Annotated in this window: 48 protein-coding genes (2 of these 48 cut by a window edge); 39 read left to right on the top strand and 9 right to left on the bottom strand. The window is 56.4% G+C overall.

The features are described from left to right. The 3 genes from topA to FDY93_RS05050 form a co-directional block, all read left to right on the top strand. Nucleotides 1–124, top strand: the end of a protein-coding gene (topA, locus tag FDY93_RS05060; protein ID WP_138234665.1) for a type I DNA topoisomerase. It extends 2,618 nt beyond the left edge of the window; the window shows 124 of its 2,742 coding nt (coding positions 2,619–2,742); its start codon lies beyond the left edge, outside the window; it ends in the stop codon at nt 122–124. 8 nt (nt 125–132) lie between these two features. Beyond that, the gene (locus FDY93_RS05055; RefSeq protein WP_138234664.1) at nt 133–663 is read left to right on the top strand and encodes a DUF6586 family protein; all 531 of its coding nucleotides are present in this window, start codon (nt 133–135) and stop codon (nt 661–663) included. 101 nt (nt 664–764) lie between these two features. Continuing rightward, a complete protein-coding gene (locus tag FDY93_RS05050; protein WP_138234663.1) occupies nt 765–1,019 on the top strand; it encodes a hypothetical protein in 255 nt (84 codons plus the stop codon). A gap of 86 nt (nt 1,020–1,105) precedes the next feature. Here the strand turns inward: FDY93_RS05050 and lexA are convergent, their stop codons facing one another. Next, nucleotides 1,106–1,714: a transcriptional repressor LexA gene (gene lexA, locus FDY93_RS05045; RefSeq protein WP_138234662.1), complete on the bottom strand. Its 609-nt coding sequence runs from the start codon at nt 1,712–1,714 to the stop codon at nt 1,106–1,108. Between the two features lie 191 nt (nt 1,715–1,905). Between lexA and FDY93_RS05040 the strand changes: the two genes are divergently transcribed. Next, the gene (locus tag FDY93_RS05040) at nt 1,906–2,547 is read left to right on the top strand and encodes an LOG family protein (protein WP_138234661.1); all 642 of its coding nucleotides are present in this window, start codon (nt 1,906–1,908) and stop codon (nt 2,545–2,547) included. Nucleotides 2,548–2,619: 72 nt separating this feature from the next. On the opposite strand, the gene FDY93_RS05035 is transcribed toward FDY93_RS05040, so the two are convergent. After that, nucleotides 2,620–2,952, bottom strand: a complete 333-nt coding sequence (locus FDY93_RS05035) for a DUF6763 family protein (RefSeq protein ID WP_138234660.1) — start codon at nt 2,950–2,952, stop codon at nt 2,620–2,622. Between the two features lie 245 nt (nt 2,953–3,197). Here FDY93_RS05035 and FDY93_RS05030 point away from each other — a divergent pair, with 245 nt between their 5' ends. From FDY93_RS05030 to FDY93_RS05015, 4 genes are all read left to right on the top strand, one after another. Further along, a complete protein-coding gene (locus tag FDY93_RS05030) occupies nt 3,198–3,836 on the top strand; it encodes a TetR/AcrR family transcriptional regulator (RefSeq protein WP_138234659.1) in 639 nt (212 codons plus the stop codon). Between the two features lie 102 nt (nt 3,837–3,938). Beyond that, on the top strand, nt 3,939–4,952 hold the full coding sequence (gene nagZ, locus FDY93_RS05025) for a beta-N-acetylhexosaminidase (RefSeq protein WP_138234658.1): 1,014 nt from the start codon (nt 3,939–3,941) through the stop codon (nt 4,950–4,952). Between the two features lie 61 nt (nt 4,953–5,013). Next, a complete protein-coding gene (locus FDY93_RS05020) occupies nt 5,014–6,159 on the top strand; it encodes a mechanosensitive ion channel family protein (RefSeq protein ID WP_138234657.1) in 1,146 nt (381 codons plus the stop codon). A 280-nt stretch (nt 6,160–6,439) separates the two neighbouring features. Further along, entirely contained in the window at nt 6,440–6,655 is a 216-nt protein-coding gene (locus FDY93_RS05015; RefSeq protein WP_138234656.1) for a cold-shock protein, read from the top strand. A 251-nt stretch (nt 6,656–6,906) separates the two neighbouring features. On the opposite strand, the gene FDY93_RS05010 is transcribed toward FDY93_RS05015, so the two are convergent. The 3 genes from FDY93_RS05010 to mfd form a co-directional block, all read right to left on the bottom strand. Beyond that, the gene (locus tag FDY93_RS05010) at nt 6,907–8,142 is read right to left on the bottom strand and encodes a DUF819 family protein (RefSeq protein ID WP_138234655.1); all 1,236 of its coding nucleotides are present in this window, start codon (nt 8,140–8,142) and stop codon (nt 6,907–6,909) included. Nucleotides 8,143–8,266: 124 nt separating this feature from the next. Next, on the bottom strand, nt 8,267–9,169 hold the full coding sequence (locus tag FDY93_RS05005) for a CsiV family protein (RefSeq protein ID WP_138234654.1): 903 nt from the start codon (nt 9,167–9,169) through the stop codon (nt 8,267–8,269). 113 nt (nt 9,170–9,282) lie between these two features. Continuing rightward, entirely contained in the window at nt 9,283–12,768 is a 3,486-nt protein-coding gene (mfd, locus tag FDY93_RS05000) for a transcription-repair coupling factor (protein ID WP_138234653.1), read from the bottom strand. A gap of 338 nt (nt 12,769–13,106) precedes the next feature. On the opposite strand from mfd, the gene FDY93_RS04995 reads away from it, so the two are divergent. The 11 genes from FDY93_RS04995 (at nt 13,107) to FDY93_RS04945 (ending at nt 24,308) form a co-directional block, all read left to right on the top strand. After that, entirely contained in the window at nt 13,107–14,570 is a 1,464-nt protein-coding gene (locus FDY93_RS04995) for a glyceraldehyde-3-phosphate dehydrogenase (RefSeq protein WP_220446108.1), read from the top strand. Between the two features lie 512 nt (nt 14,571–15,082). Continuing rightward, entirely contained in the window at nt 15,083–16,423 is a 1,341-nt protein-coding gene (locus tag FDY93_RS04990; protein ID WP_138234652.1) for a Na(+)-translocating NADH-quinone reductase subunit A, read from the top strand. A 2-nt stretch (nt 16,424–16,425) separates the two neighbouring features. Then, nucleotides 16,426–17,637: an NADH:ubiquinone reductase (Na(+)-transporting) subunit B gene (locus tag FDY93_RS04985; RefSeq protein ID WP_138234651.1), complete on the top strand. Its 1,212-nt coding sequence runs from the start codon at nt 16,426–16,428 to the stop codon at nt 17,635–17,637. Then, nucleotides 17,630–18,412, top strand: coding sequence for a Na(+)-translocating NADH-quinone reductase subunit C (locus FDY93_RS04980; RefSeq protein WP_138234650.1), 783 nt, complete (start codon nt 17,630–17,632; stop codon nt 18,410–18,412). The genes FDY93_RS04985 and FDY93_RS04980 overlap by 8 nt, the downstream gene beginning before the upstream one ends. 7 nt (nt 18,413–18,419) lie before the next feature. Further along, the gene (locus FDY93_RS04975) at nt 18,420–19,088 is read left to right on the top strand and encodes an NADH:ubiquinone reductase (Na(+)-transporting) subunit D (protein WP_138234804.1); all 669 of its coding nucleotides are present in this window, start codon (nt 18,420–18,422) and stop codon (nt 19,086–19,088) included. Between the two features lie 3 nt (nt 19,089–19,091). Further along, a complete protein-coding gene (nqrE, locus tag FDY93_RS04970; protein ID WP_138234649.1) occupies nt 19,092–19,700 on the top strand; it encodes an NADH:ubiquinone reductase (Na(+)-transporting) subunit E in 609 nt (202 codons plus the stop codon). A gap of 27 nt (nt 19,701–19,727) precedes the next feature. Beyond that, complete coding sequence (gene nqrF, locus FDY93_RS04965; protein WP_371808098.1) at nt 19,728–20,945, top strand: NADH:ubiquinone reductase (Na(+)-transporting) subunit F; 1,218 nt, start codon at nt 19,728–19,730, stop codon at nt 20,943–20,945. Between the two features lie 6 nt (nt 20,946–20,951). Further along, nucleotides 20,952–22,040 carry an FAD:protein FMN transferase gene (locus FDY93_RS04960; RefSeq protein ID WP_138234647.1) on the top strand — a complete coding sequence of 363 codons (1,089 nt, stop codon included), beginning with the start codon at nt 20,952–20,954 and terminating at the stop codon, nt 22,038–22,040. A gap of 2 nt (nt 22,041–22,042) precedes the next feature. Further along, nucleotides 22,043–22,309, top strand: coding sequence for a (Na+)-NQR maturation NqrM (gene nqrM, locus FDY93_RS04955; protein ID WP_138234646.1), 267 nt, complete (start codon nt 22,043–22,045; stop codon nt 22,307–22,309). A 137-nt stretch (nt 22,310–22,446) separates the two neighbouring features. After that, nucleotides 22,447–23,844 (top strand): Si-specific NAD(P)(+) transhydrogenase, encoded by a 1,398-nt coding sequence (gene sthA, locus FDY93_RS04950; protein WP_138234645.1) that lies wholly within the window; start codon nt 22,447–22,449, stop codon nt 23,842–23,844. Next, nucleotides 23,841–24,308, top strand: coding sequence for a thioesterase family protein (locus FDY93_RS04945; protein ID WP_138234644.1), 468 nt, complete (start codon nt 23,841–23,843; stop codon nt 24,306–24,308). The genes sthA and FDY93_RS04945 overlap by 4 nt, the downstream gene beginning before the upstream one ends. Nucleotides 24,309–24,400: 92 nt before the next feature. On the opposite strand, the gene FDY93_RS04940 is transcribed toward FDY93_RS04945, so the two are convergent. Further along, complete coding sequence (locus FDY93_RS04940) at nt 24,401–24,757, bottom strand: hypothetical protein (protein ID WP_138234643.1); 357 nt, start codon at nt 24,755–24,757, stop codon at nt 24,401–24,403. A gap of 46 nt (nt 24,758–24,803) precedes the next feature. Further along, entirely contained in the window at nt 24,804–25,103 is a 300-nt protein-coding gene (locus tag FDY93_RS04935; protein ID WP_138234642.1) for a hypothetical protein, read from the bottom strand. A 190-nt stretch (nt 25,104–25,293) separates the two neighbouring features. Between FDY93_RS04935 and FDY93_RS04930 the strand changes: the two genes are divergently transcribed. The 4 genes from FDY93_RS04930 (at nt 25,294) to FDY93_RS04915 (ending at nt 30,452) form a co-directional block, all read left to right on the top strand. Beyond that, a complete protein-coding gene (locus FDY93_RS04930; protein WP_138234641.1) occupies nt 25,294–26,925 on the top strand; it encodes an alpha/beta hydrolase in 1,632 nt (543 codons plus the stop codon). 85 nt (nt 26,926–27,010) lie between these two features. Next, on the top strand, nt 27,011–28,252 hold the full coding sequence (locus FDY93_RS04925) for a lipoprotein-releasing ABC transporter permease subunit (RefSeq protein ID WP_138234640.1): 1,242 nt from the start codon (nt 27,011–27,013) through the stop codon (nt 28,250–28,252). Nucleotides 28,253–28,441: 189 nt separating this feature from the next. After that, nucleotides 28,442–29,191 carry a lipoprotein-releasing ABC transporter ATP-binding protein LolD gene (gene lolD, locus FDY93_RS04920; RefSeq protein WP_138234639.1) on the top strand — a complete coding sequence of 250 codons (750 nt, stop codon included), beginning with the start codon at nt 28,442–28,444 and terminating at the stop codon, nt 29,189–29,191. Continuing rightward, complete coding sequence (locus tag FDY93_RS04915) at nt 29,184–30,452, top strand: lipoprotein-releasing ABC transporter permease subunit (protein ID WP_138234638.1); 1,269 nt, start codon at nt 29,184–29,186, stop codon at nt 30,450–30,452. The genes lolD and FDY93_RS04915 overlap by 8 nt, the downstream gene beginning before the upstream one ends. A gap of 178 nt (nt 30,453–30,630) precedes the next feature. On the opposite strand, the gene FDY93_RS04910 is transcribed toward FDY93_RS04915, so the two are convergent. Continuing rightward, nucleotides 30,631–31,167 carry a DUF2062 domain-containing protein gene (locus FDY93_RS04910; protein WP_138234637.1) on the bottom strand — a complete coding sequence of 179 codons (537 nt, stop codon included), beginning with the start codon at nt 31,165–31,167 and terminating at the stop codon, nt 30,631–30,633. Nucleotides 31,168–31,590: 423 nt separating this feature from the next. Here FDY93_RS04910 and FDY93_RS04905 point away from each other — a divergent pair, with 423 nt between their 5' ends. The 11 genes from FDY93_RS04905 to FDY93_RS04850 all read left to right on the top strand — a co-directional run bounded on the left by FDY93_RS04905 (nt 31,591) and on the right by FDY93_RS04850 (nt 47,663). After that, nucleotides 31,591–32,301 carry a GntR family transcriptional regulator gene (locus FDY93_RS04905; RefSeq protein WP_246068465.1) on the top strand — a complete coding sequence of 237 codons (711 nt, stop codon included), beginning with the start codon at nt 31,591–31,593 and terminating at the stop codon, nt 32,299–32,301. Between the two features lie 34 nt (nt 32,302–32,335). Beyond that, nucleotides 32,336–33,214 carry a methylisocitrate lyase gene (gene prpB, locus FDY93_RS04900; RefSeq protein ID WP_138234636.1) on the top strand — a complete coding sequence of 293 codons (879 nt, stop codon included), beginning with the start codon at nt 32,336–32,338 and terminating at the stop codon, nt 33,212–33,214. 385 nt (nt 33,215–33,599) lie between these two features. Next, nucleotides 33,600–34,724, top strand: a complete 1,125-nt coding sequence (gene prpC, locus FDY93_RS04890) for a bifunctional 2-methylcitrate synthase/citrate synthase (protein WP_138234634.1) — start codon at nt 33,600–33,602, stop codon at nt 34,722–34,724. 510 nt (nt 34,725–35,234) lie between these two features. Continuing rightward, nucleotides 35,235–37,832, top strand: coding sequence for a Fe/S-dependent 2-methylisocitrate dehydratase AcnD (gene acnD / locus FDY93_RS04885; protein WP_138234802.1), 2,598 nt, complete (start codon nt 35,235–35,237; stop codon nt 37,830–37,832). 155 nt (nt 37,833–37,987) lie between these two features. After that, nucleotides 37,988–39,166: a 2-methylaconitate cis-trans isomerase PrpF gene (prpF, locus tag FDY93_RS04880; RefSeq protein WP_138234633.1), complete on the top strand. Its 1,179-nt coding sequence runs from the start codon at nt 37,988–37,990 to the stop codon at nt 39,164–39,166. Between the two features lie 462 nt (nt 39,167–39,628). Beyond that, a complete protein-coding gene (locus FDY93_RS04875; RefSeq protein WP_138234632.1) occupies nt 39,629–41,101 on the top strand; it encodes an AAA family ATPase in 1,473 nt (490 codons plus the stop codon). Next, the gene (locus FDY93_RS04870; protein ID WP_138234631.1) at nt 41,098–41,763 is read left to right on the top strand and encodes an HNH endonuclease; all 666 of its coding nucleotides are present in this window, start codon (nt 41,098–41,100) and stop codon (nt 41,761–41,763) included. The genes FDY93_RS04875 and FDY93_RS04870 overlap by 4 nt, the downstream gene beginning before the upstream one ends. 245 nt (nt 41,764–42,008) lie before the next feature. Next, nucleotides 42,009–44,483, top strand: coding sequence for a hypothetical protein (locus FDY93_RS04865; RefSeq protein WP_171018895.1), 2,475 nt, complete (start codon nt 42,009–42,011; stop codon nt 44,481–44,483). A 1-nt stretch (nt 44,484) separates the two neighbouring features. After that, nucleotides 44,485–45,477: a hypothetical protein gene (locus FDY93_RS04860; protein ID WP_138234630.1), complete on the top strand. Its 993-nt coding sequence runs from the start codon at nt 44,485–44,487 to the stop codon at nt 45,475–45,477. 379 nt (nt 45,478–45,856) lie between these two features. Beyond that, nucleotides 45,857–46,537 (top strand): DUF998 domain-containing protein, encoded by a 681-nt coding sequence (locus FDY93_RS04855; RefSeq protein WP_171018894.1) that lies wholly within the window; start codon nt 45,857–45,859, stop codon nt 46,535–46,537. 124 nt (nt 46,538–46,661) lie between these two features. Then, nucleotides 46,662–47,663 (top strand): hypothetical protein, encoded by a 1,002-nt coding sequence (locus tag FDY93_RS04850; protein ID WP_138234628.1) that lies wholly within the window; start codon nt 46,662–46,664, stop codon nt 47,661–47,663. Between the two features lie 56 nt (nt 47,664–47,719). On the opposite strand, the gene FDY93_RS04845 is transcribed toward FDY93_RS04850, so the two are convergent. After that, on the bottom strand, nt 47,720–48,502 hold the full coding sequence (locus FDY93_RS04845) for an OmpW/AlkL family protein (protein WP_138234627.1): 783 nt from the start codon (nt 48,500–48,502) through the stop codon (nt 47,720–47,722). A gap of 270 nt (nt 48,503–48,772) precedes the next feature. On the opposite strand from FDY93_RS04845, the gene FDY93_RS04840 reads away from it, so the two are divergent. From FDY93_RS04840 to FDY93_RS04820, 5 genes are all read left to right on the top strand, one after another. Then, nucleotides 48,773–51,157, top strand: a complete 2,385-nt coding sequence (locus FDY93_RS04840) for a TonB-dependent receptor (RefSeq protein ID WP_138234626.1) — start codon at nt 48,773–48,775, stop codon at nt 51,155–51,157. Nucleotides 51,158–51,258: 101 nt separating this feature from the next. Continuing rightward, nucleotides 51,259–51,930, top strand: coding sequence for a response regulator transcription factor (locus FDY93_RS04835; RefSeq protein WP_425462488.1), 672 nt, complete (start codon nt 51,259–51,261; stop codon nt 51,928–51,930). Further along, nucleotides 51,930–53,201: a sensor histidine kinase gene (locus FDY93_RS04830; RefSeq protein ID WP_138234625.1), complete on the top strand. Its 1,272-nt coding sequence runs from the start codon at nt 51,930–51,932 to the stop codon at nt 53,199–53,201. Before FDY93_RS04835 ends, FDY93_RS04830 begins: the two co-directional genes overlap by 1 nt. 539 nt (nt 53,202–53,740) lie before the next feature. After that, a complete protein-coding gene (locus tag FDY93_RS04825; RefSeq protein ID WP_138234624.1) occupies nt 53,741–55,636 on the top strand; it encodes a 3'-5' exonuclease in 1,896 nt (631 codons plus the stop codon). A gap of 192 nt (nt 55,637–55,828) precedes the next feature. Next, on the top strand, nt 55,829–57,671 hold the 5' portion of the coding sequence (locus FDY93_RS04820) for a DNA polymerase II (protein WP_138234623.1). The gene runs 539 nt beyond the window's last position; the window shows 1,843 of its 2,382 coding nt (coding positions 1–1,843); it begins with the start codon at nt 55,829–55,831; its stop codon lies beyond the right edge, outside the window.

Genomic DNA, 57,671 nt, shown 5'->3' with positions numbered 1-57,671 from the left:
GGACTCAGGTAGCAAATCCGCGGCGCCGAAAAAAACGGCTGCTAAAAAGGCGCCGGCGAAAAAGGCTGCGGCCAAAAAAGCAGCCGCGAAAAAGACCCCGGCCAAAAAGTCACCGGCGAAATAGGTGAAGCAATGAGCAACCCCTATACCGGTCTGGTGGCTTCGGCCCTGCGAAAATCAGAGCTGATATTGCATTCACTGGATACCGCCGACGATGAAAGCCCGCCGCTGTTGCGGTCCGCGCTGCTTGAGGGTGCGTTGTTGCAGTTGTGGCGGGCTTATCGCGCGTTTCTGGCAGAGCAGGGCTACCAGCTACAACTGGGGTTTAGACCTGGTGGCGAGCCGGACACCGCGGTCCGCTTACAGGAACTGGTAAGCGCGCGCGACAAATACAGCGCTGAGGTCGCTGAGCTGCTGGATCTGGAGGAAAACCCCGAGAGCTGGTTTGCGGCTATGGCGCACTGCTGGCGGGGGTTGTGGCGCCCCACGGCGGGTGGAGGCCAGGAGTCTTCTCCGATCGCCAGCGGTGTGCAGTCCCTGATACCCCTGCGGCAGGTGGACTCAAGTACCCCTGCCAGTCTCAGTGTAGAGAGCCTCAGATTCTGGCAGCGCCAGCTCGGTGAACTGGTGGCACGGCAGCGCGCCCAGAGCGTGGAATGGTGATCAGGTTGGTTCGGCGCCAGTCCCGACCGTGTCTGGCCGCTGAATAATCACTGATCCCTGTGTTACACTGCCCGCAAATCCCGCTGTAACTGGAGAAGTGAATGTCCTCTGAGACTTACGAAATCATCGAGTTGTCCAATGGTGATGTGGCGCTGCGACGCGCTGGTCACAGGGAGGACCCGCTGGTGCGTATTCATTTCTCGGACGAAAGCCTGAACTTCCTGCGCGAGCACAAGATTGCGATCGCTCGTGCCATGTTGGAGGCCGGTATTGAGGCGGTGCAGGATCTCGGTGCCCTGGAGCCGGAACCCTTTGAAGAGGAAGAGGTGGACGTTACGGAACACACCATCCACTGAGGAGGAAAGCTCCCGGTGGACCAACAAAAACGGGGCTCGATGAGCCCCGTTTTTGTTGGATGACGCACAGGCTATTCGCCTGCAGGTTAGAACGGGTTCTGGCGAATTACGCCGACCGCGAGTCCTTCAATCGCGAAATTCTTGTCGCGCATATCTACTTCGATGACGTCAAATTCTTCATTCTCCGGCAACAGCTGGACCATCGCCTGGTTGCCGCGGCGCTTAAAGCGCTTAACGGTCACCTCGTCTTCGATTCGCGCCACCACAATCTGTCCGTTGCGGATATTGTCGGTGCGCTGTACCGCGAGAAGGTCTCCATCAAAAATGCCGGCGTTCTTCATGCTCATGCCGTGCACCCGCAACAGGTAATCCGCCGGGGGGTGGAAGAATTCCGCGGGGATCTCGCAGTACTCCTCGATATTCTCCTCCGCCAGAATCGGGTTGCCCGCGGCTACCCGGCCAACAATGGGTAGGCCACTCTGGTGGCCGGGAATGCGAATGCCCCGGGAAGCACCGGCAACCATTTCAATCGCCCCCTTGCGCGCGAGCGCCTTCAGGTGTTCTTCCGCTGCGTTTGGCGAGCGAAAGCCCAATTCCTGTGCGATCTCGGCCCGGGTGGGCGGGTAACCCGTTTCGTCCAGATAGGATTTGATCAGTTCCAGTACCTGAGCCTGGCGAGCAGTGAGGTTTGTCATGGGCGTTTCCTGTTGTCTGTATTTTTATACAGTTGCTGGGATTATATACAGATTTCTCCCTCACGCAATCCACAAGGCTCTCGCGTCAATACTGCTAGACTTGGAGGGACCGGCGAACTCCAAAACCTGCGCTGACTCGGTTTGCCGATTCGCTGCCAACATAAGAAGTAAGAGCGATTAGGAGAAGGCATATGCTGGATGCAAAAATGCCGGAAGCGTGGCGCGTGCTTCGTATTCAGTCTGAACTCGTCGATGGCATAGAGCGCCTGATTACGCTTAAGGGTGCGGTGACCGTATTTGGCAGCGCACGCTTTCGGGAAGACGCTGTTGAGTATCAACAAGGGGTGCGGCTGGGCGAGCTGCTGGCGGGTGAGGGCATCCCGGTTATCACCGGCGGTGGCCCGGGTATTATGGAGGCGTGCAATCGCGGCGCATTTACCCATGCCGGCGCTTCAATAGGCCTGAATATCGAGCTGCCATTCGAACAGGTGCCCAACCCCTATTTGGATATCCACCTGAACTTCCGCTATTTCTTCGTGCGCAAATTCATGTTTGTGAAGCATGCGGTTGGCTTCATAGCCATGCCTGGGGGCTATGGCACCATGGATGAGCTGTTTGAGGCGCTGACGCTGGTGCAGACCCAGAAGGTGCGGCGTTTTCCCATTGTGCTGGTCGGGAAGCGCTACTGGTCTGGTCTGCTGGAGTGGCTGGTGGGTACCGTACTTGAGCGCGCGTGTATCGATGCCGCTGATCTGGAGCTGTTCAAACTGGTGGATACCGTGGATGAGGCAGCGGAAATCATCATCGACTTCATTCGTAAGCGGGATGAGTAGAGACCGTCGCCCGCTGGGGCTGGTTGAGCCTGTTGTTCGTCTGGGCAACATTCGTCCGGGCAACAATCGCCATCACGGCCCTTCGTCTGTTCCCGGGAAGGTTTCACCCTCAAGGCGGTCTATGGTGCTCTGGACCGGAGAAAAAATCGGACTGGTGTAGCCGGAGTCTTCGTCGTCCTGCATCTCTTGCGCCCAGGAGCCGTAGCCCGCGTTGGCATCTTCCGGAGCTGCGGCGCCGATGACGGGCAATCGCGGCCAACTGTGAAAATCAATTTCATCAAGAGTGCCGTCGAGATACTGAATCTCGATGGTGCGGGATGGTTGGTCCACAGCGACCACTTCAAACAAATCACCGCTTTGAAAGTTCTCGAACCAGCTGCCTATTTCCGGCGCTATTCTCGCCATGGGGTACCTCCTGTCGTCATCACCCAAAGACGCCAATCACTGGCCTTTCATTCCAATCTAGTGTGCCGCGATCAAAGCTGGTAACCGGAGAGTCGCGAGAACTGCACGGCTTAACGAGACTGTGAGCGAGCTGGCCGTTTGCGGGTGGCAGTGTGCAAGTGGGAGGTTTTCGGAAATGTTCGATCGGGTGTCGATGTGCTAGTCTCAGCTCTTAAACAAACGTTTTAATTGATGGTTTGAATTGGATGAGTCAGCTGGATACCGTCAACCGTATTCTCGATGCCGCTGAGGTGCTGTTTGCCGAGCGGGGCTTCACCGAGACCTCTTTGCGCACCATTACCAGCACGGCGGGCGTCAATCTCGCGGCGGTAAATTATCATTTCGGTTCGAAAAAAGAACTGATACAGGCGGTTTTTGAGCGTTTTCTTACGCCTTTTACGGAGAATCTGGACCGGGAGTTAAACCGGCGGGAGTCTCAGGCCCAGTTGCAACTGGAAGACCTGCTGCAGAGTCTGTACCGGGTGGCACTCGCCGGGCTCGCCAGGGAAGGTCGCGACCCCAAGCGCTTCATGCGTCTTCTGGGGCTTGCTTACACCCAGTCCCAGGGACACTTGCGGCGGTTTATCGTGTCCCGTTACGGTGCCAGCTACCGGCGCTTTGCCGGACAATTATCCGATGCCCTGCCACAGGTTGACCCGGTCACATTTTACTGGCGCCTGTACTTCATGCTGGGTGCTACCATATTTTCCCTATCCAGCTTCGACGCCATCGAAGCTATCCTGAGGGAAGACTTTGGCGCCGAGAGCAGCCTCGACGAAACTCTGGCACGGCTCGCGCCGGCCGCAGTTGCCATGCTGACCGCGCCGGATGTCGGCGCGGGTTGAGGGCAGTGGCGCGGTCCGATCCGGCGGGCGGCGGTTGCACCGGACGGCATGGGCGCGGCGAGTTTCAAATGATTCCAGATTGGCAACAGGAGCTGACATCACATGTCTGTCCAGATTGGTCCCGTGATGGTTGATATTGAGGGCACAGACCTCACCGGTGAAGACCGCGAGCTGCTGCTTCATCCGATGGTCGGTGGGCTGATTTTTTTCGCGCGCAATTTCCGCAATCGCGAACAGCTCGAAGAGCTGATCGCGGATATCCGCCGTGTGCGCCCTGAAATTCTGCTGGCGGTGGACCAGGAAGGCGGGAGGGTGCAGCGCTTTCGCGACACCTTCACCCGGATCCCCTCCATGCAGGCACTGAGCGCACGGGCCAACCCCCAGCAACTCCGCGATGTGGGCTGGCTGCTGGCGGCGGAACTGCTGGCCGTGGGTGTGGATTTCAGTTTCGCGCCGGTGCTGGATGCCGATGACGACTTTTGCAAAATAGTGGGCGACCGAAGTTTTGCGCAAGATCCCCTGGTGCTGGCGGAGAAGGCCCGGCCTTTTATCGCCGGGATGCACGAGGCAGGTATGGCGACTACCGGAAAGCATTTCCCGGGGCACGGCCAGGTGAAGGAAGACAGTCACGAGGAGCTGCCGGTAGATCACCGGACGCTGGAGCAGGTGCTGGCGTCGGATTGTACCCCGTTTGCGGAATGCATCGCCGCGGGTGAGCTGCAGGCGGTGATGCCGGCACATATCCGCTTTGCCCGGGTGGATGAAAACCCGGTGGGTTTTTCGCGTTTCTGGCTGCAGGAAATTCTGCGTAAGCGCCTCGGTTTTGACGGGGTGATATTCAGCGACGATCTGACCATGGAGGGCGCAGGTGCCGCTGGTGGCTACGGGGAACGGATTCGCGCCGCCATGCAGGCGGGTTGTGATATGGGTGTGGTCTGCAACAATCGCCAGGGCGCCCTGGCGGCGCTGGACGCTTTGACTGGCTTCACTCCCGATCCCGAGTCCAGCCGGCGCTTGGCGCGTATGCGTGGCCAGGCGAGAATTGGCAGCTGGAGCGAACTCGAGCAGTCTCCCCGCTGGCAGTCGACCCGGGAATGGCTGGCATCCTGGGTGTAAATCCGCACAATACGTCAGTCATCGCGCGCGCATCAGCGCAAATTCATCGGTTTGTTGTTATATGGAGTCATTTGTGGAGTCGGCCAGAGCTTTTTTGCGCTCCCTGCTGGGAGATGACCGTTTCTGGATTGCAGAAGTTTTCCTGATTGTTTTGACCACAGCCATTGCCGCATGGCTGCTGGGGCTGCTTGTCCGGCGGCTGCAGCAGCGTGCGGAGCGCACTGTCAACCCATGGGACGATGCACTGTGCGGCAGTATTAATCCGCCCGCCTCGCTGCTGGTGTGGTTGGTGGGGTTGTCCCTTGCGGCCGCGCGTGCCGGCCGGGCTACCGGTGCGGAAATTTTTTCATTCGCGAATACGATCCGGGAAATCGGGTTTATTGTATTGGCTACCTGGTTCGCACTGCGCTTTGCCAAGGCGGTAGAGCAGAATCTGGCCGATCCAAGGTTTATGGGCAAACCCATGGATGCCACCACGGTGCGCGCCATTGGCAAGCTGGTCCGCGCCTCGATCATGGTGACCGCCGGCATGGTCATCATGCAGCACTTTGGCTACAGCATCAGCGGGGTACTGGCGTTTGGCGGTATCGGTGGTCTCGCAATTGGCTTTGCCGCCAAGGATTTGCTGGCGAATTTTTTCGGCGGTTTGATGATCTATCTTGATCGGCCTTTCAAGGTGGGTGACTGGGTGCGGTCGCCGGACAAGGAGATTGAAGGAACGGTAGAGGATATTGGCTGGCGCCTCACCCGCATTCGCACCTTCGACAAGCGCCCGCTGTATATTCCCAACGGTGTGTTCACCCAGATTTCCGTGGAAAACCCGTCGCGGATGCTAAACCGCCGTATATACGAAACCGTAGGTATTCGCTACGACGATGCGCATCTGATGGCGCCGATTGTCAAAGCAGTGAAGGAGATGCTGCAGCAGCATCCCGAGATCGATACCAATCAGACCCTGATCGTAAACTTCAACTCGTTTGCACCATCGTCGCTCGATTTCTTTGTCTACACCTTTACCAAAACCACAGACTGGGTGCGTTATCACGAGATCAAGCAGGACGTTTTACTGAAGATCCTGAATATTGTTCAGGAGCAGGGTGCGTCTTGTGCTTTCCCAACGTCTACTTTGCATATTGCTGAACTTCCTGAGTTGGCTGTTGCCGGTGATCGACGCATTGCTGTTGATACTGGAATGACAGTTAAGTGATGTATTCGCAGCCTGCATGATTTGTCAAAAACTGCGGCACTTTTCCGCCAATTTTGGTGATTAGTTGCGCAAACTTCGTGGGAAGTAACATTAAATTCACGGGGAAACCTAGACACTGGCGCGGTTTTATCTAAGAATCAGTAGCGACTTGCCCGGGTGACCGGGCAGGCGCTTCGAGACAGTATTTCGCGCCGGGCTTCCGGCTGGAATACGGGAATTGGGGTAGGCGCATCGCCCACAACCGGGGCGGGCGCGATAACAATAAAATGAGGTTGGCTTAATGAGTGATCGCGTTACGGGTACCGTGAAGTGGTTTAACAATGCCCGGGGTTATGGATTTATCACCTGTGCCGAAGGTTCCGAGGATATTTTTGTGCACTACCGCAGCATTCGCGGTGAAGGCTACAAGACCCTGAACGAGGGGCAAGCCGTAGAATTTGAAATGCAGCAGGGCGACAAGGGACTGCTCGCGGAAGACGTTGTTCCCTGCGAATAACCGCTGCCGCAAAAGCTTCTCTCCGAAATAGCCTAAGCGAACCGGTTTGAACGTGGTTCGCTGGTTGGGCTATTGCGTTCGCTTTATGAAGCAAAAAGGCCATTTCAGAGTGCTGGAATGGCCTTTTTGCTGATTACCCGGCGGTCCATGCGGAAAGGTAGGTAACCATGCGGAAAGATAGGTAACTAAGGCGCGCAGCGTTCTGGCGCCGCGAACGGTTACATAATTTTCCGCAAGACCACTAGGGCGCGTCAGAGCGCGCCCACCATCCGCAAAAGCTGTCCGCAGAACCAGGCGGCATAGGTACCGAGTGCATAGCCCATCACGGCAAGCAGCACTCCCACTGGTGCCAGTGACGGGTGGAAGGCGGCGGCCACCACCGGTGCAGAAGCCGCACCGCCAACGTTAGCCTGACTGCCCACGGCCATGAAAAAAGTGGGTGCCTTGATGAGCCAGGCCACCAGCAGCATCAGCCCTGCATGTATCGCCATCCAGATAACGCCCAGCACAAACAGCTCGGGACTTTCTTTCAGCGCAGTGATATCCATATGGGTGCCGATTGTCGCCACGAGAAAGTAGATAAACACCGATCCGATTTTTGATGCACCGGCCCCTTCGAGCTTTTTCGCCGGCGTAAAGGCCATGAAAATACCAAGCGTGGTCGCGATCACGATCAGCCAGAAGAACTGGCTGGTAAAACTGAAGCGGGCAAGCTGCGGTGCATGAGTCTGGAACCAGGGCGCGAGCACATCGGCGAAAGCATGGGCGACGGCGGTGATCCCAAAGCCCACAGCGGCGATCAGCATCAGATCTTGGAGGGTGGGGTTGCGCGCATGTTTGCGCTGCATGGTTTCCACCCGTTCCTTCAATGTGTCAATGGCTGAGGTATCGGCGCCGCGCCGGGCATCCAGCTGCTTGGCATTGCCGGCCATGATCAGCAGCACTGCCATCCACAGATTGGCGATGATTACATCGACTGCCACCATTGCGGAAAAGACCTGGCCACCCACTTCAAAAATTTCCTTCATCGCCGCCTGGTTGGCGCCGCCGCCAATCCAGCTGCCTGCGATGGTGGTCATACCTCGCCAGATGGCGTCGGGACCATTGCCGTTCAGCATTTCTGGGTTGAAGGTGGACATGATCAGCAGCGCCAGTGGGCCGCCGATGACGATGCCGAGCGTGCCTGTCAGAAACAGGACCAGCGCTTTCGGCCCCAGGTTGAAGATACCTTTCATGTCGATGCTCAGGGTCAGCAACACCAGGCTGGCCGGGAGCAGGTAGCGCGATGCGACGAAGTAAAGATTCGAACTGTGCGCGTCAATAATGTGGAATGTCGTCAGCAGGCTGGGCAGGAAATAGCACAGCAACAGCGCAGGAACGAAGCGGTAGAAGCGTTTCCAGAAGCGCTGCTCGCTACTGGCGGTGTAAAACACGAAGCCAAGAATGGCCGCAAGCATACCGAGGATGATGGCGTCATTGGTAATCATGAAATGATCTGACCTGGTTGTTTTTTTGGATATTTGTTATGGGTGCCCGTGAGGGTACAGCGATTCATCGCCTACGAAAAACGGCCCGCTGGGGGCCGTCTGCAAAGGCAATACCGATGGTCGCTCAGGGGGTGAGTTCCATCGGCTCATCAAGTGGTTCAGGCTCTTCCAGTGGTGTAACGGTACGAATTTCCACCAGCACCCCCAGCTTGGGATGGTCGATGTAATGCAGCTCGCCGCTGCGCAGACGCCGCTCCTCCTGAAGTACGGCCACACGCGCCGCCAGCTTCTCCATGGCCTCGGGCTCCGGTTCAGAAACCGGGCGGTCGGAGAAGCTGCTGCCGCTGTGGTACATCGCAGGTTCTGTGCGGATACCGCTGCGGTCCAGATCCAGAGGCTCGTCACTTGCGGTGTCTCTTGCGGCCGCCGCCAGCGCAGCGCGGGGGCGGGTGGGCACCGGAATGCCCCGGGGCTGCTCAGCGCCTTGCTCTACACCCTGGCTCAGCGGAGAGGGAAGGGCGGCCGTCGGCGGCAACCACTCGCTGAACCAGAGATCGGTACTGAGGTGCAGGTAGCGGGAAACGCTCAGCGTCACACTGCCTTCCAACTGGTGGTGATTACCGTCCATCTGACCACCACTGATCAGTACCGCAGGGGCATTGCGCTCGGTTTGCAGGACCTGACGCCAGGTTTTGTGGAACAGCACCTGATAACCCGGGTCGCGCCTGAGGGCGGCGACCTTGTTGTCCAGGTGGTTGGGAGCGGGCTGCAGTGCCGGTATCTCTGAGTTACTGCGAGAGGGGGTGTTGAAGTCCACCCAGCGCTCGGCGTAGTTGAGCCGCGGGGCGGCGGGCCAGGTTTCCCGGGACAGGTTCATGCCGCTCTCGCGGGCGAACACCACCATCTCGATTTCGAACTGGGTGCCCGCGTACCCCGCGGCCTCGCTGTTGGCCGCGCAGAGGACCAGCAGCGCGGCGCCGGCCAGCCGCTTCAGGCGAACCGTGACCTGATTATTGGTAAAGGTCATTTTGTTACCGCTGTTATTTCTGAGTCTTGTTCAGGGATTGATCGAGTCAAACGCTGCGGCCATCTTAGCACTGATTGTGTGTCGAAGGTGCCGCCAGCCGGACTTCGTTGCCGCTATTGCGACAGCTGTTGCAATACCTCGTTCACCTGCTGCAAGCGGTGTTCTGCGCCGCTCTCGTCCAGGGCAAAGTTCAGGTGGTTTGCCCCCTGCAGCTGGAATTGGCCCGGACGGTTCTGTACCAGTTTGACCAGCGTCAGTGGGTTCACCTTGGCATTGTCCGCGAACTCGATGCGGCCGCGGCTGGCAGAGGCTTCCAGCTTGCGGATACCCAGCCGGCCCGCGCTCAATTTGATTTCGGTGATCCTGAACAGGTGTTTCAGCGGTTCCGGCAGCAAGCCGAAACGGTCGATCATTTCCACCTGCAATTCTTTCAGGGCGGCCGAGTCCTCGGCGTTGGCGATGCGCTTATACATGATCAGGCGGCTGTGCACGTCCGGCAGGTAATCTTCCGGTATCAGTGCAGGCACTCGCAGGTTTACGTCCACCGCGGGAGATTCCAGCGGCTCGTCGATGTTGGGCACGCGCCCCTCGCGTATGGCCTTGACCGCGTGGTCCAGCATTTCCATATAAAGGGTAAAGCCCACGCTCTGAATCTGTCCGCTCTGTTCCTCGCCGAGTAGTTCGCCGGCGCCGCGGATTTCCAGGTCGTGGGTGGCGAGGGTAAAGCCCGCCCCCAGGTCCTGGGCTTCGCTGATGGCTTCCAGTCGCTTTACCGCATCTGCGGTCATGGCGCGCTTGTTCGGGGTCAGCAGGTAGGCATAGGCCTGGTGGTGGGAGCGGCCCACACGCCCGCGCAGCTGGTGCAGCTGGGCGAGGCCGAACTTGTCGGCGCGCTCAATCAGGATGGTGTTGGCGGTGGGCACGTCGATCCCGGTTTCGATGATGGTGGTACACACCAGCACGTTGAAACGCTTGTGATAGAAATCGCTCATCACCTGTTCCAGCTCGCGTTCGCGCATCTGGCCGTGGCCGATGCCGACCCGGGCTTCGGGGACCATTTCCTGCAGCTCCCGCGCGATGCGCTCGATGCTTTTGACTTCGTTGTGCAGGAAATACACCTGACCGCCGCGCAGAATTTCCCGCAGTATCGCTTCCTTGATCAGGGCATCGTCGCGCTCGCGCACGAACGTTTTCACCGATAGGCGTCGCGCCGGCGGCGTGGCAATCACGGACAGATCGCGGATGCCCGCCATGGCCATATTCAGGGTGCGGGGAATCGGGGTGGCGGTGAGGTTGAGGATGTCCACCTCCGAGCGCAGGCTCTTCAGCTTTTCCTTTTGACGCACACCGAAGCGATGCTCCTCGTCGATGATCAGCAGGCCGAGGTTTTTGAATTTGAGGTCGCTCTGCAGCAGTTTGTGGGTGCCGACGAGAATGTCCACCTTGCCATCCGCCACGCGCTCTTTGATCGCATCCACCTCCTTGGTGCTGCGGAAGCGGGATATCACTTCGATACTGATAGGCCAGTCTGCAAAGCGATCCTGCAGTGACTGGAAATGCTGCTGGGCGAGGAGGGTGGTGGGTACCAGCATGGCCACCTGCTTGCCGCCGTGGGCGGCAACAAATGCGGCGCGCATCGCGACTTCGGTTTTGCCGAACCCCACATCGCCACAGACCAGTCGATCCATGGGTTTGTCGGAGAGCATGTCGGCAACGACCGATTCGATGGCCTGCTGCTGATCGGGGGTCTCCTCGAAGGGGAAGCCCGCCACGAATTCACGGTAAGCGAGTCCCGGATTCCCGAAGGCGTGACCGACGCGCGCCTCGCGACGGGCATAAATGTCGAGCAGCTCGGCAGCGGCATCGCGCACTTTTTCCGCCGCCTTGCGCTTGGCTTTCTGCCAGACCTCACTGCCAAGCTTGTGCAGTGGGGCGAGCTCTTCATCGGCTCCGGAATAGCGGCTGATCAGGTGCAGGTTCGCCACCGGCACATACAGCTTGGCGCCGTCTCCGTATTCGAGGGTCAGGAACTCCGCCTGCTGGCCGTCGATGTCCAGGCTCTGCAAGCCTTTATAGCGCCCGACACCATGGTCGATATGCACCACTGGTGCGCCGATGCGCAGCTCGGCCAGGTTTTTAACCGCATTGTCCGCATCTTCCTTGGCTTTTCTGCGCCGGCGTTGCTGCAGCACCCGGTCGCCGAACAACTGCGGTTCCGCAATAAGGTTCAGGTGCGGCTCATCCAGCAGCATGCCCTGGTCGATGGGGGCAACGGTAATGCCGAGGCGCTCGTCGGCGTCGAGAAATGCCTGCCAGGTATCGAAGGTTTTCGGCTTGAGACGAATGCCGGCGAGCAGCTCAAGCAGTGCCTCGCGGCGGCCGCCGCTTTCGGCGCAGAACAATACCCGACCGGAATAGTCCATCAGGTAGGCCTCCAGTGCCGCCAATGGCTGATCGGATTTGCCATTCACCGGCAGGCTTGGGGGCAGGCGGGTGGCAAAGTTGTAATTGCCTTCGGCTTCCGGAAGCGTCTCCGCGGAGAAGATGGCGCGCGGCAGGGATTTCAGCGCGCCATAGAATTCGTCGATATCCAGCAGCACCTGGCGCGGGGGCAGAATGGGGCGGGTGAGATCGCCGCAGCGGCTCTGGTAGCGGTTTTCCGCCTCGCGCCAGAAGGACTCCACCGGCTGTTTCAGGTCGCCCTGTATAAATACCTGGCTGCCGTCCGGCAGGTAGTCGAACAGGCTTGCGCACTGATCGAAAAACAGTGGCAGGTAATATTCAATACCGGCCGGCGCAATGCCGGCGCTGATGTCCTGGTAAATGGAAACCGGGCCGGGGTCGCAATCGAAGCGCTCGTGCCAGCGCTCCAGAAATTTTGCCAGCGCCGGCTTGTGCATCGGAAATTCCCGCGCCGGTAGCAGGTGAACCTGCGCCACCTTGTCGACGGTGCGCTGATCTTCCGGGTCGAACGTGCGCAGGGATTCGATTTCGTCATCAAACAGGTCGATGCGGTAGGGCAGGTTGCTGCCCATGGGGAAGATATCCATGAGCGCGCCACGCACCGCGAACTCTCCATGCTCATACACGGTATCAACACAGTGATAGCCGGCCTGCTCAAGCAGCCGCCGCTGGGTGTTTAGATCGAACTTCTGCCCCTCCTTGAGTATCAGCGCATTGCCGGCCACGTAATCCTTCGGCGCCAGTCGGTGCAGTAGGGTGCTGACCGGTGCGATGACCACACCGCTGCCCATCTGCGGCAGCCGGTAGAGTGTGGCCAGGCGGTCGGAGATGATGTCCTGGTGCGGAGAAAATGTGTCGTAGGGAAGAATTTCCCAATCCGGAAACTGGAAAATTTCCAGGTCCCCTACGGATTTGCCGGAGGCGTCATCTCGCCGAGACTTGTTAAAAAATTTCAGCTGCAGCTCAAGTTGCTGGGCTTCCTGACTGTTGCGCGCGATCAGGAGGGTGGGTGCAGCGCTGGCTGTGGCCGCGTTGAGAACGGCCAGTGCCGCACTGGCACCGTGCAGTTGGCCCCAGAATTGCCGGTCATTGCGGGAGCGGAAAGTGGGGGGGGACAAAGGGGGGAACTGACTCATGTTTCCTTATAATTCCGTGCTTTCTGACCGCTGACGGCCCAAGGGGCGCCTATTGTAACTGTGAACGGAAGCTGGTGCAGGTGCGGCCCCTGGGGCGGCCGGGATCCGGTGGCCAGGTCGCATCAATTCGCCCCTGTGGCAGTGCAATTTTTTCCCGGAAAAAATGTAGTTTAACTACAGTTTTCCGGCCATTTTTTGCTCGGTTGCGCGGCCTCAGGTGAATCCACATAATGCGCCAGCCTTGGGCCCGCAGGTGATTTTTTGATCCATTCTTAGAGCGTGGATCGGTGTCTGGAGCCGGCCCTGGCACGACCTAATTTTTCACTTTGCAGAGGTGTCTGATAGTGACTCAGAAGCGACCGAAGCCCGCGGACTTTTTCAAGGACTGGAAAGCGCGTGAAGCGCTGGCGGAATCCATGATTCCGATGATTGGCAAGCTCAACCGGGAAAGCAACGTCGGCATTTACATGTACGGCCAGAACCTGGTGAACCGCTCCGTGCTGAGCATCATGAAAGCCCACCGCTTCGTGCGCCAGGTGGAAGAGAACGAACTGTCCGAGTTCGAAACCTTTCCGGTCCTTGAAGCCATCTGCAAGCTCGACCTGGGTCCTGTGCACATCGACCTCGGCACTCTGACCAACAAGTACATGCGCGACCAGCGCGGTCTCTCCATTGAAGAATTCGTCAGCGAAGAGCTGAAAGATGCCGCCGGTGCCGGCAAGCCGCTGCCGCAGTCCCAGGACGTGGTGATTTACGGTTTCGGTCGTATCGGCCGTCTGGTGGCCCGCCTGTTGATCGAGAAAGCGGGCAGCGGCGATGTGCTGCGCCTGCGCGCCATTGTGCTGCGCAAGGGCAGTGCGGATAACGACCTGGTCAAGCGCGCCTCCCTGCTGCGCCGCGACAGCGTGCACGGCGCCTTCAACGGCACCATCCGGGTGGACGAAGAGACCAACACCCTGATCTGCAATGGCAACGAAGTGAAGGTCATCTACGCCAACTCCCCGCAGGAAGTGGATTACACCCAGTACGGCATCAACAACGCGCTGATCGTCGACAGTACCGGTGTATGGCGCGATGAAGACGGCCTGGCCCAGCACCTGGAGAGCAAAGGCGCCGCCAAGGTGCTGCTGACGGCACCGGGCAAGGGCGACCTGAAAAATATCGTGTACGGCATCAATAACAGCGATATCAAGCCGGAAGACAAGATCCTGTCCGCGGCCTCCTGTACCACCAACGCCATCGTACCGGTGCTGAAGGCGATGATGGATAAATACGGTGTTGAGCACGGCCACGTGGAAACCGTCCACGCCTACACCAACGACCAGAACCTGATCGACAACTACCACAAGGGTGAGCGCCGCGGCCGTTCCGCTGCACTGAATATGGTGCTGACCGAGACCGGTGCCGCCAAGGCCGTGGCCAAGGCGCTGCCGGAATTGAAGGGCAAGCTCACCGGCAATGCCATTCGTGTGCCGATCCCGAACGTGTCCATGGCGATCCTGAACCTGCGTCTGGGGCAGGAAACCACCAAGGAAGAGTTGAACGAGTACATGCGCGATGTGGCGCTGCACTCGCCGCTGCGCCAGCAGATCGACTTTACCAATTCGCCGGAAGTGGTCTCCAGTGACTTCGTCGGCTCCCGTCGCGCCTGCGTGTTCGACTCCATCGCCACCATCGTCGATGGCAACAACGCGGTGCTCTACTGCTGGTACGACAACGAGTTCGGCTACAGCTGCCAGGTGGTGCGCTGCCTGGAGGATATGGCTGGGGTGCGTTACGAGTTGTTCCCAAAGAAGGACTGAGCTTCAGTGGGTGACGCAGGTTCAAGCCTGCGCCACCGCTGATCTGCCGCCACAATGGGCGTAAGCCCGGTTTGCGGTGTCCCGGCCCCCGGCCGGGCTGATTAATACGGCGCCAGAGGAAATTCCGCCTCGCGGCGGGGCGCCATCCCCTAAAGTCTTTGTTTTTTCAGCAAAACTTTCCTCATCCTGAGCCCATTTGGCCCCATCTGCTCTGGTAAACCCCCGGTCCCATCCTTATAATGCGCGCGATTTTGCGGGGCTGTCGTGTGCCGGGAAATTGATACGCAAAGACTGCGGGTTGCCGAGGCAACATCGGGGTCATTTGCGCCCCGGGGCAGAATGCATCTTCTTTAATACCAGTGGTGCTATGCCGTAGTGGCTATTTTTTGACCGCTACTCTCCGGTGTGCCGCGACCATTAAGCCCCCGCTATGGGTTCCTCTTTTCCATTTTTAGCGTTTTACAGACCTAGAAATTTTTAAACCTACCAACTTAGAACTTAGGCATAGGCGTATGAGAAAGATCCGTCGGGGATTGGATTTACCCATATCCGGCGCGCCCGAGCAGGTCATCCATGATGGCCCGGCTGCCAAGACTGTTGCAGTGATCGGTCCCGACTACAACGGGATGAAACCGACCATGGCAGTCTCGGAAGGGGATAGCGTCAAACTCGGACAGCTGCTGTTCACCGATAAGAAAACCGAAGGTGTTCGCTACACCGCACCGGCCGCCGGTCGTGTGATTGCCATTCATCGCGGTGTCCGTCGGATTCTGCAATCCGTGGTGATCGAGGTGGAGGGCGATGAGGCCGAACAGTTCGCGAGCTACAGTGCTGACCAGCTGGCCAGCCTGACCGCGGAGCAGGTTCGTGTGAATCTGGTGGAATCCGGTCTGTGGACCGCTCTGCGCACCCGTCCTTATAGTAAGGTGCCGGCGCTCAATGCCCAGCCGTCTGCGATTTTCATCAACGCCATGGATACCAATCCGCTGGCGGCTGATCCCGTGGTGGTCATCGCTGAACAGCGCGAGGCCTTTGCCCAGGGTGTTGAGATCCTTTCCAAGCTGGCAGAGAAGACCTTTGTCTGTACGGCGCCCGACGCCGACATCCCAGTGCCGAGCTCAGCTTCTGTGCGCCGCGAAACCTTTGCGGGCCCGCATCCGGCCGGCCTTTCCGGTACCCATATCCATTTCCTGCACCCGGTCAAACCCGGCCGTCAGGTGTGGACTATCGGCTACCAGGACGTGATTGCCGTCGGCAAACTGTTCGAAACTGGCAAGCTGTACACCGACCGTGTGGTCGCTCTCGGCGGCCCGAAAGTCGAGAAGCCGCGCCTGCTGCGCACCCGTCTGGGCGCAGACCTGACAGCGCTGACCGCCGGTGAAACCGATGGCGGTGACAACCGTGTGGTCTCCGGTTCCGTGTTCGGCGGCCGCACTGCGTCCGGTCCGCTGGCCTACCTCGGCCGCTACCATAACCAGGTGACCGTGCTGGAGGAGGGCCGCGAGCGTCCGTTCCTTCACTACATGCGTGCGGGCAACAAGCGTTTCTCGATCCTGCCGATCTACCTGTCGCGCCTGTTCAAGAACCGTCTGTTCGACTTCACCACCAGCACCAATGGTTCCGAGCGCGCGCTGATGCCAATCGGCACCTATGAGCGCGTAGTACCCCTGGATATCCTGCCGACCCAGCTGCTGCGTGCACTGATCGTTGGCGACACCCAGGTGGCTCAGCAACTGGGTGTACTGGAGCTGGACGAAGAAGATCTGGCGCTGTGCACCTTTGTGTGCCCGGGCAAGTACGATTTCGGCCCCATTTTGCGGGACAACCTGACCCGTATTGAGAAGGAGGGTTAAGGATGCTGCGCAAACTACTCGACTCCATGGAGCCGCACTTCCACAAGGGCGGCAAATACGAAAAGTTCTACGCACTGTATGAAGCGATCGACACCGGTCTGTTCCAGCCCGCCGATCGCACCAAGGCGACCGCACACGTGCGCGACGGTATCGACCTGAAGCGCATCATGATCACCGTGTGGGCCTGTGCCATGATCCCGATGTTCTACGGCATGTGGAACGTGGGCTTCCAGGCCAACACCATTATCGCCGGCATGGCCAATCCGGAACTGACCGGCTGGCGCCACGCGATCATCGGTGCACTGTCTGGTTACGACGCCAACAGCCTGTGGGACAACCTGGTCCACGGGGCCATGTACTTCCTGCCGATTTACGCCGTGACCTTTGTGGTCGGCGGTATCTGGGAAGTGCTGTTCGCTGCTGTGCGCGGCCATGAAGTGAACGAAGGTTTCTTCGTGACTTCCATCCTGTTCGCGCTGACCTGTCCGCCAGATCTGCCTCTGTGGATGGTGGCCATGGGTATCAGCTTCGGTGTGGTGATCGGCAAGGAAGTGTTCGGTGGTACCGGCAAAAACTTCCTCAACCCGGCGCTTACCGGCCGCGCCTTCCTGTTCTTTGCCTACCCGGCCGCCATGTCCGGTGACGCGGTATGGACCGCGGTTGACGGTTACACCGGCGCAACCGCGCTGTCTGTACTGGCCAGCGAAGGCATCCAGAACGGCGTTGTTGGTGTGCCCTCCGGTCAACTGACCTGGATGGACGCATTCGTCGGCAAGATGCACGGTTCCATTGGTGAAACTTCCACCCTGGCCATGTTGATCGCCGGTGCGATCCTGCTGTTCATGAAGATCGCCAGCTGGCGCATTGTTGCCGGCACCATGCTCGGCATGATGGCAACTGCATTCATGTTCAACATGATCGGCTCCGACACCAACCCGATGTTCAATGTGCCCTGGTACTGGCACCTGGTGGTGGGCGGTTTCGCCTTCGGTCTCATCTTCATGACCACCGACCCGGTATCCGCCGCCATGACCGACACCGGTCGCTGGTGGTACGGCATTCTCATTGGCGTGATGTGCGTGTTGATCCGTGTGGTAAACCCGGCATTCCCGGAAGGCATGATGCTGGCGATTCTGTTCGCCAACCTGTTCGCGCCGCTGTTTGACCACTTCGTTGTGCAGTCCCATATCAAGCGGAGGTTGGCACGTGGCTAATAAAGATTCTGTAAAAGGTACTCTGCTGGTCGCACTGGTGCTATGTATCGTCTGTTCCGTGGTGGTCTCCACCGCGGCCGTGGTACTCAAGCCCAAGCAGGAAGCGAATGCGGCACTGGACAGAAAACGCAACGTACTGATGGCCGGTGGCCTGATCGACGCCGATCAGCGCAACGCCAAAGCGATCGAAGAAGCGTTCGAAGCGGTGACGATCAAGTATGTTGATCTGAGCACCGGCAAATTCACCGATGAAGCGCCGGCGGGTGGCAGTGGCCGCGCCGCGGCGAAGATCCCCGACGCCAGCGGTAAGCTGCCGGCGGAAGAGGATACCGCTCGCATCATCCGCCGGGAAAACACCAAAGAGGTGTACCTGGTGGAGAAGAATGGTGAGTTGCAGCGCATCATCCTGCCGGTTCGCGGTTCCGGTCTGTGGGGCCAGATGTATGGCTTCCTCGCTCTGGAGAACGATCTGAAAACCGTAGCCGGTCTCGGTTTCTACGAGCACAAGGAAACCCCCGGACTGGGTGGCGAAGTAGACAACCCGCGCTGGAAAGCCCAGTGGGAAGGCAAGCAGGTATTCAACGCTGAAGGCGATGTGGATATCCATGTAATCAAGGGCAGTGTCGATCCGAGCGGCGCCAATGCGGTGCACCAGGTTGACGGTCTGTCCGGCGCTACCCTGACCAGCCGCGGCGTCAACAACCTGATCAATTTCTGGCTCGGCAGCCAGGGATTTGGTCCCTTCCTGAAAAACCTGAAAGCAGGGGAGGCGTGAGATGAGCATGAAGTTGAAAGACACTCTGCTGGAGCCGATTTTCAACAATAACCCCATCGCGTTGCAGATCCTCGGTATCTGCTCCGCGCTGGCGGTCACCAGCTCCCTGGCAGTAACCCTGGTCATGTGTATCGCGCTGACCACCGTGACTGCGTTTTCGAACATGTCGGTCTCTCTGATCCGCAAGCAGATTCCCAACAGCATCCGGATCATCGTACAGATGACAGTGATCGCCTCGCTGGTAATCGTGGTGGACCAGATCCTGAAGGCCTATGCGTTTGATATTTCCAAGCAGCTGTCGGTATTCGTTGGTCTGATCATCACCAACTGTATCGTGATGGGCCGCGCGGAAGCGTTCGCCATGAAGCACGGTCCCAAAGACAGCTTCCTCGATGGTATCGGCAATGGTCTGGGTTACAGTTTTATCCTGATCTGTCTGGCCGTTATTCGTGAACTGTTCGGTGCGGGCAAACTGTTCGGCCTGGAGATCCTGAACACCGTGAACAACGGTGGCTGGTATGTCCCCAACGGCCTGCTGCTGCTGCCGCCGAGTGCCTTCTTCCTGATCGGTCTGATCATCTGGGCTATCCGTACCTGGAAGCCGGGTCAGGTGGAGGAGCAAGAGTTCACCATTGCGCCCAATTCCAAAATGCCTGTGGCGCAACAGGAGGCCTGATAGATGGAACATTTTATTTCTCTGATCATTCGCGCCGTTTTCATTGAAAACATGGCGCTGGCCTTCTTCCTCGGGATGTGTACTTTCCTCGCGGTTTCCAAGAAGGTTGAAGCGGCGGTTGGCCTCGGTGTAGCGGTGGTTGTGGTTCTGACCATCACCGTGCCGGTGAACAACCTGATTTACACCTACCTGCTGAAAGACGGCGCGCTGGCCTGGGCCGGCTATCCGGACGTGGACCTGAGCTTCCTCGGCCTGCTGTCTTACATTGGCGTTATCGCGGCCCTGGTACAGATCCTGGAAATGTTCCTGGATAAGTATGTGCCGGCGCTCTACAACGCGCTGGGTGTGTTCCTGCCGCTGATCACCGTGAACTGCGCCATCATGGGTGCGTCTCTGTTCATGGTGGAGCGCGAATACAATTTTGGTGAATCTGTCGCCTACGGCTTCGGTGCCGGTCTCGGCTGGGCGCTGGCGATCACCGCTCTGGCGGGTATCCGCGAGCGTCTGAAGTACAGCGACGTGCCGAACGGTCTGAAAGGCCTGGGCATCACCTTCATCACCGTTGGTCTCATGTCGCTGGGCTTCATGTCCTTCGGCGGCATCGATATCTAAGCGGGGAGGTCGAATAGTATGGAATTAATGGACATTTATTTTGGCGTTGGCATGTTCACCGTCATCGTGCTCGCGCTGGTAGCCATCATCCTGGTTGCCCGTTCGCGCCTGGTGAACACCGGTGACGTCAACATCCTGGTTAACGGTGAGAAAACCCTCACCGTGCCGGCCGGCGGCAAGCTTCTGCAAACCCTGGCGGCCAACAACCTGTTCCTGGCTTCTGCCTGTGGCGGCGGCGGCAGCTGCGCGCAGTGCGTGTGTAAAGTGCTCGAAGGTGGTGGCGATATGCTGCCCACCGAGGCTGCGCACTTCACCCCGCGTGAAGCCAAGCAGGGCAAGCGTCTGTCCTGTCAGGTTTCCGTCAAGCAGGACATGAAGATCGAAGTGCCGGAAGAGGTGTTCGGTGTGAAGCAGTGGGAATGCACTGTGGAATCCAACCCCAACGTGGCTACGTTCATCAAAGAGCTGACTCTGAAACTGCCGGAAGGCGAGAACGTGGACTTCCGCGCGGGCGGTTACGTCCAGCTGGAAGCGCCGCCCCACCACGTGAAATTCTCCGACTTCGATATCCAGCCGGAATATCGCGGTGACTGGGAACACTTCGGCTTCTTCAAGCTGGAGTCCAAGGTGACCGAGCCGGTAGTGCGCGCCTATTCCATGGCCAACTACCCGGAAGAGAAGGGCGTGGTTAAGTTCAATATCCGTATCGCCACACCGCCGCCGCGCACCGAGGGTATTCCCCCGGGCCAGATGTCTTCCTATGTCTTCAACCTGAAGCCGGGCGACAAAATGCGCGTGTACGGTCCCTTCGGTGAATTCTTCGCCAAGGATACCGACAACGAAATGGTCTTCATCGGTGGTGGTGCCGGTATGGCGCCGATGCGCTCGCACATTTTCGACCAGCTGAAGCGTCTGCACAGCAAGCGCAAGATCAGCTTCTGGTACGGTGCGCGCTCTCTGCGTGAGATGTTCTACGAGGACGACTACAACGGTCTTCAGGAAGAGTTCGATAACTTCCAGTGGCACATCGCGCTGTCTGATCCGCAGCCGGAAGACAACTGGACCGGATACACCGGCTTCATCCACAACGTGGTGTACGAAAACTATCTGAAGGACCACCCGGCGCCGGAAGACTGTGAGTACTACATGTGTGGGCCGCCCATGATGAACGCGGCGGTGATCAATATGCTGAAGAACCTCGGCGTAGAGGATGAAAACATCCTGCTCGACGACTTCGGTGGCTGATCGCGCATGAATGGAATTGCTTACGCTTCCACAAAAACAGGGCCGCTGTATTCGGCCCTGTTTTTGTTTGTGGCTTCCGGGTTTAACCGCGCTCTGCGGGTTATCTTTATCCTCGCTCTGGTGGTTCTGGCATCCTGTGCGCCGGAGAAAACCACCTGGAAACTGTCTGGTCCCACCATGGGCACCGCTTACCACATCACGGTAACGGATGTGCCGCGGACCGTGATCAGGGCCGAATTGCAATCCGCGATCGACGCAGAGCTGGCGGCGGTCAACCAGGAGATGTCTACCTACATTCCCGATTCGGAGCTGATGCGTTTTAACGACGCACCGGTGGGAGCGGCAGTGGAGGTTTCCGCTCATCTCGCGGATGTCATCGCGCGCTCGCTGGATATCTACCGCCGCAGTGGCGGCGCCTTTGACGTTACCGTCGGTCCGCTGGTCAACCTGTGGGGTTTCGGCCCACTGCCAGAACCAGAAAAAATTCCCGCAGACAGCGATATTGAAGCGCTGAAGCAAGTGATCGGCTCCGATGCACTGCTGCTCGATGGTCGACACCTCAGTAAAACCCGGCCGGTCAAGGTTGATTTGTCCGCGATTGCCAAGGGGCATGGCGTCGACCGTGTGGCCGACCTGCTGGAAGCCAGGGGAATTGCCAATTACCTGGTGGAAGTGGGCGGTGAACTGCGTACGGCGGGTGTTAACCCCAGGGGAGCGGTCTGGCGTGTTGGTATCGAGCGGCCCAGCGCGGGGCAGGTGGTACAGGAACCGATTCAGGTAACCGGCAAAGGCATTGCCACTTCCGGCGACTACCGCAATTATTACGAGCGCGACGGCAAGCGCTACGCGCACACCATCGACCCGCGCACTGGCCGCCCGGTGGAGCACAGGCTCGCATCGGTCACCGTCATTGCCGATACCTGCGCCGAGGCCGATGGCTTCGCCACCGCGCTGAATGTGATGGGTGCCGAGGCGGCGTTAACATTAGCGGAAGAACAGCAGCTCGCGGTTTTTCTGCTGGTAAAAACCGATACCGGGTTTGAAGAGCGCGCCAGCAGTGCGTTCCAGCCCTATCTTGAACGTCAGGGGAGGTAACCGTGACTATTTATATTCTTGCGTTCATTGCGATGATACTTATCGTGGCAGGCATGGCCCTCGGCGCGATAGTCCAGAACAAGCCGCTCAAGGGTTCCTGCGGCGGCCTGAACAAAATCGGCATGAAGAAAGACTGCGACATCTGCGGTGGTGACGATCAGGAGTGTGAGAAGGAGCAGGAGCGCCAGCGCCAGGCCGCACTGGCGAAGGAGGCTGCGGGCAGCGATCTTGCCTACGATGCGAGCAAGAGCAGCCGCAAAGAATCCTGAGAAAGTATCTCTGGGCACCGCCGGGCGCCGCCAGGCGCACGCAGTACTCTTTTACAAGTGCCCTTTTGAGTAGTGAGCGCGCTGTTGGTGGCACCGCGCCTTGTTGAATTACCGATAAAAGAAAAGACAGAAGATAAATGGCAAACTCCAAGTACGACCTGGTAGTAATCGGCTCGGGCCCCGCGGGGGAGGCTGCAGCCATGAGCGCGGCCAAGAAAGGCCTGCGTGTCGCGGTGATTGAGCGCAGCCCTTCAGTGGGCGGGAACTGCACCCACAAGGGCACCATTCCCTCCAAGGCTCTGCGCCACTCGGTAAAGCAGCTAATGCGCTACAACACACAGCCCGTGTTTCGCGCTTTGGGCGAGCCGCGCCGCCTGACGTTTCCGGAAGTCATGCAAACCGTCAATAAGGTGATTTCCTACCAGGTGGAAATGCACACCAGTTTCTACGCGCGCAATCGCGTGGATCTTGTCGTTGGTGATGCCCAGTTCAAAGACGCCAACAACGTTGTGGTGCAGCTGGCAGACGGCGCGCGTGAAATCATAAGCGCGGAAAAATTTGTTATCGCCACTGGCTCGCGTCCATACCGCCCGGCGGATGTGGATTTCAACCACCCGCGGGTCTACGACAGCGACACCATTCTGGATATGGCGCACACGCCGCAGTCCATCATCATCTACGGTGCCGGTGTTATCGGCTGCGAGTACGCGTCCATTTTTGCCGCCCTCGGTATGAAGGTGGACCTGATCAACAGCCGCAACCACCTGCTGGAATTTCTCGACGACGAGATTTCCGATGCCCTCAGCTACCATCTGCGGGATATGGGCGTGACCGTACGTCATAGAGAGGAGTACGCCAAGGTAACCGGCACAAATCGCGGTGTGACCATGGAGATGCAATCCGGCAAGCGGATTTCCGCGGACGCGCTGCTCTGGTGTAACGGCCGCTCTGGTAACACCGGCTCCCTCGGCCTGGAACATGTCGGTCTTGAAGCCAACCATCGCGGCCAGTTGGCGGTGGACGATCACTACTGCACTGCGGTGGAAAATATTTTTGCCGTGGGCGATGTCATCGGCTGGCCAAGCCTCGCCAGCGCTTCCTATGACCAGGGGCGCGCTGCCGCAGATGCCATTGCCGGGCGCGACCACCGTGTTATTGAGGACGCGCCGACGGGTATTTATACCCTCCCGGAAATTTCCTCCGTGGGTAAAACGGAAAGCGAACTCACCAATGCCAAGGTGCCTTACGAAGTGGGCCGTGCACTGTTCAAACACACCGCGCGCGCGCAGATTTCCGGCGAGCGTGTAGGTATGCTGAAAATTCTGTTCCACATCGAAACCCGTGAAATTCTCGGCATCCACTGTTTTGGTGCGGAAGCGGCGGAGATTGTGCATATCGGTCAGGCGATCATGAAACAGCCGGCGCCGAATAACCGAATAGATTATTTCGTCAATACCACGTTCAACTATCCCACCATGGCCGAGGCCTATCGCAGTGCCGCCCTGGATGGCCTCAATCGGGTAACCCGACTGTGACGGAACCTTCGTATAGCGAATTTTTCCAGTTGATCGAGGGCGTCTTTGAAGGCGTACCCTTTGTGCGCGAAATCGGCCTCAAGCTGCACGAGGTCGATTTCGAACAGCAGACGCTGTCCGCCAAGTTTGTGCGCAAGCCACAGCTGATCGGCAATCATTTCCACAATATTCTCCACGGTGGCGTGATCGCCACCGCGCTGGACCAGGTCGGCGGTTTCACCGCGATGGTCGCGGCCTACCAGCGTATGGGTGGCGCGATTGACTGGGAAGAAAAAATCCAGCGCCTCACCCGTCTGGGTACGGTGGATATGCGAGTAGATTATTTAAAGCCCGGGCGGGGCGAGAGTTTTGTCTGTGGCGGCTCTGTGCTGAGGGTAGGGAACAAGCTGGTGGTGACGCGCATGGAGCTGCACAACGATGCAGACGAGCTGATCGCTACCGGCACCGCGACCTATCTCTACTGACACGGAACATCAATAATGCGCTCCCGCTGAAATGCGTTCTGCGAAGTAGCCCACCAGGCGGTGGGCGTATTGGTGGTCAGATACTGACTGGATTACATCCCGTCGGGGACCGACTTCATTTCCTCACAGGCGGCGGCGCGTTCGGCGCTGCTCATGTTTTTCCATCGCTCTTCCAGCAGGCGTTCACCTTCGGCAAAGGCTTTGTCGAAGGCCTCTTCCGTCATGGCGAGATTGGCGGAGTTCTTGCGCTGTTCCGCTTTCATCTTTTCAAGCTGCTCTTCCGTGTAACCGCCACATTTTTTGGCTGCGACATGCATTTGACCGCCCAGTTTGGCCAGTTTTTCACCCATGCCGCCCATTGGGTCGACTGGTGTCTGGGCGAATACGGCGCCCCCGGTCAGCAGCAGGCAGCAAAATGAAATTGTTTGAAACGCGCGAACAGTGGTCATGACTTCATCCCTGAGAGGTTACTGAAAAGTGGTTTCCGGCCCGGGCTCAGCCCTGGTGTTTGGCGACGGTGTGCAGAACCCGGTCGTTCTCGAAGTAAACATAGAAAGCGCCGTACTCCCAGCGTGAAATTGCGGGCACTCCGACCGGGCCCTGGATGTTGAGAGGCTCGCCCAGTTCCTGGGTCACCTGATCCTGCTTCTTGCCGCGCAGATGGGTTGCCTCGGCGACTTGCCCCTGGCTGCCAACGGGCACTTCGATCGTTTCAGCCTGAGCGACTGAGGCGGAAATAGCGATGCCGACGAGGCCGGCCAATGTGAGGTTGCGCAGGATGGAGGTTGAGAACATGTGGGCTCTCCCATTGATTTATTCGTGTTGCGGGGCATTAAAGCAGATATTTTGCCGAAACACGGGGCATTCTTCACGTTTTTCCTTTCCCTGGGCCGACACAAGGCTGCGGTGCGCGGGTCGCGGCCAGTGCCGCTCGCCGGGCATGTGCTAGGCTGAAATTCGAACTTGACTCATCGGGCAGTCACGAATGCGGCTTACTCATTTCTTTTCTACAGCAGGGCTGCTGGTTGCGACGATCTTCTTCGCCCTGTCCCTGACTCCTTCGCTGATTCCTCGCGAGGGGGTGGTTCAGGGGGTTATCTCCGGCGTCTCTCTCGCGGCCGGTTACGGGGTGGGGGTATTCCTGCACTGGCTGTGGAGGTTTTTTGAGCTGCCATCCGCCGGGGCGCGGGCCAGCCGTATCCTGCGCTGGGTCACCGGGAGCTTCTGTGCCTTGCTGGCGGTGCTGTTTCTGTGGAATGCCGCCAATTGGCAGAACACCGTGCGCTCGCTGATGGGGCTGGAAGATGCACCCGGGGTGCGCCCGTTCACGGTCGCCGTAGTGGCACTTCTGGTGTTTCTGGTACTTGTCGCCATCGCCAAGCTGTTCCGGCGCCTCTATTATTTCCTGTCGAGCAAGCTGGAGCGGCGCGCGCCTCGCCGCATCTCAATGGTGCTGGGTCTGATTGCCGCCATTGTTCTGTTCTGGTCGGCGTTTAACGATGTCATTCTCACCGCGGCGTTAAAGCGCGTGGACCGAATTTATCAGCAGCTCGATGCCCGCATAGCGCCGGACATGCCCGAACCTACCGACCCGATGACACCGGGCAGCGCAAAGTCCCTGGTCCGTTGGGAGGATATGGGCCATCAGGGGCGACGCTATATCGCGCTCGGCCCCAAAGCCGGCGACATCGCGGAAGTGACCGGCAGCGCAAAAGACCCGATACGCGTGTATGTCGGGTTGAATGCCGCGGAAACACCGACGGAGCGTGCAGAGCTGGCGCTGAAAGAATTGCTGCGTGTGGGAGGTTTCGAACGCCCCTATCTGATCCTGATTACACCGACGGGCACCGGATGGGTAGATCCAGGCGCTATCAACTCCATTGAATATCTATTGCGTGGCGATGTTGCCAGCGTTGCCGCGCAGTACTCGTATCTGCCGAGCCCGATCGCGCTGATGACCGAGGACGCGTATGGTCGCGAGACCGCCCAGGCGCTATTTCGTACTGTTTACGGCCACTGGAGCGGGTTGCCGCACGACACCAGGCCCAGACTGTACCTGTTCGGGCTGAGCCTTGGCGCGCTCAACTCCGATCGCTCCTTTGATTTCTACGACATCATCAACGACCCATTTCACGGCGCTCTGTGGGTCGGCCCACCATTCCGCAGCGACACCTGGCGCGAGGTTACCGCAGACCGGGATCCGGGCTCGCCGGCCTGGCTGCCCGAGTTCCGCGATGGCGCCGTGGTGCGCTTCGGCAACCACTTTGGTGGCTACGAGAAGGGCAGTGCGGCGTGGGGGAATTTCCGTCTCGCCTACCTGCAACACGGCAGTGACCCGATCGTGTTCTTCGAGCCGGAGGCGGCCTACCGGATGCCGGCGTGGATGAAAGCGCCGCGCGCCCCGGATGTATCGCCGGACCTGCAGTGGTATCCCATTGTCACCATGCTGCAACTGGCAATGGACATGCACGCTGGGATTGCGCCAATGGGCTTTGGCCACAGTTATGCACCGGCGGATTACGTGCACGCCTGGCACCAACTGGTGGCACCTCCGGGGTGGGACGAGGCAAAGCTCAAGTTGTTGAATGAAAAGCTGCTCAAATGGAATCCGCGTTGACCGTTGTGGTCGAATGCAGCAGTTTGTGCCGGCAGTGCACGTAAATACTTGGATTTCTTGGCGTTTTTCCGCTTAAATCAGCCCCATGATAAAACCAGTTCCCCTCTACATCGGCCTGCGCTACGTGGCCGCCCGCCGACGGCAGCAATTCATTTCCTTTATTAATGGCTTCTCTCTGCTGGGTATGGCGCTGGGCGTTTTGGCGTTGATCGTGGTCACTTCGGTGATGAACGGTTTCGATCGCGAACTGAAGACCCGCATCCTGTCCGTGGTGCCGCACGGCTTTGTGGAGAAAAAAGAGGGCCTCGAGGATTGGCCTGCCGTCGCGGGCAGCCTGCGCGAGCAACCCCATGTACTCGCCGCGAGCCCCTTTGTGCGCGGTTTTGCACTGCTCGGTGCCAACAATCAATCCCAGGGTGTGGAGTTCCAGGGGGTTGATCCAGTGGCCCTGCGGGAAGTGTCGGCCGTGGGTGAACATATGCTGATGGGCAGCCTCGACGGGCTGGAACCGCGCAGTTACCACATCGTCCTCGGACGTATTCTCGCCCGCCAGCTGGGCGTTATCCCCGGTGACAGCGTGATTCTCACCCTGCCGGAAGTGACCATAACGCCTGCCGGCATCTTTCCCCGCACCAAGCGTTTTACCGTGGCCGGGGTATTTTCCGTGGGCGCGCAGGTGGACCAGAACATGGCGCTTATGCACCTGGACGACGCCGCGCGCCTGCTGCGCATGCCCGACAAGGTGCAGGGGCTGCAGCTCAAGTTTGACGATATGAACAACGCCCTCGGCGTTGTCGAAGGTTATGCCGCTTCGCTGGGAGAGGGATTTACCGGCGAGGATTGGAGCCACTCCCAGGGCAGCCTGTTCCAGGCGGTGAAAATGGAGAAAACTGTCGTCACCTTAATGCTGATGATCATTGTGGCGGTGGCGGCGTTCAATATTGTGTCCGCGCTGGTGCTGATGGTGGCGGACAAGCGCTCGGACATCGCCGTGCTGCGCACTCTCGGGCTCACTTCCCGTCAGATCATGGCGGTGTTTGTGGTGCAGGGCAGTGCGATTGGCATTATCGGCGCGGTGACTGGCGGCCTTCTCGGCACGCTGATTGCGCTGAACCTCACCGATCTGGTGTCCTGGATCGAGCATGTGGTGGGTGCAAAGATTTTTGATCCGCGGGTGTTTTTCGTCAGCTTCCTGCCGTCGGAATTCCGCGCCGCTGATGCGGTGATGGTTCTTAGCGCCGCGATCATCATGAGTCTGCTAGCGACCCTGTTCCCGGCCTGGCGCGCGGCGCAGATCGCGCCCGCCGAAGCACTGCGATACGAATAACCAACACTGTTGTAGGAGCCTGCCTGCAGGCGAACTTCCAGGCTTGGTGCCAAGCAGCCATCCCTGGAGCAGCGTCCGGCCCGGCCATCCATGGCCGGTCGCTGAAATGAACAGCGAGCAGTGCTCGCTTAACGCTCATCTCAGCCCTGCAGGCAGGCTCCTACAGGTACACAAAAACTGAACCTATATATGAACAGCCAAGTGGAAATCCATCCAGAAGAATCACGCCCACAGGCCAGTGCGGAAGTGGTGCTCGCCTGCCACGGCCTCACCAAAACCTACCGCCAGGGCGCCAACGAACTGCAGGTGCTGCGCGGTGTTGAACTGCAGGTGCCGAAGGGCGAGCGCCTCGCCATTGTCGGCGCCTCCGGCTCCGGCAAATCCACCCTCTTGAACCTGCTCGGCGGGCTGGACACGCCGAGCACCGGCGAGGTGTGGGTGGGCGGCCAGAACCTCGCGTCGCTCAATGCCAACGAGCGCGGCTGGCTGCGCAACAGCAGCCTCGGGTTTGTGTACCAGTTTCACCATCTGCTGAACGAATTCACCGCGCTGGAAAACGTCGCCATGCCGCTGCTGATCGGCAAGCGCTCGGTGGCGGAGTCCCGCGCCCAGGCGCGGGAAATGCTGGAGGCCGTCGGCCTTGGCCAGCGTCTGGACCACAAACCGGCGCAACTGTCCGGCGGTGAGCGTCAGCGCGTTGCCATTGCCCGCGCACTGGTGGCGCGGCCCGCCTGTGTGCTGATGGACGAACCCACCGGCAACCTGGATCGGGCCACCGCAAAAGAGATTCACAAGCTTATGGACCGTCTCAACGACGAAACCGGCATCAGCTTCGTTATCGTCACCCACGACCCGGACCTCGCCGGTGCGCTGGATCGCTGTCTGCACCTGGTCGATGGGCAACTGGTGGAAGGCTGGCAGCAGGGCGATCATGTTTAGGCCGCTTCCCGCCTTTATCGGCCTGCGCTATGCCGGCGCCCAGCGAGGAGGCAACGACTCGGCTGGCCTGGTGTCGTTTATCTCCGGGCTCTCCATGATCGGCCTGATCCTGGGTGTGGCGCTGATGATTGTGGTGATGTCGGTGATGAACGGGTTCGACCGCGAACTGCGCGAGCGCATTCTCGGCATCATGCCCCACGCCACGGTCTACAACGCCAGCCCGGAAATCGACTGGACTGCAGTGCGCAATCAGGTGGCGGCAATGGACGGTGTCACCGCGGCGGCGGAGGTCTGGCAGGTCAATGGCCTTGCCCGCAACGGTCTCGAAGTTTCCCCGCTACTGGTGCAGGGCGTGAATCCCGAGACCATCGTCAACGTATCGAGCATCGGCGAATTCCTGCAGCCCGGCAGCTTTGCCGCGCTCACCAATGATCCCGCGGAACCCGGCATCATTCTGGGCAAAGGCATCGCCGACAAGCTGGAAATCGCGGTAGGTGAACAGCTCTCCATCATCGTTCCCCAGAGTGGCAATTCGGAATCCGGCGGCCGCGCGGCGGCGCAGCTGGCGGGCTTCCGGGTGGTGGATATATTCCACTCCGGCACCGCGCTGGATCACTCGCTGGCACTGGTGGACTGGGCGCAGGCCCAGACACTGGCCGGCGGTGCCGGTGGCGCCGGGGTGCAAATGCGGATGAAGGACATGCTGCGCTCGTTCGCAGTGTTCCAGAACCTGCTGCGCCAGTTGCCGGCGGAAGGCTACTACGGCAATGACTGGACCGGCACCCACGGCAATCTGTACCAGGCGATCCAGATGTCGCGCAATCTGGTCAGTCTGCTGGTGTTTCTGATCATCGCCATCGCCGCGTTCAACGTTGTGTCGACGCTGGTGATGGTCGTGATCGACAAACACGGCGACATCGCCATCCTGCGCACCATGGGTGCGAGCACCCGCGAAATCCTACTGACCTTTGTGAGCCAGGGGGCATTGGTGGGGCTGGTGGGGGTTCTCGTGGGCGGATTACTCGGAGTCATCGGCTCGCTGCTGGTCACCGATGCGGTGGCTGGGCTTGAATCCCTGTTTGGCATCCAGTTCCTTAAGTCTGACGTCTATCCGGTGGATTATCTGCCGTCGGAACTGCAGTGGGGGGATGTGGCGCTGGTGGTGGGGGCAGGGTTCCTGCTGAGCCTGATTGCCACCCTGTACCCGGCGCTACAAGCCAGCCGCGTGCAACCGGCGGCAGCCCTGCGCCAGGATTTCTGACCTTCGTCATGCCGGACTTGATCCGGCATCCAGTACAGCGGCTTCGATCTACCTCCGCTCTGGATCCCGGGTCAGGCCCGGGATGACAGGGGCCGTCATGCCGGACTTGATCCGGCATCCAGTGACATACTGTCCGGCAACTTCTGGGTGGGCCCCGGGTCGGGCCCGGGATGACAGCTTAATTGCCCTGATCGAGCTGTGCCTTGCGCAGCTCCAGCCGTGTCTTCCACCGTTTCACCACATGCCAGCGCCAGATCCCCTGCATTGCAAAATAGGCGACGGCGGCAAAGAAAATGCCGCAGATCAGCGATCCAAAAAACAGCGGCAGCCAGATTCGCCCAACCTCATCCCGCAACCACTCCCACGAAAGCTCGATCTCGAAGGGCTCCGGTGGTGCACCCAGAATCCACGCCCCCAGCTTGTAGGTGCTATAGAAAATCGCCGGCATGGTGACTGGGTTGGTAATCCACACCAGGGCCACCGACAGCGGCAGGTTGCAGCGGAACCAGAGTGCGAGCAGGGCGGCGATCAGCATCTGGCCGGGCAGGGGAAGGAAGCTGGTGAAGATACCCACGGCAAAGGCCACAGATACGGAATGCCGATTCAGGTGGAAGAGGTTAGGGTCGTGCAGCAGATTGCCGAGAAACCGCAGATTGTTATTGGCTCTTACTTGTTCGGGAGTCGGCAGCCAGCGCCTGATAATACTCTTAGGCATGATTTGAATCTGCTTGATACTCTCGACGTGTCATTTTCGATACGGATGGCCAGCGGCGCCAGCGGCGACGGCTATCCATAAGGATAGAGTGGCCAGGCGTGTTTATCCGCACCCGGGTCAGCGCGGGCGCTATTATGCCCATATCACTATTTCAAGACTACCATTCCGCTCCGTTGCGTTCTTTTTTGGTCGAACTTTGCAATTCGCAGGCCACAGCACAGAACTTGTGGGCTGCGCAGGGCGCGCACTGCAGCATGACCGTCCCGTCTTATTTTTCCCCGTACCCCGGCGGCTCCAATCTATCGCGCCGTATAGCCTAAATTTCCCAATGTGTTGACAAAAAATACGGTTGACGGCAAAAAACTGGCAAATTAAGCTGGCTAAACCTAAAAATTGTCGACAATGTTGAGCAGGCTCACGACCGTGCAATCCGAAACCGCAATCAACACCACGGAAGCGGAGGTACCCAAAGGTACCCGCGGCTCCCAGAGTCTGGCTGACCGTCTTTTCCTCACCCTGCGCCGTGAAATTGTCGAAGGGCACATGGCCGCTGGCAGCAAGATCAGCGAACCGGAACTGGCGCGCCGCTTCGATGCCAGCCGCGGCAGCCTGCGCGAGGCTTTGATGCGTCTGGAATCCCTCGGCCTGTTGGAACGCCGGGTCAATGTCGGCGCCCGCGTGGTGGACCTCACCGAACGCGGCCTGCTGGAACTCTACGACGTGCGCGAAGCCCTCGAAGGCATGGCCTGCCGGCTCGCCGCGCAGAACCGCACGGAAGAAGACGTGGTAGAGCTGCGCCAGATGCTCGCCCGCCACGAACAACAGGAAGAACTCCAGGCCGGCACCGCCTATTACCAGCCGGAAGGGGATTTCGACTTCCACTTCCGCATCGTACAGGCCTCCAACAACGACCTGCTGATCGACACCCTTTGCAACCGGCTCTACTACCGCGTGCGCATGTACCGCTATCAACTTGGCATGGCCAGCCCGCGCGCGCACCGCGCTTTTCGCGAGCACAGCCACATCATCGATGCCATCGAATCCGGCGATGGAGAACTGGCGGAAATCCTCATGCGGCGCCACATCCGCGCGTCCCGCAGCAATATTGAGAACAAACTGTCCAAGCAAAATTAACTAGCCAAGCAGAATTGATGAGAGAAGACAGCTTATGAGCAGACCAGAATCCGCCGGCGCACGCTTCCGTCTGGCACTGAAAGAAAACCAGCCGCTGCAGGTCGTCGGCACCATCAACGCCTATACCGCCATCATGGCCGAGCGCATCGGCCATCAGGCCATCTATCTCTCCGGCGCCGGCGTGGCCAACGCTTCCTACGGCCTGCCGGACCTCGGCATGACCAGTCTCGACAACGTGCTGGAAGACGTGCGCCGTATTACCGCCGCTTCCAGCCTGCCGCTAATGGTGGATATCGACACCGGCTGGGGCGGTGCCTTCAACATCGCGCGCACCATCAAAGAAATGATCCGCGCCGGCGCTGCCGCCGTGCACATCGAAGACCAGGTCGCGCAGAAGCGCTGCGGCCACCGCCCGAACAAAGAAATCGTCTCCAAAGAGGAAATGGTCGACCGCATCAAGGCCGCGGTAGACGCACGCACCGACGATGACTTCTTCATCATGGCCCGCACCGACGCTTTCGCCCAGGAAGGGCTCGAAGCCGCCATCGAACGCGCCCAGGCCTGCATCGAAGCCGGCGCCGATGGCATCTTCGCCGAAGCCGTGACCGAGCTGGAACACTACCGCGCCTTTAAAGACGCTTTGAACGTACCGATCCTCGCCAACATCACCGAGTTCGGCAAAACCAGGCTGTACAACAAGGCCGAACTCGCGGAATCCGGCGCCGATGTGGTGCTGTATCCGCTGTCCGCGTTCCGCGCCATGAACAAGGCTGCGGAAAACGTCTATACCAGCATTCTGGCCAACGGCGACCAGCAGGCAGTAGTAGACACCATGCAGACCCGCGCCGAACTGTACGACTACCTGAACTACCACGAGTTTGAAGACAAGCTCGATGCACTCTTCAAAAAGTAACGAGATGCACCCTGTAGGAGCCTGCCTGCATGGCTGAACTGAGCGTTTTGCGAGCATTGCTCGCTGCTCAGATCAGCGACCGGCCATGGATGGCCGGGCCGGAAACTGCTCCAGGGACGGCTGCTTGGCACAGGAGCTAAATTTTCGCCTGCAAGGCAGGCTCCTACATAACCACTCCACCCTGTAGGAGCCTGCTTGCAGGCGAACCGGTCTGCACTCCGCAACCATTCGCCTGCAAGCAGGCTCCTACAAAACCACAACGCCCAACCTCGTCATCCCGGCGCATGCCGGGATCCAGAACGGAGGTAGATCGAAGCCGCTGTACTGGATGCCGGATCAAGTCCGGCATGACGAAGTAAAACTTAAACTGATAGGGGAATTAACGATGGCAGAGAAAAAAGTTGGCGGAGCAGGCCTGCGTGGCCAGGTAGCCGGTAAAACCGCACTTTCCACCGTAGGCGTATCCGGCTCCGGCCTGACCTACCGCGGTTACGACGTAAAAGACCTCGCCGAAAACTGCGAGTTCGAAGAAGTCGCCTATCTGATTTTCTACGGCGAACTGCCCAACAAAGCGCAGTTGGCCGATTACAAAGGCGTGCTGAAAACCCTGCGCGGCCTGCCGCAGGCACTGAAAGAAGTACTCGAGCGCATCCCCGCCGACGCACACCCAATGGACGTCATGCGCACCGGCTGCTCCATGCTGGGCAACCTGGAGGGCGAAGAATCCTTCGCGCAGCAGCAGGAAAAAGCCAACCGTCTGCTGGCCGCATTCCCGTCCATCATCTGTTACTGGTACCGCTTCAGCCACGACGGCGTGCGTATCGAAACCGAAACCGACGACGACTCCATCGGCGGCCACTTCCTGCACATGCTGCGCGACGAGAAACCGAACGCGCTGCACGAGCAGGTGATGAACGTCTCCCTGATCCTGTACGCAGAGCACGAGTTCAACGCCTCCACCTTCACCGCGCGCGTGTGTGCGTCGACCCTGTCTGACCTGTTCAGCTGCATCACCGGCGCCATCGGCTCCCTGCGCGGCCCGCTGCACGGCGGCGCCAACGAAGCGGCGATGGAGCTGATCGAGCGTTTCTCCTCCGCCGACGAAGCGGAAAAAGAACTGCTGGGCATGCTCGAGCGCAAAGAAAAGATCATGGGCTTCGGCCACGCGGTATACACCGAATCCGACCCGCGCAACGCCATCATCAAGCAGTGGTCCGAAAAACTGGCCGCCGACGTTGGCGACGACGTGCTGTACCCGGTATCCGTACGCTGCGAAGAAGTCATGTGGCGCGAGAAGAAGCTGTTCTGCAACGCCGACTTCTTCCACGCGTCGGCGTACCACTTCATGGGCATTCCCACCAAGCTGTTCACCCCGATCTTTGTAATGTCCCGCGTAACCGGCTGGGCCGCCCACGTATTTGAACAGCGCGCCGACAACCGCATCATCCGCCCAAGCGCGGAATACGTTGGCCCGGAACTGCGCAAAGTAACCCCAATCGCCGAGCGCTAATCCCCCTGTAGGAGCCTGCCTGCAGGCGAACAGCAGCGAAGCACCGACCTGTTCGCCTGCAAGGCAGGCTCCTACAGCGGAAACACCCCCGGGAACGCCGAGCGCAAGCTCCGCACAAAATTCGGGACCACCCCCTGTAGGAGCCTGCCTGCAGGCGAACAGCAACGAAGCACCGACCTGTTCGCCTGCAAGCAGGCTCCTACAGCGGAAACACCCCCGGGAACGCCGAGCGCAAGCTCCGCACAAAATTCGGGACCACCCCCTGTAGGAGCCTGCCTGCAGGCGAACAGCAACGAAGCACCGACCTGTTCGCCTGCAAGGCAGGCTCCTACAGCGGAAACACCCCCGGGAACGCCGAGCGCAAGCTCCGCACAAAATTCGGGACCACCCCCTGTAGGAGCCTGCCTGCAGGCGAACAGCAACGAAGCGCGACCTGTTCGCCTGCAAGCAGGCTCCTACAAGGCCAATCCCAGCCAAGACACAAAGCCAAGATTCACTTTGGTGAAACAGATGAATACCGAATACCGCAAAAATCTCCCTGGCACCGACCTCGATTTTTTCGACACCCGCGAAGCCGTCGAAAAAATCCAGCCAGGCGCCTACGCCAAACTCCCATACACCTCGCGCATCCTCGCGGAAAATCTGGTGCGCCGCTGCGAACCACAAAACCTCACCGCAGCCCTCAAACAAATCATCGAACGCAAGCGCGACCTCGACTTCCCCTGGTTCCCCGCGCGCGTCGTCTGCCACGATATCCTCGGCCAGACCGCACTGGTGGATCTCGCCGGCCTGCGCGACGCCATCGCAGAGCAGGGCGGTGACCCCGCCAAAGTAAACCCGGTGGTCCCCACCCAGTTGATCGTCGACCACTCCCTGGCCGTCGAACACCCCGGCTTTGAAAAAAACGCGTTTGAAAAAAACCGCGCAGTGGAAGAGCGCCGCAACGAAGACCGCTTCCACTTCATCAACTGGACCAAAACCGCGTTTGAAAACGTCGACGTGATCCCGCCCGGTAACGGCATCATGCACCAGATCAACCTGGAGAAAATGTCTCCTGTGGTGCAGGTGAAAGAAGGCGTTGCCTTCCCGGATACCTGCGTCGGCACCGACAGCCACACCCCGATGGTGGATGCGCTCGGCGTAATCTCTGTGGGCGTCGGCGGCCTTGAAGCCGAAAGCGTCATGCTCGGCCGCGCCTCCTACATGCGCCTGCCCGACATCGTCGGCGTCGAGCTGACCGGCAAACTGCAGCCCGGCATCACCGGCACCGACATGGTGCTGGCATTGACTGAGTTCCTGCGCCGCGAGCGCGTGGTGGGTGCGTATCTCGAATTCTACGGCGAAGGTGCGACCAGCCTTAGCCTGGGCGACCGCGCCACCATCGCCAACATGACGCCCGAATACGGCGCCACCGCCGGCATGTTCGCCATCGACGAGCAGACCATCGACTACCTGAAGCTCACCGGCCGCGACGACGAGCAGGTAGCCCTGGTAGAAAAATTTGCGAAAGAAACCGGCCTGTGGGCGGATTCCCTGAAAGACGCCGAATACGAGCGCGTGCTCAAGTTCGACCTGTCTTCCGTAACCCGCAACCTGGCCGGCCCGTCCAACCCGCACGCACTGCTGCCGGTGTCCGAACTGGCGAACCGCGGCATTGCCAAAGAGTGGAAGGAAGAAGAGGGCCTGATGCCCGACGGCGCAGTGATCATTGCCGCGATCACCAGCTGCACCAACACCAGCAACCCGCGCAACATGATTGCCGCGGGCCTGATCGCGCGCAACGCCAACAAGCTCGGCCTCAGCCGCAAGCCCTGGGTGAAAACCTCCCTGGCTCCCGGTTCCAAAACCGTAAAAATGTACCTGGAAGAAGCCGATCTGCTGCCGGAACTGCAGCAACTGGGCTTCGACGTGGTCGCGTTTGCCTGCACCACCTGTAACGGCATGAGCGGCGCACTGGACCCGGTCATCCAGAAAGAAGTGATCGACCGCGACCTGTACGCCACCGCGGTACTCTCCGGCAACCGCAACTTCGACGGCCGCATCCACCCCTACGCCAAGCAGGCGTTCCTGGCTTCGCCGCCGCTTGTGGTTGCGTACGCCATCGCCGGCACCATCCGCTTCGATATCGAAAAAGACACCCTGGGTTACGACAAAGACGGCAACCCGGTGACCCTGAAAGATATCTGGCCGAGCGACGAAGAGATCGACGCGATCGTCAAACAGAGCGTGAAGCCCGAGCAGTTCCGCGAGGTCTACATCCCGATGTTCGATCTGGAAAAGAGCGCGGCAGAGAAGGGCGACCCGCTGTACAACTGGCGCCCGCAGAGCACCTACATCCGCCGCCCGCCGTACTGGGAAGGCGCGCTGGCCGGTGAGCGCGCGCTGAAAGGCATGCGCCCGCTGGCAGTGCTGGGTGACAACATCACCACCGACCACCTGTCGCCGTCCAACGCGATCCTGGCCAGCAGTGCCGCCGGTGAATACCTGGCGAAAATGGGCCTGCCGGAAGAGGACTTCAACTCCTACGCCACCCACCGCGGCGATCACCTCACCGCCCAGCGCGCCACCTTCGCCAACCCGAAACTGTTGAACGAAATGGTGCGCGACGAGAACGGTGAAGTGAAGCAGGGCTCGCTGGCCCGCGTTGAGCCGGAAGGTAAAGTCACCCGCATGTGGGAAGCCATCGAAACCTACATGGACCGCAAGCAGCCGCTGATCATTATCGCCGGCGCCGACTACGGCCAGGGTTCCTCCCGCGACTGGGCCGCCAAAGGCGTGCGCCTCGCCGGCGTGGAAGCCATCGTGGCGGAAGGCTTCGAGCGCATTCACCGCACCAACCTGATCGGCATGGGCGTGCTGCCGCTGGAGTTCCTGCCGGGCACCACCCGCACGACCCTCGGCATCGACGGCACCGAAACCTACGACGTGACCGGCGACCGCACCCCAGGCACAACCCTGACCCTACTGATTCACCGCAAAGACGGCGAAACCCTAGAAGTCCCGGTCAAATGCCGCCTGGACACCCAGGAAGAAGTCTCCATCTACGAAGCCGGCGGCGTCCTCCAACGCTTCGCCAAAGACTTCCTGGAAGCCGAAGCCAACGCCTGATCCGAAGCACCCTTGTAGGAGCCTGCCTGCAGGCGAACAACCACCCACAAAGCACCCGTAGGAGCTTGCTTGCAAGCGAACAGCCACGAAGCACCAAACTGTTCGCCTGCAAGCAGGCTCCTACAACCAAGAACAAGTTTCCCGCGAGACTAAAAATGACCTCCGCCCCCCAAATCAAAATCCCCGCCACCTACATGCGCGGCGGCACCAGCAAAGGCGTCTTCTTCCGCCTGCAAGACCTGCCCGAATCCGCCCAAACCCCAGGCCAGGCCAGAGACAACCTCCTGCTCCGCGTAATCGGCAGCCCCGACCCCTACGGCAAACACACCGACGGCATGGGCGGAGCCACCTCCAGCACCAGCAAAACCGTCATCCTGTCCAAAAGCGAGCAGCCAAACCACGACGTGGATTACCTCTTCGGCCAGGTCTCCATCGACAAACCCTTCGTGGACTGGTCCGGCAACTGCGGCAACCTCACCGCCGCCGTCGGTGCCTTCGCCATCAACAGCGGTTTTGTGGATGCAGAGCGTGTTCCACAGAACGGTATCTGCACCGTGCGCATCTGGCAGGCCAACATCAAGAAAACCATCATCGCCCACGTACCCATCACCAATGGGGAAGTGCAGGAGACCGGTGATTTCGAACTGGACGGCGTCACCTTCCCGGCGGCCGAAGTCCAGATCGAATTCATGGACCCGGCCGATGGCGAAGGGGCCATGTTCCCCACCGGCAACCTGGTGGACGACCTGGAAGTGCCGGGCGTCGGTACGTTAAAGGCCACCATGATCAACGCCGGCATCCCGACCATCTTCGTCAACGCCGCGGATATCGGTTACACCGGCACCGAACTGCAGGAAGCCATCAACGGTGACGACAAGGCGCTCGCCATGTTCGAAACCATCCGTGCATATGGCGCAAAGGCCATGGGCCTGATCGCAACGGTGGAAGAGGCAGCCGCTCGCCAGCATACCCCCAAGGTCGCGTTCGTCGCGGCACCGAAAGGTTATGGCGCCTCCAGTGGCAAGCATGTGGACGCCGGTGAAATCGACCTGCTGGTGCGCGCGCTCTCCATGGGCAAACTGCACCACGCCATGATGGGCACCGCCGCCGTCGCCATCGGCACCGCCGCCGCCATTCCCGGCACCCTGGTCAACCTGGCCGCGGGGGGCGGGGAGCGCAGTGTGGTGAACTTCGGCCATCCGTCAGGCACCTTGCGGGTCGGCGCGGAAGCGGAAATTGCCCACGGTGAGTGGACTGCCACCAAGGCCATCATGAGCCGCAGTGCGCGGATTCTGATGGAAGGGTGGGTGCGGGTGCCAGGTGATTGCTTTTAGTCTTGCTTGCAGCAGGAGCTGCTAATGGCGATGAGAGTCGTTTAAACTAACTTCGGAAGTTGAAAAAGCGAGCCTCGAATGAGGCTCGCTTTTTTATTTGTACGATCTTTTGTTTGGTATTTAGTCTTTACTCGATCTCTAAAGATCAAATAGCTTGATACTTGGAGTGTATACTTTTGAGAAAGATAAGCCATTGACTTAGAAGGAAAATTAAATACCATCTACAGTGGCGATATCCAAGATATAAAAATAATTGCACTGTATAGGTTATTTTGAAAATCAATAAATTTCGCTGAAAGCGGGTGAAGGGTGGCGTGTTTCCCGGGGTTGAAGACAATCGAATCGCGGAGTTGATTGAGCGGAAATATAATGTGGCGCTTATCTAAATAGCTATCGCGGTGCTGCGCCTTTATAGATGCGCGATACAATGCTGCCAAATTAATAACATAAAAGGAGTCGGGGTTGTCTTTCAAAATTACGAAGGCATTTTTTGACGGTCGTGTCTTGCCGTTTACGCTTACTAAAAATGATTCCGAGTGGGATAACCACTATACAATTGTTGTTGGCAAAAATAGTATCGGAAAAAGTAGGCTGTTAAGCGCAATCATTGGTTCATTTGAATCTCTAGATGAAGGTGGTCGTGTCCAAAAGAATAGATCCGGACTGGGTCGGCGAGCGGATGCTGTTTTAGATAAATTTTCGCTGGTCTATGAAAAGGGTGGGATTGTCGCTGGTCTTACCGTAAATCACGGTAAGTGTCAGTATTCTGGCGAATTTATTTTGGGGGTTAGCCCTAGTGATACCTTGCCAAATAAAATCGTAGCGACTTCAACGACACCCTACGATAAGTTTCCGCTAGGGCGAAACAGCTTCAAAAGACCAGACACAGAATACAGTCGATACACTTATTTGGGTGTAAGAAGTGAATTTGGTCCACAATCATCAAACTCATTACTGGATAGACTAGTAGGTTCATTGTTTCGCTCTTCAAGAGAGGGGCAGCTGAAACTAGAGAAATTAAAGGGGGTGTTTAATTTCTTAGGTTATCTGCCAAAATTAACTGCAGAGTACCAATTTGATATATCTCCCAGTCGTTTCTTGTCACTTGTCAGTGATCAGGGGCTTAATCCTTCTGACTCCCAATCTAGGCATCCTAGAGTTCGAAGGGCTTTAGATGTTCTGTCTGGAGATGATGTCTTATTGCGTAAGGTTGTCGAAGCGTATGGAGAATTGGAAGAGGATCTTCATACGGCAAGAAGGATTGGTTTTGATATTGGGTTTGATGGAGGCTGTCTCTCTGGAAGTGTAATTGAGCTATTTGAACATACAGAGCTTCTTAGAAATTTGGGGTTGATGAGGCTTGCAGACATACATTTGTATCCTGAATACCCAGCAATTGAGCCTGTAAGTGTTCGTGATCTAAGCTCTGGTGAGCAATGTATCATCGCAACAATAATTGGCATTGCTAGTGAAATCGAAGATGGGTCATTAATTTGTATTGATGAGCCGGAAATCAGCTTGCACCCTGAGTGGCAGGAAAAGTATATAGACCTTCTGCTGAGGACGTTTGATTCATATAGAGGTTGCCACTTTATAATTGCAACGCACTCGCCACAAATAATATCGAGGGTTCACGGTGCGAATTGTGCGATTCTAAAAATGAATACCGGAGAGCTTTTACCCTCTGATAAGTACTATAAAAAGTCAGCTGATTTTCAATTGGCAAAAATATTTTGTGCTCCTGGGTCATCAAATGAGTATGTAACCAGAGAGTGTCTAAACTTAATCGCAAAAATTAGCAAGGGGAGCGTAGCGAAAAGTGAAATTAGGCAGGAAGCTAAGCCTATAATCGAAATGCGGCCTCTACTAAAAGAAAATGATCCGGTATCAACTTTGATCGATGCTTTGATTCTTGCCTTGGAGTATGAAGGTTGAAAATAGAATCGCCCATAGAATATTCATCTGAAAGTCGACTGCTCGTTGATCAATATGAAAGTGACAGGGAAAGTCAAAGTCACGAATATTGGTATCATGAAGATATAGCTGAAGTTAAGCGTGAAATAAAATCGCATTATAAAAATGAGCAGAGCTTAACCTGTGTCTACTGTAATATACGGTACCCCGTTCAGCACTCCGGTGTTTGGGACGTTGAACATATTGTGGCAAGGAAAAATTCACCACAATTCATGTTTACACCAAAAAATTTATGTGTAGCTTGCAAGGATTGCAATACTGAAAAAAGTAATAAGCATGTGCTGGTTAATAAGGGGAGGTTGAGGTATCCAACTGAAAGTCATCACTTTACAATTGTCCACCCACATTTCGATGTCTATGAGGATCATATAGCTGTTCACCTGGGAATCATATATGCGCCAAAAAGTGATAAAGGAAGAAAGACTATAGAAGCTTGCGGGTTGCTGAGATTTTCATATAACGCTGGTGGCTGGAATGAATCAGTGGCTCAGGTCCCTGGCTTGATAGAAACCGCTAACGCGATGCTAAATGAGGAGGATGAGGCGGAAAGGGATCGGCTGAAAATGCAAATGCTTATGCTGGCTCAAATTCAGGTTAGTAATTCATTGCTAGTAGAGAGCTAATAGTTTTAAGTATGGGTAAGCAAGTTTAGGGGATTTATTTTAAATAAAATCGGTTAAATAAATGGGGGTAGGTCAATTTTTTTGATTTTTTGAGGTCAGATCAATTTTGTGGTGTTAATTTGATTTGTGGCGTGTAATGCTATATTGCTGATCTGATCCCATTCTAGAAGAATCCTTAACTACTCACAGGGCTATAGAGATAGTGCAATCTCGTAATTGAAATAGGCAATGAGAGGGAGAGCCTTTTGTTTGATTGGTTGAAAATCTCGGTGAGTTCCCAGCCCTGGTTTTGGAAGTTCCGAACATGGTTAGGAAAAATTGGATTTGCCCTTGAGTACAGCGCTTACAAGAGAAGCGCCTCAGTCTCGAAAGCAAAAGCAAATGCCCGCATTCTAGGTTCATTCGCATGGATCGGTGTGGAAAGTTTATTTTGGGTTATTTTGGTTTTAGTGGCGCTAATTTTCATTGAAAGTTACGTCAATAAGAGCCTGTCTTTACTTTCACCGCTTAGTACAGAAGACAAAAAATTCAATATCGAGCAGCTCAGACTGTACGCTCAACTGCTCACTGCAATATTCTCGATCTACTTCGCTACAATTGGCATCATACTGAGCGCCGGCTATACCAGACTTCGCCGAGATATCATCCAAATGCTCACCAACGAACAGGTGGGTAGTGTGTACTCTCGAGTTTTGGTGCTTTCAGCGATGTTTTGTTTGACTGCAACGGCCTTGCCATTGTTCGGATTAGAACCCGGACTTTTTGTTTATGTCGGCGGTACGATTTTGACTCTGTTGAGCGCTTTGGCTTTGTTTCCCTTGGGTCAGAGACTCTTTAATTTCTTTGACCTAAATATTCTAGTCCGCAGCGAAATACTTCCCAGTATCGCACGCCACATTGAGGGTGCGAGAAACCGTAAAAATTCAAACTCATTAGCTAACCATCATTCGAAGCTCGCGCGACTGGCTCTTGAACAACTTTTATACATTGATGACCGTGTAAAAGCAGGTAAGGACGGTTTGGAAGATAACCTTCCTGCATTAACCGACGACTACACGGCTTTGCTTTTACACTATCTTCAACGAAAACACACAATCGACCAAGAAAGCTATTGGTTTCCAAGAAGGAACAAGCATAAGCAGTGGTTTTTTGCGGGGGATACAGCCACTTCTATGGCGCTGCAAACGAGTAGCCAACAACCGCTGATTGAAGAAAAGCTTGATCACCAATGGTTCGAAAAAGACCTCGTAGACAGATTAGCTGGCCATATTGAACTTGCATTTCAAGTCGGAGACTTCGAACTCGCATTAAAACTTATCGGTCGCTTCTCAACTCGTATTTCAGCTTATGCAGAACGGTTTCAGTTCGAGATTGGCATGCAAGAGCTTAAGAGATTCAAAGAAATCATAGAGTATGCTTTCGCCTCATTGGATCCCGTAGAGGACGATAAATCAGCGAAAGTACTGGTCGGCATAGCAGACACATGGGCTGCGCTAGGGAGCACCCTCTGCTTAGAGACAATACGTAGATGGTTTACCTTTGAAAAAGAACTGGAGAAGTTCTTTGAAAAGGACGAGTGGTCTGAGAAGTCCCTACGTCATCTGCCTGCCCTTTTTCAAGTAGAACTCGCGTTCATCGTTGAGCGCATCGAATTTGAGCAAGATATTGAGGGGCGGCGTCTATCTAAGCCAAGATACATCCAACAGTTGGCGGTACAAAGGCTGTTGCAGCATTATGTAAAAGTCCTGCCTGCGATATGTGATTTTTTTCAAAATTTGCTTCCAGATTTTGTTGAATCACTATCAAAATTGAAAATGCCTGAGTCTGCAACGCAGGTTGTCCTTGCAAGCTTGCATAGCCATTGGAAGTTGCCGCGCTGGTTCGACGAACTTGCCCAGCTCGTTGAGCGGTACCGTAAATATGAGCACTACGCCGAAGAGCAATACAAGTTGCCTGAGATAAACATTTTCGAGATGACCCGACAGCTTACTTCTGCTCGAGAAGATGCAATTACCAGGCTCGGTAGTGGAGCCTTCGTCGAACATATCTTTGAGCCAAAGCACAATGATGATCTACCTGATCACTTTGGACAAATATACTTCGAGCTGGCTGAAGCATGTATAACCGCTCTTGAAAAAAATGATGAAATTAGATTGGACAAGGTCCTTCCTATGTTCATGTCTCTTGCGTTTTTGGCTGCGGATTCGAAATTTTCAGATCCATCACTGGATGTAAACAATGAGTACCGACTTCATCTCATTTCAACGGTGATCAATGACTTGGCTTCAGTCTTGGGTTTTGCAATTCTTTATGGAGCATACTTTGGCAATACAAGGTTGGCAGCGGGAGCGATAGTTAAGTTCAATGCTTGGATTACACACGCAACTGACAAACAAAAGTACTTCAAGAGAATGATGCTCCTCGCGAATACGCGTAGCTTTAGTATGAGTGCGTCACCCCGTGGGCTAATCCGGATTAACTGGAAAATGTCGTTTGAATATCGCGCTAGAAATGATGGTTTTTGGGGGGGGATGGGAATGTCGCATGGGGTGCCGCACCCAAATAAAATAGTGAGAGAGTTCCTGAGATCTCGTGCCGATGCGTCTCATCTGTTCTTTGCGTATCTTGTTGTACCGCAACTCGATACAATTGACTTTGAGGTCGACTATCACATTAGTAGTCTTGCACGCCGGTTACGTGAGGAACGTGAAGAGGTATAGGATGAAAATTTTTAGAGCCGAACCTTTGCGCAGATACCACTTTCATGATTTCCGTCTTGCATGGATTGATCGGTTTTTAGTCAAGATGGAGCGGGAGAAGCCTGATTTTAATCGTCGGATGTTTGATGAGGATTTTGGCAGCTTGTTCAGTTTGACGAACCGTCGAAGCGGAAACATTTTTGATATTGTGTCGAATGATGAAGAGTTCTCGCAAAATTTACTTGGCAACATTAAGACGAGATATTCACCACATTCAGTTGACGAAACAATACGCGAGCTGGTGGAGGAAATAGCTCAGTCGCTAAATTGGTCCGGATGTGCGTTTTTTTTCCTTCAAGATGATGATTTGCGTGAAAAAATTCACATGACTTCATTCAGCCCATACGGCGTTTTTCGCCTCTTTGGTACTCATGTTCAGTGGGTGCCTAAACGACTGAAAAGGCATTGGGATCGAGATGACGAAGAACTTTCGAGAGAATTGCGTATCTTGGATTCAACCAAGGTGATGAGCTTTGAGATGCCCAGATCAATTAAACGCATGTTATCCACACAGAACAGGACATTGGCTATCCTTGATAAACACGAGTTTAGGGAAGCCAATTTCCACTCTCAGGCCACACACGAGAACCCGAATCCTACCAATCATTTTGACTTTCGTGTGTGGAGGGATACGCAAGAGCGCGCGCTGTATCGCGCCACGCGAAAAACAGGCTGGAACGGTAGAAAATATGACTCGACGAGACGGTCAGACTTCTTTGATTGTCACCGACTTATTCGTTTTCGACGAAACCAACTTTTACTAAGAGACGAAATTTTAAACCAGCTCAGCGGTGAGCTGTCGAGGGTTGGAAAAAGTTACAAGGACGAATTTTCGATTGAAATATCTGGAGCTAAAGAATTGCCCAGTGTCGCAAAACTTAACGAATTGGAGGTGAGACTGGCGCGTGAAGAGGTGGGGTTCAAGGAAATCATCGACTATTGCTACAAGCACTGAATAGCAGGCTCGATGGGCCGCAGTGCACTACGCCGAAGTCTAATGAGTGTATAAATAAATTAACAAATGGCGTTGGATCAAAAGTATGACACTCATTAGCACCTACTGAGTTTTCCTTCCTTTAGTCTATGGTCATAAAAAGAGGGAAGGGAAAGTTCGATGGCTAGATTGCCGCGTCTTGGACCTGCAGGGAATCCGCAGCATGTCATGCAGCAGGGCAACAATCGGCAGGTTTGCTTCTGTTTAGAGCAGGAGATGATCGCCTACGCCGGTTGGCTAATACAGCATGTAAATGAGTTAGATATTTAGGTGCATACCTGGGTGTTGATGACCAACCACATCTGCTTGCTGGTAACTCCAAATGTATGAGGTTGCGTCCATGGATAGGAAGCCACTAGACACAGAAATTGATCACCACACGGCTAAGTTGATCGTGGGATTTATCGCTTTGTCACTCGCGAGTTTTACGGACTTGCTGACACCTGGGGTCAGTATTAGCTCGATTAGTCTGTCATATCATTTAACGGATAATGCCCGAAATGTATTCGTTGGCTCTCTATGCGTAATATCGGCTTTTCTCTGGTCGTATAATGGCTACTCTTTGTTTCAGGCTGTCTTGAGTAAAGTCGCAGCAGTGGCTGTAGCAGCAGTGGCATTTTTCCCATGCGATTGCTTTACAGGTCGGAATGTTGAGGAGGCAGCGAGAGAACCCACGATGACCGGGATTGTTCATACGGCCTCGGCAATTTCAATGTTCATTATCCTCGCCATTTTTTGTTGGCTGTTTTACCTGAGAGCTAAAGGAAAAGATTCCAAAGAGGCGAAGGTCAGGGGTCTAATTTATAGAATCTGCGCAGTCGCTATGGTTGGCGCTATGGCCGTACAGCTGCTGGATATTCTGGGCTGGGTAGATTTTAGCGGTATTACTCAGCGGCTGACTTACTATGTCGAGGCGACAGGTTTGTTTGCATTTGGTGTTGCATGGCTGGCAGCGAGCCGAATGTTGCCGTTTATTACTAATGAAGATGAGCGTGTAAAAATCGGACTTTCTGAAAGTTAGCTGAATTTATGGGGTTGTGTTCATTTCTCGGTATTGGTTGTTCTCTGTTCTTTTGCGAGTTAATTCAGGGGCGATTCAGTTGCGCCGGGTTAAAAAGCAGGTGTGAATCCAAGGAATCCGCACCATGCGCCAGTTCCCATACCGATTACTCGCCGCTCTCACCATCACTTTGACGCTCGGTGGCTGTGTCACCTACCCATCTGCGCCAGTGTACGTCGGGAGCACCTATGTCCGCCATGCTCCCCCGGTTTACTCCTATTCAGTGATCACCGATCCCGGCTATCGCTACTACGACGATACTCTCGGCGTTTACGTATTCTACGACCGCAGCGACGTTTTCTTTCGGCAGGGGCATTACTATCGTTGGTATCAGGACCATTGGATCAGTGCCAGTCACTGGCATGGCCCCTGGTATCCGGCCCCGAATTTTTATGTCTCGGCAAACTTCAATGATCGCTGGCATACGCGCTTGCGCCGCCATGGCCATCACTATGCCGGAGGACACCACGACAGACCGCCGCGCCGGCACGATCATGACGACGGTTACAACCGGCGGGACCGGCATGAAGGCAATGGGCAACGACAGGATCGTCGTGAGGAGGGCCAGGATCGTCGTGTGCAGGGCCAGGACCGTGGCCGAGGCGGCGAACAGGGGTTTGCTGGCATAGCCGAGCCAAAGCGGCGGGGGTCTCAGGTGGATAACCGGAGCGAGGATCGCCGTAATGAACACCGGAATCCAGGTCCGAATCCAGGCCGGGACGTGCGGGCAGTCAAACTTGCGGACAAGCCGACCGGCATTCGCGACCCGCGAGTTGTTCCTGCATCAGAGCATCCGGCAATGGATCGCCGCGCGGTGCGCGACCGGCCCAAGCAACAAAACATACGCGGCCAGCACCAGCCCCAACCCCAGCGCAATGCGCCAAATGATCGGCACAATAACGCCGCGAAGCCAGCTCCGCCCCAGGAGGGCAAGGAGCCAAAGAGAGAGCAACCAGAGAACGAGCAACCAAAGAAAAAGACACAGGAAAAGAAGCCCAAAAAGAGAACGGATAAGCGCGATCAGGTAATACGGGTGCGTGAGCCGCGTACCCACCGGTCCAATGAAGCGCGCCGTCAGATCGATTGATCCTTCCATAAAAAAAGGCGCCGAAGCGCCCAGTAAAATCTGCCGAATTCAGAAAGTCAGAAAGAGAATTTGTACCCTACTGACAGATTGAACATCCACGGATCATAGATGTAGTCGCCGGAATAGGACTCGAAAAACGGCTCTACATCCGGGGGCGGCGGAACGTCATCCAACAGCTGTATCCGCATATCGGTTACGGATCGTGCATACACCGCGGCGACATTGACCAGCCAGGCGCTTTCGCGTCCGAAATTGAAATCCATACCCACTTGCCAGGTGTAGCCCCAGGAGTACCCCATATCGAAATTGCCGCGCAGGCCAAATTCAGCCAGGTCGTCGCGAAGTGCACGGCTAACGCTGCTGTCACCGAAGTCGGTATAGCTGATTCCACCACCTATATAGGGCTGAACCATACAGGTATCATCCAGGGGGTAGAATTTCAGGCTCATTGTACTGATATCGGCGTCAAAACTGACCACATCACGAAATTCGACATTTTCGAAGCCCGGCGAGAAAAAGACGTCAGCGTGACTGCTGGTATGCTTGTCGCCGTCCATATAGCCAAGCTCGATGCCCCAATGCTCTATCGGTTTCCACTCAAGGTTTATGGACCAACCCCACTCGGAACCCGGATCAACGGTAGAGCGAAACGCATCGAAAAACTGGAAGGTATCGTCGACAAAACTAACCTTGTCCTCCCGTGGATCAATATAATAGCCGCCAACGCGGACAATAAAGTCCTGTGGTCCGCTCAAGCCGAGGGTGCCCGCAGAGACCGAGCTGGAAAATGCCAGAGCCAAAGGCGCCAAGATAGGTGGAAATTTCAACATCCGTTTCATTCAAGGTAACTCCTTATATACCCACGGAATAAAAAGTGTAATACACCCATTTATGACTTAAGGGAAAAACAACTCACTTTACGTGCCAAATAGCCTGGTGCCGGTATCTCCCTTGAGTTGAACCGGCAGTGGATAACGGGCTCTGATACAGTTTTCACATCTCAGCGACATTTCAGTCACATTTGCGCTGCTAACCTCCCAGCGTTTCACCAATTAATAACGGCAGATCGTTGTCGGGACAAAAAAGGGTATAGCAAGGGATATAACAATATGAGCAGACAATTTCGGCAGGTATCGGGTTTGACTCTATCGGCGCTGTTGATGGGGTCTCCACTGTATACCCACGCAGCAGAAGCGCCCGGTGCGTTGACCATTGTGGTCAAGGATCAGAATACGGACCGGCCACTCTCATCCGCGCAGATCAAGCTCAGGGAGCGGGAAACCAATACCATGCGAACTGTGGAAACCGATGAACAGGGTCGTATTGTCGTTGAACTGCTTGACCCCGGTCTCTACTCGGTGAACGTGGCCAAAGGTGGGTTTAATACATCTTATGAGCCAAGCGTGCGCGTGGTTACGCGCAAGAATCTCAAAATAGAATTCGAGCTTCGCGAGCAGGCCCTCGAGGAAGTGGAGGTTCGGGCACAGCAAGCCGATGCATTGGCGTCCGCTAGCAGCACCTACCTGGATAGGGAGGCGTTGCGAAGTGCTGTTGGCGGTGGCTCAGATCCGCTGCTCTCGCTGGACGGTTTACCCGGCCTGGCATCCGCCAGTGAATTTGCGAGCTTCAGCGTACGCGGCCGTGGCCCAAGGGATAATTTGCTGTTCGTGGATGATTTTCCCTTTGATAAAGCGGTGCACTTTGATGCGACGCTGGGCGAAGAGGAAGATGTCGGTGGCGGCGGCCGTTTCTCGATTTTCGCCCCGAACGTGATCAGCGGCGCGGAGTTTTCACCGGGTGGGTGGAGTGCGGCCTATGGTGGCCGGGCTGCATCGTTACTCAAACTGGAAGTCGCCGATGGCAACCCAAGCCCTTCTGCGAGTCTGCGCTTCGACATTGCCGGCTATGAAGTGGGTTACGATGGTCCTGCCGGTATCACGGAAGACTCTACCTTGCTCGTTTCTGCGCGCCGATTAGACTTCGGCTCCTTTTTTGAAACAATCGAAGAACTCGATATTGGCGCGCCGGTTTTAAGGGACGTTATCGTAAAGTCGGTTGTGCCTGTCAATCAGAACCACGCGCTCGAAGTGCTGTTGATAGACACGCACGAAGACTATTATCGCGATGTGACGCACGTTTTTTACTCGCCCAATTTCGAGGATGCTGCGCTTCAATATTCTGAACAGGATAGTGATCTGTACGGTTTCACTTTGCGCTCATTGGTCGGTGAAGATGCTGTGTGGACCAACAAGATTTTCTATCGCATTAGCGACAAGATCAGTTCGGAGGGGGAATCCTTTCCGGATCTCGTACCTGAGGGATCACCTGCGTCCAGCTTTCCGGTGCGGGAAGACATTATTACCATTGGTGAGGGTGAGAAGGAGATCGGCTGGCGAAGCGACTTCGAGACGGTGAATCAGTGGGGTGTGTTCAGTGCCGGTGTTCGCGTGACCCAAACTGAACTGGACTATAGCACCGTCCTGGATGGGGATTGGATCCGGTTTGTCTACGACGACGATGACTTCAGGCCAGACCCTGATCAGCGCTTTATTGTGCTGACGCCCGAAAACCTCAATTCTTCACTGAATGAGAAAGCAACCAGCTACGCAGGTTACGTAGAGCAGGTTTTTGAGCTTGGAAATTGGGATTTTCGCTCCGGTGTGCGGTTAGAACAGGACGGTTTTGCCGACCAAAGCTTCGCGTCCCCCAGGTTCAGCGTCAATTGGCGGCCGGGTAATGCGTTTCGATATTTTGCAACGGCAGGGCTCTTTCATCAGTCACCACGGTTTCTGGAGCTTGCCGCAAACGAGTCGAACAACCTGGAGAATGAAGAAATCACACACGCCAGTCTCGGTTTCGAATATTCCCCGAACAACAGTTGGTCGGTGTTGACGGAAGCCTATTACCAAAACCTCGACAAGCTGGTGGTGGACCTTGACCGGGCAAGTGGCACCTTTGCCAACATTGGTGACGGCACGTCATATGGTTTCGATGTGGTGGCCAACGCTACGATTCGTGAGGGCATTTACGCCACCGCGACGTACTCTTATAACGATGCCGAAGTGGACCGGAAAGATGGTCGCGGTGCCGTGGCCGCTGACTTCAGCCGCGAGCATGTCGCTACCCTCGGCCTGACCTGGGAAATCAGCGACCGCTGGAAGGTGGCGGGGCGCTACAAATACCTCTCTGGCTTGCCAGGCGACGAGTTTATTATCCATGCCGACGTGCTGGGAGCCGGGCAACCTTTGCGCCACTCGAAAGAGATCACAGAGCGCAACGTCGGTCGCAATAGCGGCTCCGGTATGTTTAACGTTCGCGTTGACTATCGGCGTGCCTTTGGCCCGGTGGATGCAACAGCCTTTCTCGATGTCATCAACCTGACGGCGGCGTCATCGAGTGATGATACGGAGTTTGACTACCGTCGAGGTGTTCAAGTGGAAGACGAAAGCGAAGCCGAACCGCTTATTGGTCTGCGGCTGGACTATGCATGGTAAATCGTGCCTGGTAATTCGTGCCCGGTAAATAGTGGCCTGGTAAATCGTGCCTGGTAAGGGGGTAGGGGATGGTACATACGCTAGGTGCGGCACCGATCAGAGTGCTGATTGTCGAAGACAACCGCGATATTTGTGAGAACATTGCGGCTTATCTGGAAAAGCATAACTATGTTATGGATTTTGCCTATGACGGCATAAGCGCTATGCACCTGGCGTTGTCCAACCCGTTCGACGTGATTGTTCTGGATCTGATGCTTCCAAGGATGGATGGCCTGAGTTTCTGCCAAAAGCTGCGAGCCGATGCCGAAGTGGATACGCCCGTGCTGATGCTGACCGCGAGAGACACGCTGGACGATAAACTCAAGGGGTTCGAAGTGGGTGCCGATGACTATCTTGTCAAGCCGTTCGCATTACAGGAGCTGCATGCGCGGCTGCAGGCGCTGTACAAGCGTAGTCACGGCAAAACTGCCAATCTGTTGACGGTAGGTGACCTGACGATGAATAAGTCCACGCTGCAAGTGCATCGCTCAGGGCAGCTCATAGATCTCACCCCTGCGGGTATAAGGCTGCTGCAACGGCTGATGGAAGCGGCACCGGCGGTTGTGGCCCGCGATGATCTCGAAACCTTGCTGTGGGCTGACGAACGCCCCGATGGTGATGCGCTTCGCTCGCACATGTACAAACTGCGGCAGGCAATCGATAGGCCGTTTGATAGCCCGCTTATTCATACGGTGCATCGCATCGGGTACCGAATGGCAGAGGGTGTTCAGTAATGTACAGGTACAGTTTACGCAAGCGTGTCGCTATTGCGTTTGCACTGTGTGTTGCTGTGCTCAGTGTAGCCTGGGGATTCGCGTTCTTCTCTGCAATCAGATTGAGTGAAGACCATGTGCTGGCGAATCAGCTAAAGCAAGCCGCCGAAAGCTACCCCTCTCTGACGATGAACCTGCGCGGATACGATGAGATTGCTAGCCTGCCGGAATCACTCAGGGAATGGGCGCAGACAAATCCCGATGAGGGAATGTACGAATTCGAAACCGAAGAGCTGCATGTCGCGGTGGTACCTATCGAGAATGGAAAGCAGGCTGCCGACAATGAGCAGCGACGCGCATTTGTGGTTTTTGACGTTGCCGGGATTGAGGCTGCGTCGTCAGAGGATTGGTGGTGGCTGCTTGCTATCACGGGTGCCGTGGGCACGCTTGGTGCGCTTGGTTTCGGGCTGGGCGTTCTTGTGATGCGCAGAGCGGTCGCCCCCGTCGTGCAGCTCGCCAAAGTGGTCGCGGACATCGATCCGGAAAAGCTATCGGCCGACGATCTTAAGCTCATAGAGTCCAGCCGGTTCGGTGATGATGAGGTCGGCGTGCTCGCCAAGACCATCGAAAAGACCCTTGAGCGGATCAGCGCATTTGTAGAGCGGGAGCGATACTTTACCGGTTCAGCCAGCCATGAATTGCGGACGCCGATCACAGTGATCATGGGCGCGCTTGAGCTGTTGGAGCAGAGCGATCTGTCAACGGCCGATGCGAAAGTAGTCGATCGTGTGAGGCGTGCTACCTTCGAAATGAAAGCCACGATTGAAACGTTCTTGTGCCTCGCTCGCGAAGCCGACGATGGGCTGTATGACGAGCAGTTTTCGGTGATGCCGCTGGTAAGCCAGGCAATAGACCAGCATCGCCACCTGTTAAACGGCAAGTTTGTCGATGTTGAAATCGACTTGAACGACGTTGAAATCGATGATCTTTCAAAACCCATTGCCTGCGGCCATTCACAGGCGTTTTCCATCGCGGTCAATAATCTGGTGCGCAATGCGTTCCAGCACACGCTTGACGGGCAGGGGCCGATCACGATTCACATCAAAGAGCGCGTGCTATTCGTCACCAATCAAGTGAGTAGTGAAGCTAATGAGCGGCACACACCAACCGAGCCCCCGTCAAGCGGATATGGTCTGGGCCTGGGTATTGTTCAGCGGTTGTGTGAACGCAATGGCTGGTCGTTTTCATTGCACGCTGATGAGGCACGTGTAGCCGCCAGTCTCGCGTGGTGACGAGGGCAGGCCGCGCCCAAGTGACCGATAACTTATAGCTTCGTTAATACCGCGAACATCGGTTACACCGGCAGACCCTCAAGGTCGCCTTGACGGTATTCAACGGTAAGGAAGTCGCCGCAGATGATATCGACCTACTGGTGCGCGCTATATCATGTCATGATGGCTGCCGCCCGGTTACGCCTCAAAAGAGCCTCTCCTTTCTTGTAAACCTTATTCGTTGATCAAAATTTGGTCGGAATGCATGATTTAACCCACGATAACAGTGTGATTCCATCGCAAATTCAGTGAACAGAACCTAAGTTATTGACTTGATAAAGAATTCAAATACTATCGAACGCATAAATATTTGACCGAGTTATCGGATAGCTGTGCCGAAAGGTGGTAGGTCACCGATTATGGTTGTACAACTTGCCCCTTGCGGTAATCACTTGCCGGTGCGAATGCGCGCTGGCGTCCTGTAATCGAGATAGATATGCAAATATCAATCAAGGAAGATCATCTGCCGCTATTTTATACGCACTGCGGCTGAGGGCTTTATGGCTAAATTAATCCCATCCCTCAATTCCTGCCTTTCCAAAATGACCTCCGGCGAAAAGCGCTTTGCTCGGCGCCTCGAAGCATTGCTGGAGGATGATTACCTCTGTTGGTTTGATATCCCCTTGGGTACGAAGCGTCGCTACCCGGATTTCATAATCCTGCATCCCGCAAGAGGCATTCTCTTTTTAGAGGTTAAAGACTGGAAGGCATCCAGTATCAAGCGTGTCAGTCACGCTGAATTTGATCTTGAAACCTCTAGCGGTCGCAAAACGGTAAGCAACCCGATTGAGCAGGCCAGGCAGTGCAGTTATCAAGTTTTACAGGTGCTTGAGCGCGACCCCCAGCTAAAGCAGGTCATGGGAAAGTACAAAGGAAAATTATGTTTCCCATACGGATATGGTGCGGTATTCGCCAATATCACGCGCAATCAAATTGATAAGGGCATACCAGAAGAATATCGCCATAAGCTGCTGCCAGGGCACCTGTTGATCTGCCAGGATGAAATGTCCGATAGCGTTACGGCAGAGGAGTTTCAGGAGCGGTTATGGGGCATGTTCAACTATCAATTTGGCAATAAATTGACGCTGCCTCAGATTGATCGCATCCGCTGGCATTTATTCCCAGAGATCCGTATCGCATCGGCTCAAGAGAATTTGTTTGGTGGAGAGGAGGGTGGTGAAGGTGCGCCGGAGGCCTCATTGGCCGAAAGCATGCCAGGCATTGTAAAAATCATGGATATCCAACAAGAGCAGCTGGCCCGCAGTTTAGGGGATGGTCATCGCGTTGTTCATGGTGTTGCTGGATCTGGCAAAACATTGATTCTGGGGTATAGATGCCTTTATCTGGCAGAGGCGTTGAATAAGCCCATCCTGGTGCTTTGTTTCAATATTACCCTTGCTGCCCGGCTGCGTAGCTTTATCGCTGAAAAGGGGATAAACGATAAAGCTCAGGTTTATCATTTTCACGATTGGTGTGGCGAACAGCTGCGAGCTTACCACGTTGACCTGATCGATACGGATGCTCCCGTTTGGGAGCGGCAAGTGTTCTCCGTGATTGATGCCGTTGAGAAGGGGCATATCCCCAAAGGGCAGTACGGAGCTGTGTTAATTGATGAGGGGCATGATTTTGAGGCAGAGTGGTTAACATTAATTTCTCAAATGGTTGACCCTGAGACGGATTCACTTCTTCTGTTGTATGACGATGCACAGTCTATTTACAAGCGAAAATCAAGTCTCGGGTTTAGCTTGTCGAGCGTGGGAATCAAAGCCCAGGGGCGTACCACGATACTTCGATTAAATTACCGTAATACACGAGAAATCCTTACGTTTGCGTATCAGCTTGCTAAGAACTACTTTTCTCGAAATTCTGATTCAGAAATTCCTCTCATTGAGCCCGAGGCAGCAGGTAAGAGTGGTGTTGAGCCCTACGTAAAATGCGTTGGAACCCTGGAAGAGGAAATTGAGTATGCGGTGCGCTGTTTGAAAGCCTGGAATAATAAAGGAAAGGCATGGAAAGATATGGCTGTGCTATATCCGGGAGGAAGTGCGGGGAAGCTGATGGCTGCGGTATTGAAAAGGGAACGAATACCTTACGCCTGGCTCGCTTCCAGTGAGTATAAAAAGCGCTATGACCCAAATTCTGAAAGTGTCAGCATCATGCCGATCCCCAGCAGTAAGGGCCTGGAGTTCGATACGGTGATTATCCTTGATGCTAGTTATCAGTCTAGCCAACAAGGGGAAGCGGATGTCGATTTGGCTGGGGATGTGCGCCGCATGTATGTTGGTTTGACGCGAGCTCAGGAACAATTGCTGGTGAGCCACCACCGCCGAAATCAGCTGAGTGAATTGTTGGTTGGTCACGGTAGTAATAGGGTTGCGTCAAATTCACAAGGCTAACTTTATTGGGCGCATGAGGGGTCATAATGGCGGTCTGTTCGCAGGCTCAATGACTAGGTACCGCAAGTTCGTGAGGTCGCCAGAGCCCTCTTGCCCAGCTCTGGCGATTGCTGATATCTGTAGATTTATCCAGTAGAATGGCGTCCATCATCAACACAAGCTCCAACTCAGCCATCAACCCAGTACAGCCTCTTGCCTCAAGGATTTCTTCTCACCCGCCACAGCTTTGATCAGCGCGGCAGCACCTGCATCCACTACTGGCTGGCCACGCCCGAGGGCCCGGTCAAGCTGGTTATTGAAGGTGAGCGGCCGGTTTTTATGGTGAAGGTCGCGGACCGCACCCAGGTGGTCGAGGCGCTGGCCGGAGTACCTTACGATTGGCAGCAGCTGGGTTTCCAGACCTTTGGCCGCGAGGATGCGGCCATGCTGTATTTTCCCACCATCGACGCTCACCGCCGGGCGCAAGCCCAGTTGCAAACTCGTGGAATCGAGGTGTTTGAAGCGGATTTTCGTCTCCACGACCGCTACCTGATGGAGCGCTTTGCCCGCGGTGGCCTTTACTTTGAAGGTCTGGCCCAGGCCAAAGACGGTTATACGGAATATCGCAACGTGCGCCTTAAGGGCGCCGAGGTGCAGCCGGACTTCAAGGTGGTTTCTCTGGACGTGGAGTGTTCCGGCCAGGGTGAACTTTATTCCATCGGTCTCTACGGGCATGGTGTGGAAGAGGTGCTGATGGTGGGCAAGCCTGAAAGTGCTGAAACCACCATCCACTGGGTTGATGACGAGCGGGCGCTGCTGGAGGCGCTGGAGGCCAGGATCAAATGCCTGGATCCGGACATCATTATCGGCTGGTCCGTGGTGGACTTTGATTTTCGGCTGCTGCTGAAAAGAGCCGGACGCCATGGTCTGCGCCTGAAGCTGGGGCGCGGTGGCACAGAGGCGCGCTGGCGGGATGGCCGGGAAGGTAGCCAGGGCTTCGTGACGCTGCCGGGCCGTGTGGTGCTGGACGGCATCGATGGGCTGAAGAGCGCCACCTATAACTTCGAAAGCTTCAGCCTGGAGTTTGTGGCCCGGACGCTGTTGGGCAGAGGCAAAGACACCGAAGACGTGGACAACCGCCTGGCAGCAATTGAACAGGACTTTCGCCATAACAAACCCAAGCTGGCCGCCTACAACCTGGAAGACTGCCGCCTGGTCTGGGATATCTTCCAGCACACCCGTTTGCTGGATTACCTGCGCCTGCGGGCCCAACTCACTGGCCTGGAGCTCGACCGCAGCGGCGGTTCGGTGGCGGCCTTTACCAACCTCTACCTGCCCAGGCTACACCGCAGCCGCTATGTGGCGCCCAACTTGCCGGCCGACGGTGGCTTGGCGAGTCCCGGTGGTTATGTGATGGACTCCCGGCCCGGTCTTTACGACAACGTGCTGGTGCTGGATTTCAAGAGCCTTTATCCCAGTATCATCCGCACCTTCAAGATTGATCCTATGGGACTGGTTGAAGGATTGGCTGAGGGATCAGGTGGGGAACCGGAGGAGGGTCGGTCGGATGAAAGCAGCATCCCCGGTTTTCGCGGCGCGCGCTTTTCCCGCGATAAACATTTCCTGCCGGATATCATTACCAATCTCTGGGCCCAGCGGGATATCGCCAAGCAGGAGCAGGATGCCGCCCGCTCCCAGGCCATCAAGATCATCATGAACTCCTTTTACGGGGTGCTAGGAAGTGGGGGTTGCCGTTTTTACGACACGCGTCTGGCCAGCTCCATCACCCTGCGCGGTCACGAGATCATGCAGCAGACGGCCCGCTGGATTGAGGAGCTGGGTCATCAAGTCATTTACGGCGATACCGATTCCACCTTTGTCTGGCTGAGCGGCCGCCCCAGTCCGGAAGAAGCGGCTGCAATCGGCAAGAATCTGGCCCGCGAGATCAACACGCGCTGGCAGCACAAGCTCAAAGACGAGCTGGCGCTGGAGTGCGAGCTGGAGCTGGAATTCGAAACCCACTATCAGCGCTTTTTGATGCCCACCATTCGCGGCT

Source organism: Microbulbifer harenosus (genome assembly GCF_005771435.1).
Lineage (GTDB): Bacteria > Pseudomonadota > Gammaproteobacteria > Pseudomonadales > Cellvibrionaceae > Microbulbifer > Microbulbifer harenosus.
This window is presented reverse-complemented; position numbering and strand designations above follow the sequence as displayed.

Bases quoted from the DNA above. Each gene is read 5' to 3' on its own strand.
- FDY93_RS05055 (WP_138234664.1), top strand. From the start codon at position 133: ATGAGCAACCCCTATACCGGTCTGGTGGCTTCGGCCCTGCGAAAATCA.
- FDY93_RS05050 (WP_138234663.1), top strand. From the start codon at position 765: ATGTCCTCTGAGACTTACGAAATCATCGAGTTGTCCAATGGTGATGTG.
- lexA (WP_138234662.1), bottom strand. From the start codon at position 1,714: ATGACAAACCTCACTGCTCGCCAGGCTCAGGTACTGGAACTGATCAAA.
- FDY93_RS05040 (WP_138234661.1), top strand. From the start codon at position 1,906: ATGCTGGATGCAAAAATGCCGGAAGCGTGGCGCGTGCTTCGTATTCAG.
- FDY93_RS05035 (WP_138234660.1), bottom strand. From the start codon at position 2,952: ATGGCGAGAATAGCGCCGGAAATAGGCAGCTGGTTCGAGAACTTTCAA.
- FDY93_RS05030 (WP_138234659.1), top strand. From the start codon at position 3,198: ATGAGTCAGCTGGATACCGTCAACCGTATTCTCGATGCCGCTGAGGTG.
- nagZ (WP_138234658.1), top strand. From the start codon at position 3,939: ATGTCTGTCCAGATTGGTCCCGTGATGGTTGATATTGAGGGCACAGAC.
- FDY93_RS05020 (WP_138234657.1), top strand. From the start codon at position 5,014: ATGGAGTCATTTGTGGAGTCGGCCAGAGCTTTTTTGCGCTCCCTGCTG.
- FDY93_RS05015 (WP_138234656.1), top strand. From the start codon at position 6,440: ATGAGTGATCGCGTTACGGGTACCGTGAAGTGGTTTAACAATGCCCGG.
- FDY93_RS05010 (WP_138234655.1), bottom strand. From the start codon at position 8,142: ATGATTACCAATGACGCCATCATCCTCGGTATGCTTGCGGCCATTCTT.
- FDY93_RS05005 (WP_138234654.1), bottom strand. From the start codon at position 9,169: ATGACCTTTACCAATAATCAGGTCACGGTTCGCCTGAAGCGGCTGGCC.
- mfd (WP_138234653.1), bottom strand. From the start codon at position 12,768: ATGAGTCAGTTCCCCCCTTTGTCCCCCCCCACTTTCCGCTCCCGCAAT.
- FDY93_RS04990 (WP_138234652.1), top strand. From the start codon at position 15,083: ATGAGAAAGATCCGTCGGGGATTGGATTTACCCATATCCGGCGCGCCC.
- FDY93_RS04985 (WP_138234651.1), top strand. From the start codon at position 16,426: ATGCTGCGCAAACTACTCGACTCCATGGAGCCGCACTTCCACAAGGGC.
- FDY93_RS04975 (WP_138234804.1), top strand. From the start codon at position 18,420: ATGAAGTTGAAAGACACTCTGCTGGAGCCGATTTTCAACAATAACCCC.
- nqrE (WP_138234649.1), top strand. From the start codon at position 19,092: ATGGAACATTTTATTTCTCTGATCATTCGCGCCGTTTTCATTGAAAAC.
- nqrF (WP_371808098.1), top strand. From the start codon at position 19,728: ATGGACATTTATTTTGGCGTTGGCATGTTCACCGTCATCGTGCTCGCG.
- FDY93_RS04960 (WP_138234647.1), top strand. From the start codon at position 20,952: ATGAATGGAATTGCTTACGCTTCCACAAAAACAGGGCCGCTGTATTCG.
- sthA (WP_138234645.1), top strand. From the start codon at position 22,447: ATGGCAAACTCCAAGTACGACCTGGTAGTAATCGGCTCGGGCCCCGCG.
- FDY93_RS04940 (WP_138234643.1), bottom strand. From the start codon at position 24,757: ATGACCACTGTTCGCGCGTTTCAAACAATTTCATTTTGCTGCCTGCTG.
- FDY93_RS04935 (WP_138234642.1), bottom strand. From the start codon at position 25,103: ATGTTCTCAACCTCCATCCTGCGCAACCTCACATTGGCCGGCCTCGTC.
- FDY93_RS04930 (WP_138234641.1), top strand. From the start codon at position 25,294: ATGCGGCTTACTCATTTCTTTTCTACAGCAGGGCTGCTGGTTGCGACG.
- FDY93_RS04925 (WP_138234640.1), top strand. From the start codon at position 27,011: ATGATAAAACCAGTTCCCCTCTACATCGGCCTGCGCTACGTGGCCGCC.
- lolD (WP_138234639.1), top strand. From the start codon at position 28,442: ATGAACAGCCAAGTGGAAATCCATCCAGAAGAATCACGCCCACAGGCC.
- FDY93_RS04915 (WP_138234638.1), top strand. From the start codon at position 29,184: ATGTTTAGGCCGCTTCCCGCCTTTATCGGCCTGCGCTATGCCGGCGCC.
- FDY93_RS04910 (WP_138234637.1), bottom strand. From the start codon at position 31,167: ATGCCTAAGAGTATTATCAGGCGCTGGCTGCCGACTCCCGAACAAGTA.
- prpB (WP_138234636.1), top strand. From the start codon at position 32,336: ATGAGCAGACCAGAATCCGCCGGCGCACGCTTCCGTCTGGCACTGAAA.
- prpC (WP_138234634.1), top strand. From the start codon at position 33,600: ATGGCAGAGAAAAAAGTTGGCGGAGCAGGCCTGCGTGGCCAGGTAGCC.
- acnD (WP_138234802.1), top strand. From the start codon at position 35,235: ATGAATACCGAATACCGCAAAAATCTCCCTGGCACCGACCTCGATTTT.
- prpF (WP_138234633.1), top strand. From the start codon at position 37,988: ATGACCTCCGCCCCCCAAATCAAAATCCCCGCCACCTACATGCGCGGC.
- FDY93_RS04860 (WP_138234630.1), top strand. From the start codon at position 44,485: ATGAAAATTTTTAGAGCCGAACCTTTGCGCAGATACCACTTTCATGAT.
- FDY93_RS04855 (WP_171018894.1), top strand. From the start codon at position 45,857: ATGGATAGGAAGCCACTAGACACAGAAATTGATCACCACACGGCTAAG.
- FDY93_RS04850 (WP_138234628.1), top strand. From the start codon at position 46,662: ATGCGCCAGTTCCCATACCGATTACTCGCCGCTCTCACCATCACTTTG.
- FDY93_RS04845 (WP_138234627.1), bottom strand. From the start codon at position 48,502: ATGAAACGGATGTTGAAATTTCCACCTATCTTGGCGCCTTTGGCTCTG.
- FDY93_RS04840 (WP_138234626.1), top strand. From the start codon at position 48,773: ATGAGCAGACAATTTCGGCAGGTATCGGGTTTGACTCTATCGGCGCTG.
- FDY93_RS04830 (WP_138234625.1), top strand. From the start codon at position 51,930: ATGTACAGGTACAGTTTACGCAAGCGTGTCGCTATTGCGTTTGCACTG.
- FDY93_RS04825 (WP_138234624.1), top strand. From the start codon at position 53,741: ATGGCTAAATTAATCCCATCCCTCAATTCCTGCCTTTCCAAAATGACC.